This window comes from Paenibacillus thiaminolyticus (assembly GCF_003591545.1).
In the GTDB taxonomy this organism is placed as follows: domain Bacteria; phylum Bacillota; class Bacilli; order Paenibacillales; family Paenibacillaceae; genus Paenibacillus_B; species Paenibacillus_B thiaminolyticus_A.
In genome coordinates, this window is record NZ_QYZD01000005.1 from 173,015 (window position 1) to 230,685 (window position 57,671).

The 57,671-nt window shown below is 56.7% G+C and carries 55 protein-coding genes and 1 riboswitch (2 of these 56 running past the window's edge); of the genes, 5 read left to right on the plus strand and 50 right to left on the minus strand.

Going from position 1 to position 57,671, the window contains the following annotated elements:
- The 34 genes from DQX05_RS08520 to ychF form a co-directional block, all read right to left on the minus strand.
- Positions 1–195: the start of a S8 family serine peptidase gene (locus DQX05_RS08520; RefSeq protein WP_119792650.1), read on the minus strand. It extends 2,670 nt beyond the left edge of the window; the window shows 195 of its 2,865 coding nt (coding positions 1–195); it begins with the start codon at positions 193–195; its stop codon lies off the left edge, out of view.
- A gap of 488 nt (positions 196–683) precedes the next feature.
- Complete coding sequence (locus tag DQX05_RS08525; protein WP_119792652.1) at positions 684–2,228, minus strand: NADH-quinone oxidoreductase subunit N; 1,545 nt, start codon at positions 2,226–2,228, stop codon at positions 684–686.
- A gap of 4 nt (positions 2,229–2,232) precedes the next feature.
- On the minus strand, positions 2,233–3,846 hold the full coding sequence (locus DQX05_RS08530; RefSeq protein WP_119792653.1) for a complex I subunit 4 family protein: 1,614 nt from the start codon (positions 3,844–3,846) through the stop codon (positions 2,233–2,235).
- Complete coding sequence (nuoL, locus tag DQX05_RS08535) at positions 3,847–5,742, minus strand: NADH-quinone oxidoreductase subunit L (protein ID WP_119792655.1); 1,896 nt, start codon at positions 5,740–5,742, stop codon at positions 3,847–3,849.
- A gap of 19 nt (positions 5,743–5,761) precedes the next feature.
- Positions 5,762–6,073, minus strand: a complete 312-nt coding sequence (nuoK, locus tag DQX05_RS08540; protein WP_087444363.1) for an NADH-quinone oxidoreductase subunit NuoK — start codon at positions 6,071–6,073, stop codon at positions 5,762–5,764.
- Positions 6,074–6,595, minus strand: coding sequence for an NADH-quinone oxidoreductase subunit J (locus DQX05_RS08545; RefSeq protein WP_119792657.1), 522 nt, complete (start codon positions 6,593–6,595; stop codon positions 6,074–6,076).
- Positions 6,588–7,040: an NADH-quinone oxidoreductase subunit NuoI gene (nuoI, locus tag DQX05_RS08550; RefSeq protein ID WP_119792659.1), complete on the minus strand. Its 453-nt coding sequence runs from the start codon at positions 7,038–7,040 to the stop codon at positions 6,588–6,590. The genes DQX05_RS08545 and nuoI overlap by 8 nt, the downstream gene beginning before the upstream one ends.
- 16 nt (positions 7,041–7,056) lie before the next feature.
- A complete protein-coding gene (gene nuoH / locus DQX05_RS08555) occupies positions 7,057–8,067 on the minus strand; it encodes an NADH-quinone oxidoreductase subunit NuoH (RefSeq protein WP_119792661.1) in 1,011 nt (336 codons plus the stop codon).
- Positions 8,067–9,167: an NADH-quinone oxidoreductase subunit D gene (locus DQX05_RS08560; RefSeq protein WP_119792663.1), complete on the minus strand. Its 1,101-nt coding sequence runs from the start codon at positions 9,165–9,167 to the stop codon at positions 8,067–8,069. The genes nuoH and DQX05_RS08560 overlap by 1 nt, the downstream gene beginning before the upstream one ends.
- A 6-nt stretch (positions 9,168–9,173) precedes the next feature.
- Positions 9,174–10,238, minus strand: coding sequence for an NADH-quinone oxidoreductase subunit C (locus tag DQX05_RS08565; RefSeq protein ID WP_119792664.1), 1,065 nt, complete (start codon positions 10,236–10,238; stop codon positions 9,174–9,176).
- The gene (locus DQX05_RS08570) at positions 10,235–10,753 is read right to left on the minus strand and encodes a NuoB/complex I 20 kDa subunit family protein (protein ID WP_087444369.1); all 519 of its coding nucleotides are present in this window, start codon (positions 10,751–10,753) and stop codon (positions 10,235–10,237) included. Before DQX05_RS08570 ends, DQX05_RS08565 begins: the two co-directional genes overlap by 4 nt.
- Positions 10,738–11,112, minus strand: coding sequence for an NADH-quinone oxidoreductase subunit A (locus DQX05_RS08575; RefSeq protein ID WP_040734613.1), 375 nt, complete (start codon positions 11,110–11,112; stop codon positions 10,738–10,740). Before DQX05_RS08575 ends, DQX05_RS08570 begins: the two co-directional genes overlap by 16 nt.
- A gap of 472 nt (positions 11,113–11,584) precedes the next feature.
- Positions 11,585–12,007, minus strand: coding sequence for a F0F1 ATP synthase subunit epsilon (locus tag DQX05_RS08580; RefSeq protein WP_119792666.1), 423 nt, complete (start codon positions 12,005–12,007; stop codon positions 11,585–11,587).
- A gap of 67 nt (positions 12,008–12,074) precedes the next feature.
- A complete protein-coding gene (gene atpD / locus DQX05_RS08585) occupies positions 12,075–13,481 on the minus strand; it encodes a F0F1 ATP synthase subunit beta (RefSeq protein ID WP_119792668.1) in 1,407 nt (468 codons plus the stop codon).
- 42 nt (positions 13,482–13,523) lie between these two features.
- Positions 13,524–14,384: an ATP synthase F1 subunit gamma gene (atpG, locus tag DQX05_RS08590; protein ID WP_119792669.1), complete on the minus strand. Its 861-nt coding sequence runs from the start codon at positions 14,382–14,384 to the stop codon at positions 13,524–13,526.
- Positions 14,385–14,487: 103 nt separating this feature from the next.
- On the minus strand, positions 14,488–16,002 hold the full coding sequence (gene atpA / locus DQX05_RS08595) for a F0F1 ATP synthase subunit alpha (RefSeq protein WP_119792671.1): 1,515 nt from the start codon (positions 16,000–16,002) through the stop codon (positions 14,488–14,490).
- Between the two features lie 34 nt (positions 16,003–16,036).
- On the minus strand, positions 16,037–16,579 hold the full coding sequence (locus tag DQX05_RS08600) for a F0F1 ATP synthase subunit delta (protein ID WP_119792672.1): 543 nt from the start codon (positions 16,577–16,579) through the stop codon (positions 16,037–16,039).
- Positions 16,576–17,061, minus strand: coding sequence for a F0F1 ATP synthase subunit B (gene atpF, locus DQX05_RS08605; RefSeq protein WP_119792674.1), 486 nt, complete (start codon positions 17,059–17,061; stop codon positions 16,576–16,578). The genes DQX05_RS08600 and atpF overlap by 4 nt, the downstream gene beginning before the upstream one ends.
- Before the next feature lie 92 nt (positions 17,062–17,153).
- Positions 17,154–17,366, minus strand: coding sequence for a F0F1 ATP synthase subunit C (atpE, locus tag DQX05_RS08610; protein ID WP_005544835.1), 213 nt, complete (start codon positions 17,364–17,366; stop codon positions 17,154–17,156).
- 97 nt (positions 17,367–17,463) lie between these two features.
- Positions 17,464–18,249 (minus strand): F0F1 ATP synthase subunit A, encoded by a 786-nt coding sequence (gene atpB / locus DQX05_RS08615; protein ID WP_119792676.1) that lies wholly within the window; start codon positions 18,247–18,249, stop codon positions 17,464–17,466.
- A 30-nt stretch (positions 18,250–18,279) separates the two neighbouring features.
- Entirely contained in the window at positions 18,280–18,657 is a 378-nt protein-coding gene (locus DQX05_RS08620; RefSeq protein WP_119792678.1) for an ATP synthase subunit I, read from the minus strand.
- Positions 18,650–18,883: an AtpZ/AtpI family protein gene (locus tag DQX05_RS08625; RefSeq protein ID WP_119792680.1), complete on the minus strand. Its 234-nt coding sequence runs from the start codon at positions 18,881–18,883 to the stop codon at positions 18,650–18,652. The genes DQX05_RS08620 and DQX05_RS08625 overlap by 8 nt, the downstream gene beginning before the upstream one ends.
- A 176-nt stretch (positions 18,884–19,059) precedes the next feature.
- Positions 19,060–20,214: a non-hydrolyzing UDP-N-acetylglucosamine 2-epimerase gene (gene wecB, locus DQX05_RS08630; protein ID WP_119792682.1), complete on the minus strand. Its 1,155-nt coding sequence runs from the start codon at positions 20,212–20,214 to the stop codon at positions 19,060–19,062.
- 85 nt (positions 20,215–20,299) lie between these two features.
- Complete coding sequence (gene upp, locus DQX05_RS08635; protein WP_119792684.1) at positions 20,300–20,929, minus strand: uracil phosphoribosyltransferase; 630 nt, start codon at positions 20,927–20,929, stop codon at positions 20,300–20,302.
- 350 nt (positions 20,930–21,279) lie between these two features.
- Positions 21,280–22,530: a serine hydroxymethyltransferase gene (locus DQX05_RS08640; RefSeq protein WP_119792686.1), complete on the minus strand. Its 1,251-nt coding sequence runs from the start codon at positions 22,528–22,530 to the stop codon at positions 21,280–21,282.
- 73 nt (positions 22,531–22,603) lie between these two features.
- Positions 22,604–23,173 carry a TIGR01440 family protein gene (locus DQX05_RS08645; protein WP_119792688.1) on the minus strand — a complete coding sequence of 190 codons (570 nt, stop codon included), beginning with the start codon at positions 23,171–23,173 and terminating at the stop codon, positions 22,604–22,606.
- Between the two features lie 23 nt (positions 23,174–23,196).
- Positions 23,197–23,655, minus strand: coding sequence for a ribose 5-phosphate isomerase B (gene rpiB / locus DQX05_RS08650; protein WP_119792690.1), 459 nt, complete (start codon positions 23,653–23,655; stop codon positions 23,197–23,199).
- A gap of 477 nt (positions 23,656–24,132) precedes the next feature.
- Positions 24,133–24,216, minus strand: a riboswitch (ZMP/ZTP riboswitch).
- A 44-nt stretch (positions 24,217–24,260) separates the two neighbouring features.
- Positions 24,261–24,854 (minus strand): low molecular weight protein arginine phosphatase, encoded by a 594-nt coding sequence (locus DQX05_RS08655; protein WP_119792692.1) that lies wholly within the window; start codon positions 24,852–24,854, stop codon positions 24,261–24,263.
- A gap of 206 nt (positions 24,855–25,060) precedes the next feature.
- The gene (locus DQX05_RS08660) at positions 25,061–25,624 is read right to left on the minus strand and encodes a manganese efflux pump MntP (RefSeq protein WP_119792694.1); all 564 of its coding nucleotides are present in this window, start codon (positions 25,622–25,624) and stop codon (positions 25,061–25,063) included.
- Between the two features lie 110 nt (positions 25,625–25,734).
- Positions 25,735–26,913 carry an L-threonylcarbamoyladenylate synthase gene (locus DQX05_RS08665; protein WP_182914677.1) on the minus strand — a complete coding sequence of 393 codons (1,179 nt, stop codon included), beginning with the start codon at positions 26,911–26,913 and terminating at the stop codon, positions 25,735–25,737.
- 211 nt (positions 26,914–27,124) lie between these two features.
- Positions 27,125–27,916 (minus strand): stage II sporulation protein R, encoded by a 792-nt coding sequence (gene spoIIR / locus DQX05_RS08670; protein ID WP_182914678.1) that lies wholly within the window; start codon positions 27,914–27,916, stop codon positions 27,125–27,127.
- Positions 27,917–28,164: 248 nt separating this feature from the next.
- Positions 28,165–29,154, minus strand: a complete 990-nt coding sequence (prmC, locus tag DQX05_RS08675) for a peptide chain release factor N(5)-glutamine methyltransferase (protein ID WP_119792696.1) — start codon at positions 29,152–29,154, stop codon at positions 28,165–28,167.
- The gene (gene prfA, locus DQX05_RS08680) at positions 29,151–30,224 is read right to left on the minus strand and encodes a peptide chain release factor 1 (protein ID WP_119792697.1); all 1,074 of its coding nucleotides are present in this window, start codon (positions 30,222–30,224) and stop codon (positions 29,151–29,153) included. Before prfA ends, prmC begins: the two co-directional genes overlap by 4 nt.
- Positions 30,225–30,345: 121 nt before the next feature.
- On the minus strand, positions 30,346–31,446 hold the full coding sequence (ychF, locus tag DQX05_RS08685; protein ID WP_119792699.1) for a redox-regulated ATPase YchF: 1,101 nt from the start codon (positions 31,444–31,446) through the stop codon (positions 30,346–30,348).
- A 307-nt stretch (positions 31,447–31,753) separates the two neighbouring features.
- Here ychF and DQX05_RS30630 point away from each other — a divergent pair, with 307 nt between their 5' ends.
- Positions 31,754–31,897 (plus strand): hypothetical protein, encoded by a 144-nt coding sequence (locus tag DQX05_RS30630; RefSeq protein WP_182914679.1) that lies wholly within the window; start codon positions 31,754–31,756, stop codon positions 31,895–31,897.
- A gap of 115 nt (positions 31,898–32,012) precedes the next feature.
- Here DQX05_RS30630 and DQX05_RS08690 read toward each other — a convergent pair whose 3' ends face one another.
- The 12 genes from DQX05_RS08690 to DQX05_RS08750 form a co-directional block, all read right to left on the minus strand.
- The gene (locus DQX05_RS08690) at positions 32,013–33,173 is read right to left on the minus strand and encodes a hypothetical protein (RefSeq protein WP_119792701.1); all 1,161 of its coding nucleotides are present in this window, start codon (positions 33,171–33,173) and stop codon (positions 32,013–32,015) included.
- A 745-nt stretch (positions 33,174–33,918) separates the two neighbouring features.
- Positions 33,919–34,902 (minus strand): hypothetical protein, encoded by a 984-nt coding sequence (locus DQX05_RS08700; protein ID WP_119792705.1) that lies wholly within the window; start codon positions 34,900–34,902, stop codon positions 33,919–33,921.
- A 166-nt stretch (positions 34,903–35,068) separates the two neighbouring features.
- Positions 35,069–36,424 (minus strand): sodium-dependent transporter, encoded by a 1,356-nt coding sequence (locus tag DQX05_RS08705; RefSeq protein WP_119792707.1) that lies wholly within the window; start codon positions 36,422–36,424, stop codon positions 35,069–35,071.
- A 477-nt stretch (positions 36,425–36,901) separates the two neighbouring features.
- Positions 36,902–37,732, minus strand: coding sequence for an energy-coupling factor transporter transmembrane component T family protein (locus DQX05_RS08710; protein ID WP_119792709.1), 831 nt, complete (start codon positions 37,730–37,732; stop codon positions 36,902–36,904).
- Positions 37,725–39,437 carry an ABC transporter ATP-binding protein gene (locus DQX05_RS08715; protein ID WP_119792710.1) on the minus strand — a complete coding sequence of 571 codons (1,713 nt, stop codon included), beginning with the start codon at positions 39,435–39,437 and terminating at the stop codon, positions 37,725–37,727. Before DQX05_RS08715 ends, DQX05_RS08710 begins: the two co-directional genes overlap by 8 nt.
- A gap of 128 nt (positions 39,438–39,565) precedes the next feature.
- Positions 39,566–40,129: an ECF-type riboflavin transporter substrate-binding protein gene (locus DQX05_RS08720; RefSeq protein WP_119792712.1), complete on the minus strand. Its 564-nt coding sequence runs from the start codon at positions 40,127–40,129 to the stop codon at positions 39,566–39,568.
- A gap of 319 nt (positions 40,130–40,448) precedes the next feature.
- On the minus strand, positions 40,449–41,498 hold the full coding sequence (gene fni, locus DQX05_RS08725; protein WP_119792714.1) for a type 2 isopentenyl-diphosphate Delta-isomerase: 1,050 nt from the start codon (positions 41,496–41,498) through the stop codon (positions 40,449–40,451).
- A gap of 283 nt (positions 41,499–41,781) precedes the next feature.
- Positions 41,782–42,690, minus strand: coding sequence for an L-serine ammonia-lyase, iron-sulfur-dependent, subunit alpha (sdaAA, locus tag DQX05_RS08730; RefSeq protein ID WP_119792716.1), 909 nt, complete (start codon positions 42,688–42,690; stop codon positions 41,782–41,784).
- A gap of 34 nt (positions 42,691–42,724) precedes the next feature.
- Positions 42,725–43,387 carry an L-serine ammonia-lyase, iron-sulfur-dependent subunit beta gene (gene sdaAB / locus DQX05_RS08735; RefSeq protein WP_119792718.1) on the minus strand — a complete coding sequence of 221 codons (663 nt, stop codon included), beginning with the start codon at positions 43,385–43,387 and terminating at the stop codon, positions 42,725–42,727.
- A 288-nt stretch (positions 43,388–43,675) separates the two neighbouring features.
- On the minus strand, positions 43,676–44,902 hold the full coding sequence (locus DQX05_RS08740) for an MFS transporter (RefSeq protein ID WP_119792719.1): 1,227 nt from the start codon (positions 44,900–44,902) through the stop codon (positions 43,676–43,678).
- Between the two features lie 526 nt (positions 44,903–45,428).
- Positions 45,429–46,940 carry a cardiolipin synthase gene (gene cls / locus DQX05_RS08745; RefSeq protein WP_119792721.1) on the minus strand — a complete coding sequence of 504 codons (1,512 nt, stop codon included), beginning with the start codon at positions 46,938–46,940 and terminating at the stop codon, positions 45,429–45,431.
- Between the two features lie 250 nt (positions 46,941–47,190).
- Positions 47,191–47,865: a TorD/DmsD family molecular chaperone gene (locus DQX05_RS08750; protein ID WP_119792723.1), complete on the minus strand. Its 675-nt coding sequence runs from the start codon at positions 47,863–47,865 to the stop codon at positions 47,191–47,193.
- 458 nt (positions 47,866–48,323) lie between these two features.
- Here DQX05_RS08750 and DQX05_RS31870 point away from each other — a divergent pair, with 458 nt between their 5' ends.
- The 4 genes from DQX05_RS31870 to DQX05_RS08765 all read left to right on the plus strand — a co-directional run bounded on the left by DQX05_RS31870 (position 48,324) and on the right by DQX05_RS08765 (position 51,108).
- Positions 48,324–48,506: a cupin domain-containing protein gene (locus tag DQX05_RS31870; protein WP_259391868.1), complete on the plus strand. Its 183-nt coding sequence runs from the start codon at positions 48,324–48,326 to the stop codon at positions 48,504–48,506.
- A 153-nt stretch (positions 48,507–48,659) separates the two neighbouring features.
- A complete protein-coding gene (locus DQX05_RS31875) occupies positions 48,660–49,118 on the plus strand; it encodes a helix-turn-helix domain-containing protein (RefSeq protein WP_259391869.1) in 459 nt (152 codons plus the stop codon).
- Positions 49,119–49,263: 145 nt separating this feature from the next.
- A complete protein-coding gene (locus DQX05_RS08760) occupies positions 49,264–49,788 on the plus strand; it encodes a hypothetical protein (RefSeq protein WP_182914680.1) in 525 nt (174 codons plus the stop codon).
- Positions 49,789–50,016: 228 nt separating this feature from the next.
- Positions 50,017–51,108, plus strand: a complete 1,092-nt coding sequence (locus tag DQX05_RS08765) for a M24 family metallopeptidase (RefSeq protein WP_119792725.1) — start codon at positions 50,017–50,019, stop codon at positions 51,106–51,108.
- Positions 51,109–51,391: 283 nt separating this feature from the next.
- On the opposite strand, the gene DQX05_RS08770 is transcribed toward DQX05_RS08765, so the two are convergent.
- From DQX05_RS08770 to DQX05_RS08785, 4 genes are all read right to left on the minus strand, one after another.
- The gene (locus DQX05_RS08770; RefSeq protein WP_119792727.1) at positions 51,392–54,109 is read right to left on the minus strand and encodes an alpha-mannosidase; all 2,718 of its coding nucleotides are present in this window, start codon (positions 54,107–54,109) and stop codon (positions 51,392–51,394) included.
- Between the two features lie 25 nt (positions 54,110–54,134).
- Positions 54,135–55,418: a glycoside hydrolase family 125 protein gene (locus DQX05_RS08775; RefSeq protein WP_119792729.1), complete on the minus strand. Its 1,284-nt coding sequence runs from the start codon at positions 55,416–55,418 to the stop codon at positions 54,135–54,137.
- A gap of 268 nt (positions 55,419–55,686) precedes the next feature.
- On the minus strand, positions 55,687–57,168 hold the full coding sequence (locus tag DQX05_RS08780; protein ID WP_119792730.1) for an ABC transporter substrate-binding protein: 1,482 nt from the start codon (positions 57,166–57,168) through the stop codon (positions 55,687–55,689).
- Between the two features lie 102 nt (positions 57,169–57,270).
- A protein-coding gene (locus DQX05_RS08785) for a carbohydrate ABC transporter permease (RefSeq protein WP_119792732.1) crosses the window boundary here: on the minus strand, positions 57,271–57,671 show its 3' end. Its footprint extends 514 nt past the window's final position; the window shows 401 of its 915 coding nt (coding positions 515–915); its start codon lies beyond the right edge, outside the window; its stop codon occupies positions 57,271–57,273.

The following is a 57,671-nucleotide window of genomic DNA, read 5'->3' on the forward strand; positions in this document are numbered from 1 at the left end:
GGCTGCCTCTTCATTCGCGACGCTTTCCCGCCGCATCTCGCTTAAGGAGAGAAGAGTGCCGTCCTTCCCCGCCCGGTCGACCGGCCGCAGATTATGAATCTCTGCCTGCAGCGGAGTCAAGGAGTTCACCAGGACAAGCAAGGCTAGGGCTGCAACCAACATCGATCCGACGGCTGTTCGCCATCGTGTCTTCATAACTTTCATCCCATTCCAATCATTCAGGTTATGCACGGATGCCGTGCATCATTCAGAGGATGATTAAACCAGACCGTCACCCTGCTGTCAATCGGTAAACCTTGCTTGTTGACAGACCCTTCCTGTCAGTGTTGTCATTCGCCATGGAGCCCATTGCTATTGTACGGGATGCCGAATGACTGCACAAGGCGTCGTAAGATATATAAGATTCGTCGCAAGAAATGGACAATCCTTTATTTACAGGCAATATAGTTCCATGGACCTATCATCGACAAATTCTCCAATGACGGGCTGAAAAGTCTGCCCCCAGGAGATCTGCAATCAGCCGCCAGCGCCCATTTTCAAAGGATCTGGGGCATGAAATCCGATGATGCCATCATATTTATTTTATGCAAAAAAAAGGCGCCCTCTCTTCGCCGACTTCCCGATAAAAACAGAAAAGCCCCTGAACCTGGTGCCCAGGTTCAGGAGCCCAAATGACTCATTTTTTATCTCACCAGCAAATCGGCACCGATGGAGAATACCCGGCTTAGCGCATGGATGACCGGGTTCGGGAATGCCCCGAGTCCGACAATCGCGAGCACGCAGACGATGATCACGAGTCCTTGCGTCCATGGTATGCGCACCGCTTCCTCATTGCCTCCGCGCATATACATCTGGCGGATGAAGCCGAAGTAGAAATAGAAGGAGACGACGCTCGCGACCATCATGACAATGGCAATCCAGAGCGTGTGTGAGGCAATCGCTCCGAGAATAATGAACAGCTTCCCGAAGAAGCCCGCCGTAACCGGAATCCCGGCCAGCGACAAGACGATCACCGTCATCGCGACGGCCAGCCACGGCGAGCGGTAGTAGAGACCCGCATAGCCGCTTAGATGATCATGCCCGGATGACCGCTCGACAACCATATGAACGGCAAAGGCTCCGAAGGTCATCAACAAATAGGCGATAAGATAATAGATGAATTCCGCGAAGTTCGACGCGTGCAAATGCTGTCCGAACAAGTTCAAACTGACCGGAACGAGCAGATAGCCTGCGTTCGCGATTCCGGACAAGGCCAGCAGCCGCTTGACGTTGGCCTGGCGAAGCGCCATCGTCGTTCCGACGATCATGGACAAGGCTGCGATGGACAGCAATATCGTCGACAGGTCCGAATAGATGGCCATATCCTGTCCTAGACCGAGATACATGCTGTAGAACATGCGGAACACGACGGCCAGCGTCGCCGCTTTGGACACGACGCCCAGGAAGGCGGATATCGGCGTTGGCGCCCCCTGATACACATCCGGGGCCCAGGCGTGGAACGGAGCCGCCGCGATTTTGAAGCCGAAGCCGACAATCATCAGGATGAAGCTGACATAAATGAGCGGCTCGAACCCGGCGGTCCGGTCAGCCAAGGCATGGGCGATTCCATTGAATGCCATGCTTCCGCTGATTCCGTACAGGAACGACATCCCGTATAAAATAAAGGCCGAAGCGACGCTTCCGAGCACTGTATACTTGAACGCGCTCTCCGTCGATTTGCTGTCATTCTTTTTCATCGCCACTAAAATATACGACGTGATGCTGAGCAGCTCCAAGCCGACATAGAGCGTAAGCAGGTCGCCGGACGATGCCATCATCATGCCTCCGATGGCGGCCGGAAGGAGCAAATAATAATACTCTCCGCGATTCGGCAGCTCTTCCTTGCGCAGATTGCCGAAGCTCATCATAATGACGAAGCCGACGCCAATCAGGATGATGGCCTTCACGATCAGGGCGAAGCCGTCGATGCGATAGCTGTGCTCGAGCAGTTGGACTGCCTGCGCGGCTTCTGCCGTCAGCTTCGCCCGCTGATACAGCTTAAGCAGGACGAAGCCAAGCGACACGGCGATGGCGACCAGCGAGAGCACGCCCATAACGTCGCGATGGATGCGGCGGGGAAGCGCCAGGTCAATGAGCGAGATGACAATAGCCGCAATGACTAGCGTAAGCTCAGGCGCCAGCAGTGCGAGATCGGCCAAATGCAGCAGTTGAACATGTGGCGTATCCATGAGCCTACCCCCTCACCTTGAATAGTTCGATAATATGCGCAACACTGTTGTCTATCGGGGCGATCACGAAGGACGGGAACAGACCGATAAGGACAATGCAGGCGGTCAGTACCATAATCGGGATTGCCTCCGCCAGCCGCGCATCCTTTAGCCCCTCGAAGCGCGTATCCATCGGTCCGTACGAGATGGCGAGCACCCCGCGGAGCACATAGGCGGCGCTGAAGATGAGCCCGAGCGCCCCGAGTATCGCAGCCCATGAGGCAGTGCCGTACAGCCCGAGCAGCGTCAGCAGCTCGGCGACGAAGCCGGACAGCCCCGGCAGGCCAAGCGATGCCAGACCGGCCAGGAGCAGAATCCCGCATAAGAACGGCATGCTCTTCGCCAGGCCGCCCAGTTCCCCGATGCGCGTCGTGCCCGTTCGCTCGCTCAGACTGCCGAGGAGCAGGAAGAACAAGGCCGAGATGAAGCCGTGCGACACCATCTGAACGACTGCGCCCTGGATGCCGAGCTCGTTCATGGCCGCGACGCCGAGCAGCACGAAGCCCATATGACTGATGCTGGAGTAAGCCAGCAGCAGTCGCAGCTCCCGCTGCCGGAAAGCCAATATCGCGCCGTACAGCACATTGATTACCCCGAGCACGGCCAGGACGGTCGCCCAGGAAGCGGTCTCCTGCGGCAGCAGCGCCGCCCCGAATTGGACGAGCCCGTAAGCCCCCATTTTCAGCAAAATACCCGAGTGAAGCATGACGACCGGAGCCGGAGCTTCGGCATGCACCTGCAGCATCCACGTATGGAACGGGAAGAACGGCAGCTTGATGCCGAAGGCGATCAGCAGCAGCACGAACACTGTCGTCTTCATTCCCGCAGTTAGATAGAAGACGCTATAGTCCGCCTGATTGACGTAAGCCGACGCGCTTCCCAGATTGTCCATAATGACATTCAGATTGCTGCTGTAGATATAGTGACCGCCATCCGGGAAATCCGGATGGTTCGTGAAGCCCGCGGTTACCGTCAGAATGACGAAGGCCACGAGCAGCAAGGCCGATCCGAGCCCGTTATAGACAAGGAAGCGGTTCGCCGCCTTCTCCCGGTGCATCAATCCCCATATGCCGATGAGGAAGAAGGTCGGCACCAGCGTCCATTCGAAGAACATGAAGAACAGGAGCAGATCCCGCGCCAGGAAGACGCCGATCATCCCGACCTCGAGCAGGAGGAAGAGGATGTAGTACGTTTTCCATCTTTTTTTGATGCCCAATGAAGCGATGGCCGCCATCGAGGCCACAATCGTCGTCATGACGACAAGCGGCAGCGATAGGCCGTCAATCGCCAAATGATAATCGATGTTGAACGACCAGGATTGAATGCCGCTGGCGATCTCCAGATTCAGCGGAAGAGAGATCCAGGCATATTGCTCGGTTAGTGACGATCCCTTATCGACCAGATCATAGATGCCGTACACCGTAAGCGCTAGAATGAGCGGCAGGAAGGTCGCCGCGATGCCAATGATTTGAATCGCGCGCATGCGCCCCTTCGGAACGAACAGCAGAATCAGTACGCCCAATAGCGGAGAGAAGGTCAGCAGTGTCAACAAGGGCAGTGATGTAAGCCCGTTTACCATTTACCAGAACCTCCTTCCGAGCGCCAGGATGAACACGATGAGCGCAGCGAATCCGAATAGCGACATCAGCCCGTACGTCTGCAGCTGCCCGTTCTGCAGACGGGTCGACGTCTTTCCGATGCCAACCGCCGCTCCCGAGACGATCCGGACAATCCCGGCAACAATCCATTTGTCGAATGCCTGCAGTACGCGGCCGAGGCCGGCAAGCGAGCGAACGAAGATCAGTTGATATAGCTCGTCGATATAATACTTATTGGCCACAAGCCGATAGAACGGATTGGACGCTTCCCGCGAACCGCCACGGCGGCTTCCGCGCGGCCCGTACCACATATAGCCCCATCCGATGCCGAGCACGCCCGCCAGCACCGATATAATCATGGCGGCGGCATGGACGGAGGAACCCGGATCATCCCCGTTCAGCCACATGCCGAACGCGCCGCTGAATGGAGTATGAACGAAGCCGGCGACGGCAGCCAGCACGGCCAGCACGACGAGCGGGAATGTCATGGAAGCCGAAGATTCGCGGACATTCTCCGCATCCGAACCGGCGGCAGGCGAACCGGTGAAGACCAGGAAGAACAATCTCGCCATATAGAAGGCGGTAATAAATACGGTGACCGCTCCAACGATGAAGAGCAGCATATTTTGTTCCCAGGCAGCCGCCAGTATGGCGTCCTTGGACCAGAAGCCGGACAGCGGCGGAATGCCGGATAACGCCAGGGCGCCGATGGCGAAGGTCCAGGCGGTCACCTTCATCCGGTTCCCCAATCCGCCCATGCGGAATATATCCTGTGTATGTATGGCGTGAATGACACTGCCAGCCCCGAGGAACAGCAGCGCCTTGAAGAAGGCATGGGTGAACAGATGGAATATCCCGGCTGTAACCGCCCCGAGTCCGAGCGCCATCATCATATAGCCAAGCTGACTAACGGTGGAATAGGCCAAGATTCGCTTCATATCCCGCTGCGCAGCGGCAATCGATGCCGCGAAAATCGCGGTGAAGCCGCCTACGCCCGCGACGATCATCATCGCCGTCGGCGAGACCGAGAAAATATCAAAGGTCCGGGCGACCAAATATACGCCAGCCGCAACCATCGTCGCCGCGTGGATCAGGGCAGAGATGGGCGTCGGTCCCTCCATCGCATCCGGCAGCCACGTATGCAGCGGGAACTGGCCGGATTTGCCGATGGCTCCCAGGAAGATCAGTGCTGCAATCCAGGTGCCCAAGCCAGTGGAAATGCCGTTCTGCGCCATGGAATCGGCATTGGCGAATACGTTGCTAATCATCGTAAAATCAAGCACATGGTTCGGCATATGCCAGAACAGGATGAGAATCGCGACCAGCAGCCCGACATCGCCGATGCGAGTGACGATGAAGGCTTTTTTGGCGGCGGCGCGCGCCGCAGGCCGCTCATACCAGAAGCCGATCAGCAGGAAGGAGCAGACCCCGACCAGCTCCCAGAATATATAGAGCTGAATGAGATTCGGCGACAGGACAAGTCCCAGCATGGCACTCGTAAATAGAGCAATGTATGCATAGAACACCGTCTGCCGCTCGTCGCCCTCCATATAGGCTTTGGAATACACATTGACCAGCGTGCTTACCAGCGTAACAATCACGAGCATCAGCGCATTCAGGTTCGTGATGTCAAATCCGAACTCGAGACGGATGTCGCCGATGCGGAACCATTCGAAGCTGCGGGTGTAGTCGTCAGGCGCACCTGTCATCCGCTCCCACAGGATGAGGACGGAGAGTGCGCATGCGGCGAACGAGCTGAAGACGCCGAGCATGACGGCAGCACCTTTCATCTGGCGGCCGAATGCCGTCAGCACGAGGAACGCGAGCAGCGGAATGACCGGGATCATCCATGCATATTGCGACAAGACGGATTCCATTGTCGTATCCTCCTTACGGTTATCTCTTCAATTCGTTATATTCGTCCACGTTGGCCGTGCCGCGGTTCCGATACAACGCGATTAGAATGGCGACGCCGACCGCCGCTTCCGCCGCGGCGATCGCGATCGTGAAGAGCGAGAAGATCTGGCCCTTCAGATTCGGCACGACCCCGTACTTGGAAAAGGCAATCAAATTCAAATTGGCCGCATTCAGCATCAGCTCGATGGACAGCAGCACGATGACGGCATTGCGCTTCGTCAGCACCCCGTAGAGTCCGATGCAGAACAGAATGGCTGCCAGCGTAAGATATGAAGCCAGCATGCTACCCATTTAATCCGCCTCCTTCTTCGCGAGCACGATGGCCCCGATGAATGCGACGGTCAGCAGCACCGACAGCAGCTCGAACGGAATAACATGCTCCGTAAATATCTGCTTCCCGAGTTGGAGCGTATTGTCCTGGGTCAGGCCCGCCGGCTCAGGCGCGGGGAAATCGGTGCCGCGTATTGTAAAGAACAGGACCCCGAACAAGACCAGACAGCCAAGCGCGGCCAACGTCTCCCTTAACGGGCGCGACACCTCTTCATCCTGCCGATCATGACGGGTCATCATGATGCCGAAGATCATCAGAATCGAGATAGCTCCCGTGTAGACCAGCACCTGGACGAAGGCGACGAACTCGGCTTCCAGTATAACGAAGATGCCCGCCAGCCCGAGAAAGGCGAAGGCCAGCGATACGACCATATGAACGACCTTCGTAAAATTAAGCATCAATACCGATCCGGAAATGATACAAATCGCAAGTATGAAGAAGGCTACCGTTTCTCCCGTCCACTCGATGGAGAAGTTAAACATTTTTTCTGGCGCCTCCTTTTGGCATGGCTGAATTGTTTTCCTGCCGTATATTCTGGTTGTTCTCATTCAACCATTCCATGTTTTTGAACAGATCGTCGCGGCTGTACGCCGCCAGCTCGAAATTGTTCGTCATGACAATCGCTTCCGTCGGACACACCTCGGTGCACAAATCGCATAAAATGCAAATTTCAAAATTGATGTCAAACGTATCGATAACCTTGCCCTTCTTCTCCGGATCCGGATTCGGCTTCCCGGTGAGCGTGATGCAATCCGTCGGGCAGATGCGCGCGCACATGTTGCAGACGATGCACTTGTCCGGATCGAAATATTGAATGCCGCGGAACCGGTCAGGCAATTCCAGAGGCTTATCGGGATACGGATAGGTGACTTTTTTGGAAGTCAGCGCCTTCATCGTGACGCCCAGCCCTTTGAATAATCCTTTCACGCATTTCACCCCTAGCCTATTTGTTGAATAATTCGATATATAGCGCCGTCAAGAAGACATTCAGAAGCGCCAGCGGCAGCAGCACCTTCCATCCGAAGCTCATCAGCTGATCCACGCGAATGCGCGGCATCGTCGCCCGCAGCCAGAAGATGAAGAAGACGCAGAACGAAAATTTGAGCACGAACCATAAAATTCCCGGAATAAAGTCAAGGAACGGAAATGGCGGATGCCAGCCGCCGAGGAACAGCACCGTCGTCAGCGCAGAGAGCGCGAACACGTACACATATTCCGCCAGCATGAAAAAGGCAAACCGGAAGCCGCTATACTCCACATGATAGCCAGCGACCAGCTCCGACTCCGCCTCCGGCAAATCGAAGGGAGTCCGGTTCAGCTCGGATATCCCCGCAATGAGGAAGACGACGAAGCCGATAATCTGCGGGAACAGATTCCATTCCCACAAATAATTGCCCTGCCCTTCTACAATGGTACGCAAACTGAGCGATCCATTCAATAGAATAATGCCAACGACGGAAATGACAAGTGGAATCTCGTAGCTGATCATCTGCGCTGCAGAGCGCATTCCGCCCAAAAGTGAATATTTATTGTTGGAGGCCCAGCCGCCGATAATGATGCCGATAGTCGTAATGCTGGAGAGAGCGGCGTAGTAGAGCAAGCCCACATTCAAATCGGCAAAGCCGAGCCGTTCACTGTACGGGATCGTCGCCAGGACGGCGAACGCGGGCACATAGGCGATGACGGGCGCCAGAATGAACAAGGCCCGATCGGCTTTGCGCGGAATGGTATCTTCCTTAAGAAGCAGCTTGAATATATCCGCAACCGTCTGCAGCAGCCCGAATGGACCGACCCGGGACGGGCCGTGGCGGTACTGCATCCAGCCGATCACTTTCCGCTCGAAATAGATCGCATATGTGACGAAGCCCAGAACGACAAGAAGCATGACAATGGCCCAACCCAGAAAGATGAAGGCATTCGTCCAGGTGAGCGATTGTTGGATTAGTTCTTGCACTAGCAATCCACCTCCCCGACGACGATATCAACCCCGCCCAATATCGTAATAAGGTTCGTCATCGTCTCTCCGACGAGCAGCTTCGGCAGGATTTGCAGGTTGACGAAGGATGGACGCCGGAACTTCAAGCGGTAAGGCTCCTGCTTGCCCCGGGATACGATATAGCAGCCTATCTCGCCACGCGGCGATTCAATCCGCGCATAGATCTCTCCTTCCGGCGGGCGGATGACGCGCGGCACCTTGCCCATCGTCTCGCCTTCTCCCGGGAATTGTTCCACCGCCTGCTCCAGAATGCGCAGGCTCTGGCGAATCTCCTCCATCCGGAGGACGTAGCGCGTGTAGCAATCGCCGCCCGTTCCCACCGGGACATCGAACTCGAAGCGATCGTACAGGCTGTACGGCTCATCCTTCCGCAGATCCCACTTCACGCCGGTGCAGCGAAGATTCGCTCCACTCAGCCCATAGGCGATGGCGGTCTCCGCATCATAGGTTCCGATACCTTTGATCCGGGCCAAAAAGATCTCATTCCCGCTTACCAGCTTGTCGTATTCCTTCAATCGCTTGCGCATGTAAGGAATGAAATCGCGCACCTTGTCAATCCAGCCCGGCGGGGCGTCCCACTTGACGCCGCCGACCCGCATATAGTTGTAGGTCAGCCGCGCGCCGCACAGCTCGTTGAACAGATCGATGATGATTTCGCGATCGCGGAATGCGTACAGGAACGGGCTCATCGCCCCGATGTCCAGCAGGTAGGTGCCCCACCAGACGAGATGGCTGGCCACGCGCTGCAGCTCCATTACGATCAGGCGGAGAAATTCGGCGCGTTCCGGTATTTCCAGCTGCATCATTTTCTCGACGGCATGGACCAGCACATAGTTATTCGTCATCGCGGACACATAGTCCATTCTATCAGTATAAGGGATAATTTGCGTGTAGTTGAGGTTCTCGGCCAGCTTCTCCGTCCCCCGGTGCAGGTAGCCCATCACAGGGGTCGCTTCCTTGATCACTTCGCCGTCAAGCTTCACGACAATGCGAAAAACGCCATGTGTGCTCGGATGCTGAGGACCGACGTTCAAGAGCAGTTCTTCTGTGCGAATCAAGGGTGATTACACCTCCGAATCCAACGGCTCGTAGTCTTTGCGCAGCGGGTGGCCGACCCAATCATCCGGCATCATGATGCGGCGTAAATCGGGATGCCCGGGAAAATCGATGCCCAGCAGGTCATACACTTCCCGTTCACACCAATTCGCAGTAGGCCAGATCGGCGTTACCGAAGCAATGGACGGCTGCTCGCGATCGGTTTTGACATGAACGGCCGCCTCGGCCTTAGTGGATAAATTGATGAAATAGTATACAACCTCGAGATGAGCCTCATGGTCTACGCCAGCCAGATTCCGTAAGTAACTGCAGGACCACTCCGGATGATGCCGAAGCAGGCTTGCGCAAGCCAACCAATGCTCATTCTTCACGGTAATCGTCGGCAAATGCCCGTTCTCTTCATTGATGACAGCCGTCTCCACCGCATCCTCGGCCACCTCCGCCTTCAGCAGGGCGACCAGCGCATCAAGTACGGGCTGCTTCGGAGAAGGCTCCTTCGGCTTCGGCGGCTCCTCGCTCGCCTTCGCCCGTGGTGCGCGTGCCGGCCGCTCAGGCTTGTCGCCGGCTGCGGCAGCCGCTGCCCGGGCAGGCCGTTCGCCCGCAGCTCCCGCGGAGTCCGCGCCTCCTTCGGCCGTGGCCTTCGCCTTCGCGGCGCGCCGCTCCTCCGCCGCCTTCAGGCGGGCGGCCTTCTCCTCCTCGCTAAGCGGCACGCGCTTCGCCTTGTCCACCGGCGCTGGCGGTTCGGCGTCCTCCCGATTCGGCGCAACTGCTTCCGCTCGTTCCGCTTCCTTCCCTTCCTGTACGGCAGAAGGCTCCTCGACTTTCCCGCTGGCGCCGGCATTCTCATTCTCGTTGTGCCCGGCTTCTTTCACCTGTACGCCTGTCTCGGCTTGATCGGTTTCCTTCACCCGTACGTCTTTTTCAGCTTGATCGGGTTCCTCACCCTTCACAGCCTTGTCGGTCTGATCTTCTTTCATGGCCTTGCCGGGCTTGCCGGACCTTTCAGCCTTCTCTTCCTTCTCAGCTTCTAGCGGCGGCTGAACCGCCTCCTGATCCTTCTTTTCCTTGCTCACGCATCCGTCACCCGCTTTCCCGTCTTCGCTTCGTAGCGGATTTTCGCTTGCAACTTGTTAATGCCGTAAATCAATGCTGCCGGATTCGGTGGGCAGCCCGGAATGTAGATATCGACCGGAACAATCTGATCGACGCCTTTGATGACCGCATACGATTTGACATAAGGCCCGCCGGCCGTCGCGCAGGAGCCCATGGCGATGACCCATTTCGGCTCAGGCATCTGATCGTACAGCCGCTTCAACAGCGGCCCCATCTTCTTCGTTACGGTTCCGGACACGATCATGACATCCGACTGGCGGGGAGAAGTCCGGAAGATGACGCCGAAGCGGTCCAGATCATAGTGCGAAGCGCCGGTGCCCATCATCTCGATCGCGCAGCAGGCGAGACCGAACGTCAACGGCCATAGCGAGTTGCTGCGCGCCCACCCCTTCAATTGCTCCAACGTGCCGAAAAAAACGTTGCGCTCCAGCTCCTGCCGCTCTTCCAACGTGATTGATTCTAAAGAGAGTCCCATCGAAACACCTTCTTTTTCCAGGCGTAAATTAGACCAACCAACAGCAATCCGACAAAAATCAGCATCTCAACCAGCGCGAACAGACCAAGCTGCTTGTACGCAACCGCCCACGGGTACAAGAAAACGGTTTCCACATCGAAAATGACAAACATAAGCGCAAACAAATAGTACCGGATGTTAAACCGAACTTGTCCCACACCAACCGGATCGTTACCGCTTTCATACGTTGTTTGTTTCATGTCTGTCGGCTTCTTCGGCCTGAGCAGCCGGCCTGCTGTCAGAGCGGCCACCGGCAGAAAAATACCGAGTCCGATAAAAATGGCCACGATGACGTAATTGTTGATGTACTCCAAAGACATCCCCTCCGTCGCAGCTATCGTATTACAGACAACCCTATATTGAATGGTTCTAAACCCGCCACAATTATAACAAAACCTACCAATCCCGTCTATGCAAATCCTGGCATAATCTGTATTCCTTTTCGTAGAGCGGCAAATGGACATATTGCTATATTTTATTCACCGTGACGGGTCAATAGAAGCATTTCAAAGAAGCTTTTGTGATAATGCAGACATATTCGGTCGAATATAAATCCAGAGAGGTAAAGCCTATTAATACTATCGGCTTAGAAAGAATGATCTAAAAGAATGATGTAAGATTCATCGTTGAGGAAGCGTTGTTGCGGAAGGCTTGCATCGAATGTCCGCACCCAACGGAAGCCGGGGCGGCTGCGTTCCACTAACCTGGGGTCAATTCCGGCGGCAAGGCAATGCGCAAGCCCTCCGGATACAAATCAAGCCGAGACGCGAACAGCGCCTCGGCTTGAGTCTATTATCGTGACACGTTCCGTTGGGACACTTGGATCCGTGTTACGGCACGTTGGAGTGACAATTCCGCACGGCGGAAATCGACGTGATCCTGTTTGCTCCGTCGAGCCATTGCCAGGCGTTGTTCCGCACGCGCCTTTGCTGCCTTCGCGCGCTCGATGTCGATCTCTTCCGGCAGCTCCGCACTTTCCGCAAGGACAACGACCTTGTCTCTGCGTACTTCCACGAATCCGCCATGAACAGCAAGCCATAGGTCCTTGCTGCCTGTCTTAATCTTCATCGGCCCGACCTGCAGCGGCGTTACCATCGGGATATGTCCTGCCAAAATGCCGAGTTCACCTTCCACGCCCTTGACGGTAATCATGTTCACTTGATCCTCGAACACTTTATGCTCGGGTGTGACGATTTCCAATAAAAAGGTGCTCAACTGCGGTTCCTCCTTCCGTTCCATCCGGAACTATCCGTTCCGGACAGCCCGTTTGACGTCAAGCCGCTTACAGCGTCTTTGCCTTCTCCACCGCTTCTTCGATGGTGCCCACGAACAGGAATGCCGCTTCCGGAAGGTCGTCGTGCTTGCCGTCGAGAATTTCCTTGAAGCTGCGAACCGTTTCCTTGACCGGCACGTATTTCCCGGCGATGTTCGTGAACTGCTCGGCAACGTGGAACGGCTGGGACAGGAAGCGTTGAATCTTCCGCGCCCGGGCAACCGTCAGCTTGTCATCCTCCGACAGCTCATCCATACCGAGAATGGCGATAATATCTTGCAATTCTTTGTAGCGTTGAAGAAGCTTCTTCACGTCTTGCGCCACATCATAGTGCTCCTTGCCGACGATATCCGGCGACAGAGCGCGGGATGTCGAAGACAGCGGATCGACCGCCGGGAAAATACCCATTTCGGAAATTTTCCGGTCAAGGTTCGTCGTCGCGTCCAAGTGAGCGAACGTCGTCGCCGGCGCCGGGTCCGTATAGTCATCCGCAGGCACGTAAATGGCCTGAATGGATGTAACAGAACCTTTTTTGGTCGACGTGATCCGTTCCTGCAATTGTCCCATCTCGGTAGCCAGCGTCGGCTGGTAGCCTACCGCGGAAGGCATCCGGCCCAACAGGGCGGATACTTCGGAGCCCGCTTGCGTGAATCGGAAAATGTTATCGATGAAGAGCAACACGTCGCGGCCTTCTTCGTCACGGAAATATTCCGCCATCGTTAGACCGGTCAAAGCAACACGCAGACGCGCTCCAGGCGGTTCGTTCATCTGACCGAACACCATCGCCGTCTTGTTGATAACGCCGGAGTCTCTCATTTCATGATAGAGGTCGTTCCCTTCACGGGTACGCTCGCCTACGCCGGCGAAGACGGAAATCCCGCCGTGCTCCTGCGCGATGTTGTTGATAAGCTCCTGGATTGTAACGGTTTTGCCTACGCCCGCACCGCCGAAGAGGCCGATCTTACCGCCTTTGACGTACGGAGCAAGCAAGTCGATGACCTTAATCCCGGTCTCCAGAATCTCCGCTTGCGTCGTCAACTCGTCGAAGCTAGGAGCCGGCTTATGAATCGGGCTGGACAGCTCGCGGCTGACGTCCCCCGCATTGTCAATCGTATTGCCCAGTACGTTGAAGACACGGCCCAGTGTCACCGCGCCTACCGGTACTGTAATCGCATGCCCCAAATCGGTTGCTTCCATGCCGCGCACCAGACCATCTGTCGAAGACATCGCGACGCAGCGCACTACGTCATCGCCCAGATGGACGGATGCTTCCAATGTCAAGTTGATGTCAGGCGCGCCAGGAGTCGTCGATTTTCGTTCAATCTTGATCGCGTTCAAAATCTCCGGAAGTTGACCGCGTTCGAACTCAATGTCGACAACCGGACCGGTTACGCTAATCACGCGTCCTTTGTTCATCTCGTTCCCTCCTACTGAAAACTTGCGCTATCCCGTTATCCGCTAAGCTTGAGCGTTCGCTCCAGCTACGATTTCAGAAATTTCCTGCGTGATCGCCGCTTGGCGCGCACGGTTATAAGACAATGTCAGCGAGTTGATCATCTTCGTCGCATTCTTCGTCGCGCTGCCCATAGCGGTCATCTGCGCGCCGAATTCGCTTGCCTTCGCATCCAGCAGCGCGCTGTAGATGAGCGTCTCTGCATATTTCGGAAGCAGATCATGCAGCACCACCTCCGGCGAAGGTTCATACTCATAACTGGTGGTCTCTCCGCCCAATGCGTCATCATCTAATGGAAGAAGACGCTTCTCGACCGGCACCTGCGTGATCGCGTTGACGAATTCGTTGTAGAACAGGTTGAGCTCGTCGTACTGCTCTTCTTCGAAATATTTCACAGCTTTATAAGCTATTGTTTTAATATTCGCGAAGGTTGGAGAATCCGGCAGCTCCGTCACGACCTCCACCATCGGCATTTCCCGTCTGCGGAAGTAATCGCGGCCTTTGCGCCCGATGACGAACAATGCATATTCATCCACCGAACGGTGACGCTCGTTAATGACCTGCGTCACTTTGCGGAGCACGTTGGCATTATAGCCGCCCTTCAATCCGCCGTCGGAAGTAATGACGAGATATCCCGTCTTCTTCACCGGACGCTTCGCGAGCATCGGATGCTGAATGCCTTGCGTGCCTGCGGCGATGCTGGAGACGACTTCCTTGAGCTTATCCGCATAAGGACGAGCCGCTTCCGCCTTCTCCTGCGCGCGGCGAAGCTTCGCTGCCGCAACCATTTCCATTGCCTTCGTTATCTGCCGTGTACTCTGTACGCTCTTGATCTGACGTCGTATTTCGAGAATCCCTTTAGCCACTTACCTTCACCTGCCTTTCACACTTTGCGGGAGGCAAAGCGGAATTCATCCCTGTGCAGGCCGGGCCGCCATTGGCTTCCCGGCTTGCCTATTTACTTTATAATCAGCTCGACACGGCGAAGCTCTTCTTGAACTTGGCGATCGCTTGCACCAGTGCCTCTTCATTTTCTTTGGTCAAATCTTTCGTATCCCGGATCGATTGATAGATTTCATCGTTGTTCGATTGCAGGTACATATGAAGCTCCTGCTCGAAGCGAAGAACATCCTTAACCGGAATATCGTCGACATGGCCTCTCGTCGCCGTATAGATGCTGACGACCTGCTTCTCGACCGGAAGCGGCTCGTTCACACCCTGCTTCAGGATTTCCATCAGACGGGCGCCGCGCTCCAGGCGGGCGAGCGTCGATTTGTCCAGATCGGAACCGAACTGGGAGAAAGCCTGCAGCTCGCGGTATTGGGCCAGATCCAGCTTCAGTGTGCCGGCGACCTTCTTCATCGCCTTGATCTGAGCCGAGCCCCCTACGCGGGATACGGAAATACCGACGTTAACCGCCGGACGCTGGCCGGCAAAGAACAGATCGGACTCCAGGAAGATCTGCCCGTCCGTAATCGAGATGACGTTCGTCGGAATGTACGCCGATACGTCATTCGCTTGCGTCTCGATGAACGGCAATGCCGTCAAGGAGCCGCCTCCATTCTCATCGCTCAGCTTCGCTGCGCGCTCCAGCAAGCGGGAATGGAGATAGAAGACGTCGCCCGGATATGCCTCGCGGCCCGGAGGACGGCGAAGGAGCAAGGAGAGCTCGCGGTATGCCGCCGCTTGCTTGGTCAGGTCGTCGTATACGACCAGTACGTGCTCGCCTTTGTACATGAAATACTCGCCCATCGCGCAGCCTGCGTACGGTGCCAAGAAGAGAAGCGGCGCCGGTTCGGATGCCGCTGCCGTAACGACAATCGTATATTCCAATGCGCCGTGGCGGCGCAGTGTTTCTACGACTTGGGCTACGGTCGATTGCTTTTGGCCGATAGCGACGTAAATACATTTTACGCCGTTGCCTTTTTGGTTAATAATTGTATCGATAGCGATGGTCGTCTTCCCGGTCTGACGGTCGCCGATGATCAGCTCCCGCTGTCCGCGGCCGATTGGCACCATCGAGTCAATCGCTTTAATCCCGGTTTGCATTGGCTCATGAACCGATTTACGGTCAATGACGCCTGGGGCATTCGATTCCACTGGACGGAATTCCGTCGTCGCGATTTCTCCCTTGCCGTCAACCGGCTGTCCGAGCGAATTCACGACGCGCCCGAGCAGCGCTTCGCCTACTGGCACTTCCATAATGCGACCCGTACGTTTGACTTGATCCCCTTCGCGAATATCGGTGTAAGGACCAAGAATAACGATACCAACGTTGCCTGCCTCCAGGTTGAGAGCCATGCCTACGACGCCGTTGGAGAACTCCAGAAGCTCCCCGGACATGCAATTCTCCAAACCGTGAACGCGGGCGATTCCGTCACCGACATTGATAACCGTGCCGACTTCGGCCACTTCGATCTCAGCCTTGTAGTTCTCAATTTGACTTTTAATCAGTGTGCTGATTTCTTCAGGTCTGATGCTCAATTCGCTTCACCCCATTCTTCCGTGCTTATATCGTTTAACGTACTTGTGTTTTCAACGTTTTTTGAATACGTTCTAGTTGGCCGAACAAGCTTCCGTCATACAAGACGTCGCCGATGCGCACCTTCATGCCGCCGATGATCGAAGCATCGACCACATTGTGAACGCGGATCGTCTTGTTGAGGATCTGCCCGAACTGGGCGGCAACCTCTTGCTTCCCGGCCTCGTCCAGCGGAAAGGCAGTAGTCACGTAGGCATCAGTCACGCCGGTCGCTTCGCCGACGATGCGGACGAAGTGAGTCTCCAGGTCGGGAAGGATGCGGATGCGCCCCCGTTCCGTCAGGAGCAGCAGCGTATTCAGGACAATCTCGGATACTTCGCCTTCGAACGCCTGCCGAAGAATGGCCTGCTTCACGCTGACATCAATGTTCGGCGCGGAGAACAGGACGTACAGTTCCGAAGTCGAGTTCATGACTTCCACGACAGCCTTCAACTGCTGTTCGGTCTCGGCAACGGCTTTGCGCTCAGATGCCAGATCGAACAACGCTTTGGCATAACGTTTCGCTATATCTTTACTCATTGTTTGCCCCCTACCTCTTTCAGGTACTGGTCAACCAATTGATCTTGATCCTTTTCGTCCACCTGCTTCTGAAGAAGCTTCGAAGCGATGGCGACAGACATGCCGCTGACTTCATTGCGCAGGGCAGCCACAGCCTTGTTCTTCTCGCTCTCGATATCGCGGGCAGCTTCTTCCTTCAAGCGTGCTGTCTCGGCCTTCGCCTGACCGATGATATCGTCGGCCTGTCTAACGCTGGTCTGCTTCGCCTGCTCGATAATGTCATAAGCTTCTTTGCGGGCAGAATCGAGAGCCTGCTTCTGCTCTTCGATGTAAGTCTGAGCTTGCGTCCGGCTGGTGGCTGCTTCGTCGAGCTGCTGCTTGACCAGCTCGCGGCGTTTCTCCATGACGCTGAACAAAGGCCCAAATGCATACTTTTGAAGCAAAAAATATAGGATGAGGAAAGCGATAATCGCTAACACGAAATTTGACCACACGAAATCCACTACAGTCACTCCTTTCCGTTAACATGACGCGCAAGTACAAAACGAAGGCGCGGATGGCATCGGCCTTCCCCGCCAGACCGTTTGTCTATTCATTAAGAGAACATTGCTAGGAATGCGATAACTGTAGCTGCGAGCGGAATAACCTCGACGATACCGACACCGATAAACATGGTCGTTTGCAACATGTTGCGGGCTTCCGGTTGGCGGGCAATCGACTCCACCGTACGGCTTACGATCATACCGTTACCAAGACCTGCGCCCAATGCGCCCAAACCTACTGCAATTGCTGCTGCTAACATACCCATTAGAAAAGTCCTCCTCAAATTCATGTATTTGTGAATTGCTTTGTGTATATGTCTCACCCGAAGTAGCTCATCAAAATGATGGATTCGGCAGAGTTTGTTAATGCTCTTCATGCACGGACGCTTGCGCGATGTAGACCATCGTCAACATCGTGAAGATGAAAGCCTGCAATGCGCCGATAAAGATACTGAAGCCTTGCCACGCCGCGAGGAACGGAAGACCGAAGACGCCCGCTCCAATAAGCGTCGTTATCAGGACCTCCCCCGCGAAAATGTTCGCGTAAAGACGGATGCCGAGCGCGACCGGCTTCGCCAGGTTTTCCACAATGTTCAATGGAAGGAAAATCGGGAACGGCTCGAGATAATGCTTCAAGTAGTGCTTGCGGTTGTTCTTCAAGCCTAGGAAGTTCACGATGACGAAGACCATGAACGCCAGACCGAAGGTTACGGAAATGTCCGCCGTTGGCGACTTATACCATAGCAGATGGACGCTCTCCGGTTTGCCTTTGGCAGCGAGGTCATTGAAGACCTGTTGGCTCGTCGTAATGATCTCCTTGCCGAAGATCGTTACCGGATGGTGCGCCTCCGTGATGACCGCGAACGGCAACCCCAGCAGGTTGGATACAAAAATAAACAAGATAAGCGTCATCCCTAAGGAGATGTATGCCTTGCCTTTCTTGAAATCCATCGCGCTGCCGATAATCCCCTGTACGAATTCGACAACCCATTCCATGAAGTTCTGCATTTTGGAAGGGTTCTCGACCGACAGATTGCGGACGGCCAATCGTGCAATGATAAATACGATGACTACACTGATGAGCAGCGTCAGTATGATGGATAAATCCAACTGTAGCCCGCCAACCTCGATAATCGGTGCTGAGTGCATAAATGTGTTCACCCCTTTCCAATAAGCTGCTTATTCACCTTTTCTCCATTCCATAATGACGCTGACGATAATGGTCATGACTTGCATGACAATCAGTCCAACAATAGTCGACACAAGCGACACCTGTTCGAACTTCATGCCGATCATCACGGCCAGGAGAACGATACACATTCTCGTAACGAGTCCAAGACTGAATCTTTGACTTGTCTGACTGGCGGCAAGTTCGGCCAACTGTCTCACCTTCATCGACAAATAGCGCGCATTAATGAGACCGGCGACGGTTCCTAGCGTCAAGCCGGCTGCATAAGGGCGGTGCTCCGGTGAAAAAGCCCATACGAGAAGGAACATCGACATCAGGATGAATGCCACCCTGGTCACGGCATGGACAATCGAAGTCATATCATTCATCTTGTTCCCCCATGAACTTCCTTACAAAATAAATAATGTTCATGATGCCGAGACACATCCCGGCGATCATGCCGACGGCCAGCCACAGCTTGGGCCCGTCCAACGCTTGCGCCAGCCATTTCCCCGCAAAATATCCGATGACGATGTACACGGCGAGCGTGACACCGGCCCCACCGATGCTGAGAGCGATGAACCAAGCGCTGTCATTGCGTTTCGAAGTCTTCATAGGCTAATAATTCCCATTCATTTTACTGAACAATGCGAGATTTTGTCAATTCGTTAAAACCTTGTATTTATAAGGATGAAAACGTTGTATTTTGTCTCTCGATGTCGTAAAAATCCGCGTAAACCGTACAGTATCACTGTATGCTGGTACGTTAGGGTATAGAAGATGCTCCGAATTCAAATTGTGAACTTTGTGTGAAAATACTCCGGACGCTCCGTTTGTCGCCCGAAACTGTGAAGAATCGCACTGACAATACGCCGGGATGCCTTCCCGTCCCCGTATGGATTCGCCGCTTGGCTCATCCGGGAATATAGCTCCTGATCGGTCAACAATTGTTTGGTTCGGCTATACACCTTCTCTTCGTCCGTGCCGACAAGCTCCAGCGTGCCCGCTTCAATGCCTTCCGGACGCTCGGTTGTGTCCCTAAGCACAAGTACGGGTACGCCAAAAGACGGCGCCTCTTCTTGCATGCCGCCGGAATCCGTAAGGATAAGATGCGTGTGCGGATAGATGTTGTGAAAATCAGCGACATCGAGCGGCTCGATAAGCTTGATCCGCGGGTGATCGCCCAGCATCTCATGTGCCGGAACACGAACAGCCGGGCTTGGATGCACCGGATAGACGATTGCGATATCCTCGAATTCATCGGCGATGCGCCGCACGGCACGGAAAATATTGCGATGCGGCTCCCCTTGCGATTCCCGGCGGTGAGCCGTCATCAGCACGAGGCGCTTGCCCTGTGCCCATTCCAGCACCTCATGGGTGTAATCGGAACGTACTGTATATTGAAACACATCTGTTATTGTGTTGCCTGTGACATATATCGATGATTCTTTCTTGTTCTCCTGCTTCAGGTTGTTCGCAGACCATTCTGTCGGAGCAAAATGCAAGTCCGCCAACACCCCGGTCAGCTGCCGGTTCATCTCTTCCGGATAAGGCGACAGCTTGTTCCACGTGCGCAATCCCGCCTCGACGTGACCGACCGGAATCTGCTGCATGAATGCGGCATAGCTGGCCAGGAATGTCGTCAGCGTATCGCCGTGCACAAGCACGATGTCCGGCTTCGCCTCCTTCAGCACCGGCTCCAGCCCTTGCAGCACCCTGATCGTAATATCGTTCAGCGACTGCTGGGCCTGCATAATGTCCAGATCGTAGTCCGGCCGAATGTTGAACACGTCCAGCACTTGATCGAGCATTTGACGGTGCTGGGCCGTCACGCAGACGATCGATTCGATCTGGTCCGGATGCTTGTGCAATTCCAGAATAAGAGGCGCCATCTTGATCGCCTCCGGGCGGACACCGAACACCGTCATCACTTTCAGTTTCGACATCTCGTTCTCCTCCGCTATTTCCATATTATCGGCATGCTATACCATATTATCGGCACTTTATGCCACATTCATTAAGCGATATGCCTTATTTCGTACCGAAAAGCCGGTCGCCCGCATCGCCCAATCCCGGCACAATGTAGCCGTGGTCGTCCAGACGCTCGTCCAGCGCGGCCAAATAAATATCGACGTCAGGATGCGCATCCTGAACCGCCTTGACCCCTTCCGGCGCCGCAATGAGGGACATCAGCTTAATCTGTGTGCATTCGCGCTTCTTCAGCACATCAATGGCAGCAATCGCCGAGCCGCCGGTCGCCAACATCGGATCGATGACGATAAGCGCCCGCTCATGCACATCGGTCGGCAGCTTCGTGTAGTATTCAACAGGCTTCAACGTCTCTGGATCGCGGAATAGACCGACATGTCCGATCTTGGCCCCCGGAATCAGCTTCACTACCCCTTCCACCATGCCCAGGCCGGCCCGCAGAATCGGAATCAAGCCAAGCATGCGGCCGGAAATGACCTTGCATTCCGTCTCCGCCACCGGCGTCTCCACAGTGGATGTCTGCAGTGGAAGCTCGCGCGTAATCTCATACGCCATTAGTGTCGCGACCTCGTCGACCAACTCGCGGAAATCTTTCGTGTTCGTGCGCTTGTCACGAATCAGTGTCAATTTGTGTTGAATCAAAGGATGATCGCAAATGATCAATTTGCTCATATAACATGTCCCTCCGCTTTTTACTCATGTTGCTTTCTAGATAATGTCCAGCAATTCATATTCATCGTCAAACAGGCCTATTATAACACTCCCGCCTTGTATCTGCACGTTTTCAAGATCACTTTATGGCTCCCATTTCTCGCCTGGCCGATCGTATCACATCGGCTTTATCCCTATTAGTGACATCCCGACCTCTGGTTATACCTGGATTAAAAATAAAGTTTGTGTTCTTTTTTACATTTCCTCCGTCTATGGGACTATATATAAGCGGCTGGCAGCATCTCCTTACATAAAAAATCCAGCCCTCCCCTGAGCTGCCGCCCCGGGGAAAAGCCGGACTATATGTCGGATTAATATTTTAACGTCTGATACAGCGGGTATTGCGCCGTCAGCTCCTGCACCATCCGGCGCGCGGTCGCCATCGTCGCTTCGTCGGCCGGGTTTTTCAGCGTCATGGCAATCACCTTGCCGATCGTGCGCATCGCCTCGACATCCATGCCGCGTGAAGTCGCAGCCGGCGTGCCGATGCGGATGCCGCTTGTAATGAACGGACTCGTCGGATCGAACGGAATCGCGTTTTTATTCACGGTAATGCCGACCGAATCCAGCACCTTCTCCGCATCCTTGCCGGTAATGTTAACGTTGCGCGTGTCAATCAGCATCAGATGATTGTCGGTGCCGCCGGATACGATGTTCAGCCCTTCTTCGACCAGAGTCGCTGCCAGCACTTTCGCATTCTCGATGACCTCTGCCGCATACTGCTTGAAGGAAGGCTGCAGCGCTTCGCCCAGCGCGACTGCCTTGGAAGCAATCACATGCATGAGCGGACCGCCCTGCGTGCCCGGGAAGACGGCTTTGTCGATCGCCTGCGCCCAGGCCGAACGGCACAGAATCATTCCGCCGCGCGGACCGCGAAGCGTCTTGTGCGTCGTCGTCGTCACGAAGTGCGCATGCGGAACCGGGCTTGGATGCAGACCCGCGGCCACCAGTCCGGCGATATGCGCCATATCGACCATGAACAGCGCGCCTACGTCATTGGCGATGGAGCCGAGCGCTTCGAAGTCGATGATGCGAGGGTAGGCGCTGGCGCCGGCAACGATCATTTTCGGACGATGCTTGAACGCGGCTTTGCGTACCTTGTCATAATCGATGAGGAACGTGTCCTCCTCGACTCCATAGGCCACGAAGTTATACAATAAGCCCGAAGCATTGACCGGGCTGCCATGGGTCAAGTGGCCGCCATGCGCCAGATTCATGCCAAGGACCGTGTCTCCCGGCTTCAGGGCTGCCAGATAGACTGCCATGTTCGCTTGCGCGCCGGAATGCGGCTGCACATTCGCGTGCTCGGCCCCGAACAGCTCCTTCGCGCGGTTGCGCGCAATGTCCTCGACGATGTCGACATGCTCGCAGCCGCCATAGTAGCGCTTGCCTGGATAGCCTTCCGCATATTTATTCGTCAGGACGGTCCCCATCGCTTCCATGACCGCTTCGCTTACGATATTTTCCGAAGCGATAAGCTCGATGTTGTTCCGCTGACGCTGCAGCTCCAAATCCATCGCTTTCAGCACTTCCGGATCCGATTGTCGTAAATGTTCTACCATTGGCCAAGCCCTCCCATTTCATCGTTAATCATAATTAAAAATCAACTTTGCGAAAACAGGCCGCTGAACCGCGTCAGTCGCATGAAGTTCCGCTATCGTCCGGCAATCGGTAAACCGCCCGCTCGCCGCCAATCAGCTTCGGCCGCGTCGACGCCATCGTCACCCTGGCGCTGCCGATGGTGCGGAGCTCCGTTCGCAGCGGAACGGCCACGCGGCGCAAATGCATGCCGATCAGCGTCTCGCCGATGTCGATGCCGGCATGCGCCTCGATGGATTCGGCCAGGCATGCGTCCGGCAGCATGCGGTACGCCTGTGCCGCCATTGAACCGCCCGCATGCGGGACAGGCACCGCGGCGACCTCCTCCAGCCGGAATTGCTCCAGCGTGCGGCGCTCCACGACCAGCGCGCGGTTCAGGTGCTCGCAGCATTGAAAAGCGAGCTGCAGGCCAAACTCGGTCCGCAGCACATTCAGCCCGTTGAACAGCATCCGGGCAACGTCAAGCGTGCCGGCCGTGCCGATACGCTCGCCGGCCACCTCGCTTGTGCTGCAGCCGATGACGACCAGTTGGCCCGGAGCAAGCTTCGCTGCAGCCGCCAGTTCCCGTGCGGCCTGCTCGGCCTGCCGCTCATAAGAAGAATTCATGTCGCTTCCTCCTCGCTGATGCGCTACGGCGCCGGGTTGTACTTGCGCTCGGCTTCCCCCACCTTGCGGATGCGGCCTGCATGGCGCTCCCCTTGACTGAATTCCGTGCCGAGCCAGACGCGAACGATCTCTTCCGCCAGACCCGGGCCGATGACCCGTTCCCCCATGGCGAGCACGTTCGAATCATTATGCTCCCGCGTCGCCTTCGCGGAGAAAAGATCATGTACAAGCGCGCAGCGCACACCAGGCACCTTGTTCGCGGCGATGGACATGCCAATCCCGGTTCCGCAGATGAGAATTCCCCGATCGGCTTCGCCCGCAGCCACCTTCTCGGCGACAGGCACGGCATAATCCGGATAATCGACTGAATCGGTGCAATGGCAGCCGAGATCCTCCACTTCATGCCCCAGTTCCCGAATAACCGCGATAATACCGTCCTTCAGCTTCACACCTGCGTGATCCGCTCCAATTGCAATTTTCATATACGTCCCCTCCATCCCATCATTCCCTCGGCGAGGCCACAGGCCCCTCCAGGAAACAATATGCTGTCTGTCCATTATAACCAATTTTCGAACGGTTGGCCCGCATCTTCGGCATCATTTTGCCGAGAGCCTGATTCTCTTGCGCTGGCATCGGAACAAGGGGGTGCATCCCTTCCTTATTTGCTTTGAAGCGCGTGTTCAAAAAGGCCGGTTTTCAGCACCGAGAAGGTTGCAAGAACTTGAAGCGGATGCTTTCGAAGCGAGTTTTGCTCCGCAAAACTTGTAAGGAGCAGCGCAGTGTAGGCAAGACTACATGAGCAGCTACAATGTTTCCGCAGGAAACATACTTCGGAAGCATACGCTTTTCGAGAGTGAATGCAAGATTCGATGCCGAGTTACTTCCTGCTTCACTTCGTGATCAAAAGCGGACTCTCAAAAAAAGAAAAAAGAGCATAGCATGGCCGTAACCATACATTGCTCTTTCGCCCAGGCGACCGGCCGTATATCACTCGATGCTCCACCGTGGTTCTCCCACTTCCGTCGCCAGTTACACCGAGTGCCATTCATCTATTTTCGATAATAAGGGATGCGCCACGGAAATGCAATCACTTTGTGTCAGGCGGGGCCAACTTGTCCACCACGACGAGCAGCGCCTCCCGGATCTGCAGCGCGGTCATCCGATATTCCTCCAGCGAACCGCCGAACGGGTCCGCGACATCCGGATTCGGGCAGAGGCGCTCCAGTTCGGCCAGCTTCGTCCGCTCCTCCGGCGTCGGTTCCTGTCCCAGCGCCTGCTTCAGCTGCAGCTCGGCGGCCAGTTCCTGCAGCCGATCGCGTTCCCCGGAACCGCCTTCTTGCGGCTCCGCGTATTCCCTCAGTGTATATGTCTTGTCGGCCGCAGCGGGGAACCGCTGCAGCACATGGCTCTTATGGCCGACGGTCAGCGTCAAGATAAGATCAGCCCAAGCCACCTCGGCTTCCTTCAGCGCCGTCGAAGCGAACGTCTCGTACCCCTCAACATGATGCTCCTTCAGCACGGCAGCGGCATGATTCGACATCGGCGTCCCATCCCATGCCGATACGCCCGCCGACTTGACCTCCAGCTCTAGCCCCCGTTCGGCGGCTAACTGGCGGAGCATCGCTTCCGCCATCGGGCTGCGGCAGGTGTTGCCTGTACATACGAATAATATCCGGTTCATAGGCCGTCACTCCTTTGGATGGTATGTGATTCTATTTTCGGTAAGGCGGCACGGCTGCGAGCGTCCCGGCTACCTGCTTATCGATAACTCCGTCCGCTGCATCAACGGCGGATGTTGTCACGTTCGTCATCATGACCACTCCCCCAAGGAGAGGGTCCCGTCATCCATATCGTACCCGAATGTCTCTTCGAATCACAATTCAACCGTTACGGCAGCAAAAAGAGAATGCCGAAGGTGAGCAAAATCGCTCCTCCGACCGCTTCCCCGTACTCTCCGATAGTGGCTCCGACCCGCTGGCCGAGCACCAATCCAATCACAGACATCGCTCCCCCGGCCAGACCGAAGGCAACGATGGTCACCATGAGGTTCGTATGGAACATGCCAAGCGACACGCCGACGGAGAACGAATCGACGCTTACGCTCAAAGCGAACAGCAGCGTTCCCCAGATTGACATCTCATAGAGAGTGCCTGGGGAGCCGCTCTGGAAAGAGCTTAAGATCATATGTCCGCCCAGCATAATGAGCAGCCCGCCGGCGGCCATCACCGCCACATGTCCAAGAATGGAGCTGACATAATGGCCCGTCAAGACGCCAAGCAGCGGCATCGCGACATGGAACAGCGCGATAATTCCGCTGATGCGGAGCATCTCCATCGAGCGCACTCCTCTCATGCCGAGGCCTAGACAAAGCGAAAAGGCGTCGAAACCGAGTGCCACGGCCATGACGATTATTGTGATCCACTGACCTGCCGGTACTGCCGTCTCCCACATCGCGTTCTCCCCTTGTCCCATCGTCTGAGATCAGCGTATGCGGACAAGGAGGCAATGATGACAAGTCCTTCAAGGCGGGAAACGGGGAAGCCAGCGGGTATCCCGCTCGTTCAGCAGCGGATAACGCGGTGGCCGGCGGCCTTCAGCAGCCGGTTCATGACCGCCAATCCGATCCCTTCGGTGGAACAGGCTTCCGCCATAATGAAGCCAACCCCCTCCTCGTCGAAGCGGCGCAGCCCTTCATACAGCCGGTGCGCAGCCTCCTCCGGCGCGGACACGCTGCCCAGCGGGACGACGACATCTGCGCGGTAGGCCGCGGCATGCTCGGTGAAGGCGAGCACGCCGGTGCGCTCCCCGCGCTCGCGTGCGGCGTCGAGCTCCGCCTGGATGCGGCGGGCCGCGGCTTCCGGCGAGGCGCTCTGCACGATCGTGAGCGTGCCTTGCGGCGCATAGTGGGCATATTTCATGCCCGGGGAGCGCGGCGCCGCGGACGTCTCGCCGGCTTCCTGCGCCGCGGGCGCCGCCAATGCGCCGTCCGGATCGACAGCTGGGTCGATCGTGACATCGGCGGCAATCTCGCGCAGCATGGCGATCGTCACGCCGCCGGGGCGCAGCACATGAATGCGTTCGCCGTGCAGCTCCACGACGGTCGATTCGACGCCGACGCCGGTCGGTCCGCCGTCGACGATGCCCCCGATGCGGCCGTCCAGATCTTCGGCGACATGCTCGGCCCGCGTCGGGCTCGGGCGTCCGGAACGGTTGGCGCTTGGCGCAGCGACTGGGCAAGCGGCGGCGCGGATCAAGGCCAGCGCGGTACTATGCGCCGGCATGCGGACGCCGACCGTAGCGAGGCCGGCCGTCACCCGCGGCGAGACGGCCCCGGGGCGCGCCGGCAGCACGATCGTAAGCGGGCCGGGCCAGAAGCGGTCCATCAGGCGCCGCGCCGTAGCGCCGAACGGCTCGACCAGCTCATCCAGCATCGCCCTATCGGCGATATGCACGATGAGCGGATTGTCGGACGGGCGCCCCTTGGCCGCGAAGATGCGTTCGACGGCCTGCGTATCGCGTGCGTCGGCGCCGAGGCCGTAGACCGTCTCGGTCGGAAAGGCGACTGTACCGCCCGCAGCTAGCAGGGCCGCCGCCTCCATAATAGCCGGCTGTCCCTCCAGCGGCCGCTCCGCGTCGACCGTCCACCGCTTCGTCGCTTCTTCCCCAAGGCCGGCAGCACCCTCCGCCGCCTGGTCCTGGTCGACAAGCTTCGGTTCATTGAATCGATTCATGACGTTCATTCCTTATTGTCTCAGATGGGGATCAACGCAAGAAAGATGCCAAAAGAGCTTCGGCATCTCCCAGTCCATCCCGTCGAATTGATGTCTTCTTCTAGTTGTACCATAATTGCCGAGAGCTCGTCCAGCATGCGGACCCGCCCAGCCCGCCCGCGACGGTCGGCAACCTTATCAAACCGATATCGAATCAACAGCATACAGAGGAACCTATAATTTAACCGATAAGAGCATTCCACACCTCTGCCAGCCATTGTAGCAAGCTTACCAGCATATCCCACAAAAAGAAGCGCACTTCCGTTCCGCCATCCGTACTTGGCTCCGCTCCCGAAGCGGCGGAGCCGCCGTCCATTCCGGCTGTCCCGCTTGCCTCGCCCGCTGTAGCTCCATCCTGCCCAGTTGCTGCTGATGAGACGTTCTCACTTCCGGCACCGGAGTCCTCCGCCTTCGCCTGGCCCGTATCGCCATCAATGAAGCAGAGCGGCGGGAACAGTACGCACCACCAGTTCTGGCCTTCCCCCGCGCCCAGCGTAACGAGCAGCGCTTCGTACATGCCCGCCGGATAAACCTGGCCGCCGTACAGCTTCGCCGGGAACGGCACCTCGCCCAGCGTCAGCCTCGCCGAATACGGCATGCCTTCATCCGCCAGCGTTCGGGCGACCGTGTTCTCCAGCTCCTCGAGATGGGCGGCGATGAATTCCCGGGCCTCCTCCCGCGTCTGCGGAGCGGTGTGCTGCCCCAGCCAGCCGTTCAATTGCTCGACGATGCGATCCCGCACCAGCCGCTTCACCCGCTGATCGTCGTCCGTGTCCGAATTCGCCAGCACGCGCAGCCGAATCGCATCCTCGGGTATCGCCGCTGCCGTCGTCTGTCCGGCTTCCGCCGTTGTTATCCTTGCCAAGCCTGCTTCTTCCACAGCCGCTGCCGCGCGGCCTTGATCCCAACGCATCCATGTCCCTGCGGCGACGATGGCCAGCAGGAGACCGAGTACGAACATCCGTGATTTCATGTTCTTCTACTCCTTGTGAGGTTGGGCGCGCCTCTTGTCTATCAGTATGTCCGGCAGCGGCTGGATTAAACGTCCGCGGTTCACAATTCATAGAATAAAAAATAGAGTCCCACGCCCCGGCCCGCCTGGGAGACAGGCTGCGAAGGAGAGGAACTCTATCAAAAATGAACATAATATTATCTAGCGATTTACATGCTTATAGGCACTCGTTGAAAGATTCGATCGATAGTTGCTCTGGACCCCTGTGCTCAGCGACCTGATTCTGCCGTGCCTTCTTCCGCTCCACGGCGGCCAGCCGCCTCCCCATCATCCGGGCGCGAAGGGCGCACGCCGATGACATGGCGCTCGATGCCGGCCAGATCCGGCACGATGACGAGACGCTCCCCGTATCCTGCCGCCTCCAGCAGCGCAGCGACGTCGCGGGCTTGGCCCTGGCCGACCTCGAAGCCGATGAGGCGCGGCGGGCAGGCGAGCAGCGGCAGCATGGCGGCGATGCGGCGGTACGGGTCGAGCCCGTCCGCTCCGCCGTCCAGCGCCGTGCGCGGCTCATAATCGCGCACCTCGCGCATGAGTCCGCAGATCTCGGCGGCCGGGATATACGGCGGGTTGGACACGAGCACGTCCAAGCCGCTGCCGGCGAGCGGCGCCAGCAGGTCGCCCTCGCGCCAGCTCAGGCGCGCCGCTAAGCCGAGCTGCTCGGCGTTGGATTGCGCCATGCGGAGCGCCGCGGGCGATATATCGGTCGCCGTCACCCGCCAGGACGGCCGTAGATGCGCCAGCGTGCAGGCGATGGCGCCGCTGCCGGTGCCGATATCGGCCGCCCGCAGCGCGGTCCCGGCCGGCCAGAGGCGATCCGCTTCGGCCACGATCGCCTCGACCAGCAGCTCCGTCTCCGGGCGCGGAATCAGCACATCCGGAGACACCGCGAACGGCAGGCCGTAGAAATGCTGCTCCCCAATAATATATTGGGTCGGTTCGCCCCCGGCCCGCCGTTCAATCGCGGCCTCGTACGGACGGCAGGCCGCTTCGGTCATCGGATCGGGCAGCCGCACGAGATAGGCCGCCCGCTCCCAGCCGAGCACATTGCGCAGCAGCAGCTCCGCATGATGCGGCGCATCCTCCACCCCGCCAGCCGCCAAAAAAGAAGAAGCCTGCACCCAGGCTTCTCTTATCGTTAACGGCCAGGCTAGGCGGAAGGAGCCTTGCGCTCCCTGCGCCGATCCGCCGGGCCGGCTCATGCGTGATTCTCCCGCTCCATCAGCTCGGCCTGTTCGGTCAGCGTCAGCGCCTGAATAATCTCTTCCATATCCCCGTTCATCACCTGATCCAGCTTGTGCATCGTCAGGCCGATGCGGTGATCCGTCACGCGGCTCTGCGGGAAGTTGTACGTGCGAATGCGCTCGCTGCGATCGCCGGTACCAACCTTGCTTTTCCGTTCGCCCGCGTATTTGGCTTCCTCTTCCTGCCGCTTGATATCAAAGATCCGGGCCCGCAGTACTTGAAGGGCCTTCCCTTTGTTGTCGTTCTGCGACTTGCCGTCCTGACAGGTCGCCACGATGCCTGTCGGAATGTGGGTTACCCGCACGGCCGACTTCGTCGTGTTGACGGATTGCCCGCCGGCGCCGGACGAACAGAACGTATCGACGCGGATGTCCTTGTCGAGAATCTCCACTTCGACTTCATCGATCTCCGGCATGACAGCGACGGTCGAGGTCGAAGTGTGAATGCGGCCGCCTGATTCCGTCGCCGGAATGCGCTGCACGCGATGCGCGCCGCTCTCGTATTTCAGCTTGCTGTATGCGCCCTTGCCGGAGACGAGGAAGATAACTTCCTTGAATCCGCCCAGATCGCTGATATTCGCTTCCATTAGCTCCGTACGCCAGCCCTGGGCATCGGCGTAGCGCGTATACATGCGGTAAAGATCGGCCGCGAACAGCGCCGCTTCGTCGCCGCCGGCCGCGCCGCGAATCTCGACGATGACGTTCTTGTCATCGTTCGGGTCCTTCGGGAGCAGCAGCACGCGGATGCGCTCCTCCAGCATGACCTTGCGCTCCTCCAGCTCCTCGATTTCCATCTTCACCATTTCGCGCATGTCATCGTCCAGCTTTTCCTGCAGCATGGCTTTCGCCGCATCCAGCTCGCTTATCACGTTTTTGTACTCCATATAGGCTTCGTACGCAGGCTGCAAATCGGACTGTTCCTTCGAATAGTCGCGCAGCTTCTTCGGATCGTTCGCCACATCCGGATCGCACAGCAGCTCGCTCAATTTGTCATAGCGATCCGCCAAAGATTGCAGACGGTCCAACATATCACGTTCACCTCTTTCTGATATGCAACTTGCTTTTTATTTTCAAATATCCGATTCCCCGAATGACCCGAGGCTATCAACAGCAATATGCCGCCGCCAGGCAATCGGCGCATGCTCTTATCTATACATTGAACCGGAAGTGCATGACGTCTCCGTCCTGCACGACGTATTCCTTGCCTTCCAGCCGCAGCTTGCCTTGCTCCTTCACGACGTTCATCGATCCGGCCGCGACCAGATCGTCATAAGACACCACTTCCGCCCGGATGAAGCCACGCTCGAAGTCGGTATGGATGACGCCCGCCGCCTGCGGCGCCTTCATGCCCTTGCGGATCGTCCACGCGCGCACTTCCTGTACGCCCGCCGTGAAGTACGTATACAGCCCAAGCAGACGGTATGCCGCCTTGATGAGCCGGTTCAGACCGGACTCTTCCAGCCCGAGCTCCTGCAGGAACATCTCCTTGTCCTCGCCGTCCAGCTCCGCGATCTCCGCCTCGACCTTGGCGCTGATCGGAACGACCTCCGCATTCTCCTGCGCCGCGAAGTCGCGCACTTGCTGCACATACGGATTAGCGTCCGCTTCCGCTACGCCGTCCTCGCTTACGTTCGCCGCATAGAGCACCGGCTTCATCGTCAGCAGATGCAGATCGCGCACGAGCAGCTTCTCGTCATCGGTTAGTTCCAGGCTCCGTGCCGGCTGATCATTGTACAGCACTTCCTTGAGGCGCTCCAGCACTTCGGCCTCCTGGGCGAATTTCTTGTCGCCGCTTTTCATGTTTTTCTTCGTCCGATCGAGACGCTTCTCGACCGACTCAAGATCCGCTAGAATCAATTCCAGATTGATGGTCTGGATATCGCTAACTGGATTCACTTTGCCGTTCACGTGCGTAATATTTTCATCCTCGAAGCAGCGGACGACGTGAACGATCGCATCCACCTCGCGGATATGAGCCAGGAACTTGTTCCCGAGCCCTTCGCCCTTGCTCGCGCCGCGAACAAGGCCGGCAATATCGACGAACTCGAATGCCGTCGGCACCGTCTTGTTCGGCACGACGAGCTCAGTCAATTTGTCCAGACGCTCATCGGGGACCTCAACCACGCCGACATTCGGATCGATCGTACAGAACGGGTAGTTGGCGGATTCCGCCCCCGCTTGCGTAATCGCATTGAACAACGTCGATTTGCCGACATTCGGCAGTCCGACGATACCAGCTTTCAAAGCCATTTATAATGACAACTCCTTCATTCGATGTGCTCTATCCATAAGTCCATTGTGCCGGCAGGATTCAAGGCCTGCCCTATCATCGACCATTACTGTATAAAAGACGCAAAAATTCCTTAACCATTATAACCAACAACACAAAAAAAACCTAGTCATCGACTGGATTTTTTCCGAATTGTCTACATATTCCGGGTTCGGCTCCCTGTGCACGGCGAGTGGATAAGTCATCCGCCATCGGCAAAAAGTAAGAATCGGGCCTTGATAACCGCCCGCATCAATTAGCTCAGGAAGAAAAGAGGTGCAAGAAACGATGGAAAATAAAACGCATCGCGGCAACTACAAAGGCACGACGAAAATGAAAGCCCAAAACCAGGACATGGCCTTCGTGAACGATAACGTCGAAGATGCCAAGTCGGTCAATCCGCTTCCAGATAGGCGGGCAAGGGACAAATAAGAGGGTTCTCCGGTTGCGGCCAACCGGCCACTGACCAATCGAGCCGAGGGAAGGCGGGCCGCCTCAGGCGGCCTTCCTGCAGCCGCAGCCGAAGAGGTCTAAGTCAGATAGAGGTCTAGGCCAGATAACGGTACAGACTTCGTATAAGACCGCTTGCTCCATAGCGCCCGGCATTCGGCATCTCCACCTGGTACTGCAGGCATAGCTTGAGCACTTTCGCGACGACGGGCGGCTCATTTTCCGGTTCGATCTCGGCCTCCGCGCCTCGCCCTCCCGCGAACAAGGAGGACAGCATCCCCTCCGCGACCAGCATCGGCCCGTTCCAATTCCACTGCAGCCACTCTTCATCCCATTGCACTGTCGAGGCCCCGATTTCCCAGACGACTTGTCGGGAGCGCTGGCGGTGCGCCTGAATGGTCCGTTCCAATGCCTTCATCCAAAATTCGGCCCGCTCCTCGCGCGATGCGGCTCGGGCAAGAGCCAGGCATGCAGCCTGGGCGCATACGGAAGAGATGGCGCCGTCTGCCCACGGGAATTGAATCCGGTCGAGCCGCGGCAAGGCGCAGCCTTGAATCAGCTGCTCCCACTCGTTCCGTCCCAGTCCCCCCTGCCCGGTCAACGCCATGCAGATGGAACGGACAGCTTCCTCGCTCACATCGTCGCGGTGTTGACCGAACGCAAGCGAAGGATTGAACGGCTTATGAAGCCGGCGGCGGCAATCGGCAAGGGCTATGAGGCCGTTCAGCCTAACGCGATGCGATTCCCCATGCAGAGAAGCGTCAAGCAGCAGATCCTCCGCTTCCGGCGCTGCGTCCTGCATCAAGTGAATGACATAGATGGCCTGAATCGCCGTCTGCTCGTCTTCATGCAGGAGGGTGGTCCACTCTGTGAACCGATCCCGCAGGGCAGCCAGCCACCGTCCGGCCAACTGTTCCGCTTCATCCTCCCCTGCCGCGTCCTGGATCCGGGCGTTCGGCGTGACGCCGAACGGAAGCCGGCAGGTCGCCGTCACACGCAGCACCTGGGCGATGCCGTTCAAAATCGTCGCCTTGGCCACTGATTTGTTCTGCACGGTCAAAATATCGATCAGCGAATGGATCAACCCACAGACGGCGATATCCATCTCATTGCCGTCACTGCATAATTGTTCGAATAGCGAATGGGCCGCATCTGCCGATTGCTCCCGCGAACCGTTCTCCATCACGTTGAGCAACTCGGGCAAATAATCTCCAGAGCCGAACGCATGCAGCCATCCCGCATCATAAGCCGTCCCCATTACTCTCTCCTCCGTATGCCGCCCTTTCCATCGGGGCCGTGGTTTTAATTGCCATTATATCACTTCAGGCCCGGGAAGTTACTGAAAAATATCGGAAAATGTCGAAAAGAAAATGCCCGTCGGCCATAGCCCCCCTATTGCCCCCATCAAAAATGGATAGAATTGCTGTTTCAATCGCCTGGGAAGCGGTGAAATCTATACTAGCATGACATTCTCCCCCTTTTCGAATAGACGGCACGGGAACGCCCCCTGCAGCCTTGCGCCGCAGGGGGCGTATCCATTGCGGGACGCATTCGGCATGTCCGGCATCCGAAGCAGGAGCTCGCTTTTCCGTCGCAGGCAAGACCGGATTATCCCCCACGCTTACATGAAAGACTCGCTTATCGTTCCGGAGCATATTGGAAGATGCAAATATGCAGGATTTTCGCCGAAGCCGCCTAACGTGGCAGGGAAGCCTGCAAAACTACATCAATTTAATGCAATTGTGGCTCTAAACCCGCCGTTACAGGCGAAAGGCTGCGCTTTTGCAGGAATTGTTCAGAAGTCACCCTCCCACGCCATAAAAAACTGTAAAATTGCAGCTTTGCCCCCATGAATATGTTATCCAGAAAGCAGGAACCCAGGAATAAGCCTAAAATAGGGCTAGAATCTGATATGAACATAGAACAGAACAGTCCGGCCAGAATCACTCCGGCCGGACTGTCTTCATCCGCCTGCTGACTGGCGGCGGATGCTCAATACGATTTTACTCCGTTACGACAATTTGATAGGCATAGCTCATCGGCGGCAAAGACAAGGTCATAAATTGCGCATGGAAGCCGATAACTTTTTGGCCGGCCTTCAGCTCGCTCACCTTCAGCTCCTGGCCGTCCTTGGTCACGATCGTCGTATCCTTATTGATGGACAGCACCATATCGGTATTCCCGTCGGAATCCACATCCAGCCGAATGGACGCTTGATCGTCCTTGCCATTCACATCCAGAATCGTGCCTGTCTGGCGAACCGTCTCTTCCTTGACCACGATGCTGGTTGCATTGCTGATCGGAGGCAGGCTCCTCGTCATGACCGCACTGTAGTGGGCTTCCACGCGGACATTGTTCTTGAGCGCATCAGCTGTCAGCTTGTTGCCCTTTTCATCCTTGATGACCGTCTTGTCGGTAATGTTCAGAATAACCGGGTTCTCGCCCAGCAGCTCGATGCGATCCTTGCTTGCGTTCACGATGATGCCATCCGTCTTCAGTTCGTTCTTTTGCTCGTCATTGTCATTGCTTGGGCGCTCCACGACGATTTTTTCCGCCGTGCCTTGCGCCGGAATGCTGCGAGTCAGCTTCGGACCGTACCAAGCGGTTACCGTCCAGCCTTGTTGCACAGCTTGGTGCAAATGCGCCTTGTTGCCGTTCTGATCCACAATCGCCGTATCCTCCGTCAAGGCCAGCACCACCGTGTCTTGCGCGTTGGCCTGCACGCCCTCGCCGGTCACCGTGACGTAAGCACCGTTCTTGTTGATGCGAATTTCCTCCATTGTGCCTTTCGTGGCGAGCCAGTCCTGTTGGATTGGCCGATCAAGATCCTGATGCTTGTTGTCTTGTTCAGAACGGTCTGCCTGTTGGCTGACGACCTGACCACTCACTTTGTTGGTATTCTCTTGGGCCGCCGCAGTCAACGGCATTGCCGCCATCGCAAGCATGCTTACCGTCAATATCATTTTTGTCCATGTACGCTTTTTCATCTGAATTCCTCCCTGTCGCGTCCTGTTACTGCAATTTCCGCGCTTCACCCGCTGCATATCATGCGGGAGAATTACCGCGTTCATTGTTACAGACGGGCCCAGGTTGGCAGATGTTGCACTTTGCCGTCATTTTTTTTCGGATTAAAGGACAAGGAGCCACAAGCTGTCACAATATGCCGATGGAGGAGAGGAAAATGAGAATAATCAAGATTGGCGCGACATAGCGCATCATAGCTCCCCACACCCGTCCCATCAACGGACGGAGTCCGGCTTCCTCCTTGGCGCCGGTCCAGACGAAGCCGATCAGCAGCGTCACGAACAAGCCGCTTAATGGCAGCATAATATTGGAGGTGACGAAGTCGAGCCAATCGAACAGATTGCGTCCGCCCGGCTTCCAATCCGTCAATACACCGCCGGCCGCCAGCGTCGCCGGGAGGGCAAATATGTACACCGCGCCCATGACAAGCATCGTTGCCCAGCCGCGCTTCATCTGGAAGCGCCGGATAAGGAAGGCCACCGGAACTTCGAGCAGCGACAGACAAGAGGTAAGAGCCGCGATGGCAAGCAGAATGAAGAATAACCCCCCGAACCACTCACCATACGGCATCGAGGCGAAAGCGGCGGGCAGCGCCGCGAAAACAAGGCCTGGCCCCGAATTCGGCTCGATTCCGAACGTGAAGATCGTCGGGAAAATAATGAGTCCGGCAATCAGCGCATACACCAGATCCCCGGCCCCCACCGCCAGCGTCGCTGCGGGCAGCGACTGACGCGAATTCACGTATCCGCCATACGTAACCATCGCCCCTATCCCGAGAGAGAGGGAGAAGAAAGCAAGCCCCAGCGCCATCAGCGCGGATTGGAAAGTCAATTTTGAAAAATCGGGATACAAAAAGTACGATATGCCTTCAGCGGCACCCTCCAGCGTTAATGTCCACACCAGCATGACCAGCAAAATGATCAGCAGTCCGGGAATGACGATTTTATTGAATTTCTCAAGCCCTCCCGTAATGCCGCGGGCAATGATGTAGCCGGTCAGCAGAAGCACGGCCAACTGCCACAGAACCGGCCCCCAGCCGCCAGTGAAAGCTGTGAAATGACCTGCATAATCCGAATCGGCATACAGGACGCCCGTCAACGATTCAAAGGCATAATGAAGCGTCCACCCCGCAATGGTGCTGTAATACGTTAAAATGAGAAAGGGAGCAAGCACCGCAATAAATCCAATCGCGCCCCAGCCTCTCTTTCCGGACAGCTTGCGGAAGGCCGTGACCGGGTCCCCTCTGCCCGCCCGGCCCACTGTCAGCTCGCCCAGCAGCACCGGAAGCCCTACCAGCACAAGGCAGAGAATGAACAGGAGGAAAAAGGCGCCTCCCCCATTTTGACCGGTGACATACGGGAACTTCCACATATTGCCCAGCCCTACCGAGCTCCCGATGGCCGCCAGAATAAACCCGGAAGAGCTGCTGAATTGATCTTTGTTCTTGTCGATTCGACGATGAGTTGATTTTTGTTGTCTTGACATGCGTACCGATTGCACTCCTTGCTCTGCTCTATTTTTTCTAGGTTACCTGCAAACACCGGTTCACTGCAATAGTTATGCCAAAAAAAAACAAAAGGAATGTCCTATCGGACACTTATAAATGACAAAGATACAGGACGGGATTGCGGCAAATGTGGAGGCAAAGAAGGCGGCGGGGCCATGCGGCAGACAAGAGATGAGACCGTGAAATCTGGATAAACGCAGGAATTTCCCCTATTTGAGCCGTTATTTGATGAAATTCCTGAAAGAAAGCATCAATTTCTCCGATTATTGCTTTCTATCCATTGATATGGCTTAGATTCCAGGGTTATGTAGGAAATGGATATCACATCCGGGGATGATTGAAACATCGGGCTTGTCCGGGAAAACGCAGTATTCTTCATTCAACAGGCCGGGGCTGTCTCACGGCAGTCTATACTGCTTATGAGACAGCCCCGTTCGGTCCCGGCGCCGATCGCCTCAGGCGAAGGGATACCAGAATGTCCCGAATCCCTGAACGCGCGCTATAATCGCTACGATCAGCGCGAAGGCGCTAATCGTTATCATAGCGTAATCCTCCCGCTGCCACACCGTGGCCGAATACCAGGTGCGGCGCGCATGCTTGCCGAAGCCCCTCAGATCCATCGCATTCGAGATCGTCTCGATCCGATGGAGCGAAGACTGGACGAGCGGAATCGCGATCGAGATAAAGTGCTTCAGCCGCTGCGAGAATGAGCCTTCTCCCTTGCCAAAGCCGATGCCGCGCGCCTGCATCGCATTCGAGATGTTGCGGAATTCCGCCTGCATGTCCGGAATGTAGCGGAAAGCGATGCTGAACGCATAGGCGACCTTGTACGGTACGCCAACCCGGTTCAGACTGCTGGCCAGCCGGGTCGGATGCGTCGTATAGATGAAGAGCACCGTAATCGGCATAAGGGACATATATTTCATCGACAGTGTCAATACGTAGATGACCGTCTCCAACGTCAGCACGTTGTAGCCCAGATTGGCGATGACCGTCGTCGAACCGGTCACCACGCTCCCGTAAGCCGGTGTCACGGCGAGGGTGAACAGCGAGTTGAACACATTGAAGACGATCATGAGCCAGACGAGCAGGCGAATGCGCCGCCACGGCAGCTTCGCGCTGACGAGCATAATGATGCCCAGCAGGAAGAGCGGCACGAAGACGCGCAGATCCTGGAACAAAAAGACGGCGACCGTCCACACGGCCAGCAGGAGCAGCTTGGCCGCCCCGTCCATCCGGTGGAACAGGGTGTTGCGGTCGATGTAGAGCATCCCCGCCTTACTCATGATGATTCACCTTCTTCTCATGTGCAATGAAATCGCGTACAAGCATCTCCGGGACAGCGGCGCCCGTCAGCCGCGCCAGTACGCCCAGCGACGTCTCCTTCAGATTCGCACGCGCGATAGCGGATACATCCGTGAGCACCGATGCCGTCTCGCCGCAAGCGATGATGGCGCCGTCGCAGAGCACGGCGGCCCGCTCGGTATACTCCAGAGCGAGATGCATGTCATGGGTAATGAACAGGAACGACAACCCGCTGTCCGCCAGCCGCGAGATGAAGCTCATAAATTCCGTATAGTGCTTATAATCCTGTCCGGCCGTCGGCTCGTCCAGAATCATCAGCCGCGGCTCCAGCGCCAGAATCGAAGCGATCGTAACGCGCTTCTTCTGACCGTAGCTCAGAGCGGAAATCGGCCATTCCCGGTAGCCGTACAGACCGCAGATGCGGAGCGTCTCCTCGACCCGGGCAGAGACCTCCTCCTCGCCAAGCCCGCGCACGCGCAGGCCCAGCGCGACTTCATCCCAGATCATCGCCTGGGTAATCATATGATTCGGGTTCTGCATGACGTAGCCGATCTGCTGGCCGAGCCGGCGAATCGACCAGCTGCGGGTGTCTTCCCCCAACAATCGGATCGAGCCGGACGAAGGCTTCGCAATCCCGGTCAGCAGATGGGATAAGGTGGACTTGCCCGCGCCGTTATTGCCCAGCAGGGCCAGCCGCTCCCCTTGCCCAATCGTCAGACTGACTCCGCGAATGACCTCGCGCTCGCCATCGTAGGAAAAGCGGACATCATCCATCTCGACCAGCGGTTCGCGGGCAGGCAGCGGCTTCACCGCATCAGCCGCAGCGGCGAAGGCGGCCAGGCGGGAGCGGTTGTCCAGATCCGCACTGACCCGCTCAAGCGAGGATGGATGATCTTCCGGCGTCAGCTCGCAGCCGGCGTATTTGAGGGCGGTCACGTAGAGCGGTTCGCGCAGGCCATGCGTGCTCATGACGGAAGAAGCCAGAATCTCGTCAGGGGTTCCCGTCCGGACAATCCGTCCCTCTGCCATAATAACGATGCGATCGACGGGCTGCTCCAGCACGTCCTCGACGCGGTGCTCGATAATGAGAATCGTCTTGCCGGTCTGCTGGTGAATGTCCTCGATCAAAGCCATCGCATGCTTGCCGCTGGCCGGATCCAGATTCGCGAGCGGTTCGTCGAAGAGCAATACGTCGGCCTCCATCGACAGCACGCCCGCCAGCGACACGCGCTGCTTCTGTCCCCCGGACAGCTCATGCGGGCTATGTCCGATATGAGGCAGCATGTCGACGATCTCCAGGGCGCGGGCGACCTTCGGCTTCATCTCCGCCACCGGCATGCAATCATTCTCGAACGCGAAGGCGACATCCTCGCCGACCGACAGTCCGATGAACTGGCCGTCCTGATCCTGCAGAATCGTGCCGACGCTGCGGCTGATCTCGAAGATGCTCAGATCGGCCGGACGGCTTCCTTGCAGGCTGTATTCACCGCTGATCGTCCCGCCGTACGTAAATGGAATCAGCCCATTGATGCAATGGGCCAATGTGGACTTGCCGGAACCGCTCGGTCCGGCAATCAATATTTTCTCCCCCGGATAGATGTTCAGGGTGATATTTTTCAAGGTCGGTTCGGACAAGCTGCGATATTGAAAGCTGAAATCCCGAAACGAGATAAGCGGTTCCCTCATTATTTCGATAACTCCTGTCAGATGCTGCATGCCAATCCATGTTCCACCAGGATAAGGCCCCGTGGAGGACTTCCGATCCCGCCATGCGCGCCCTCCTATGCTGTGGAACTCCATTCATTTCTAGCAGCTTATTTAAGTACCCGCAAATTCGAATTGCGGCGGTTCAAACGGATAAGACCAAGCACGGCCGAGAGGCCCAGCACCAAGTGAACAGCAATGTTAGCCAAGGTCGAAGCAACGAACTGGAGCCACATTTTGTCCGGCGCCTCTCCCAGCAAATACACATCCAGGATACTGGACAGTCCGAAGCCGACAACCAGCGCCAGCGAACCGGTGATCGCGAGCGTCCAAATGGCGCCCTTCGTCGAACGGCCTTCGTTGACATCGAAAGATTTGTTTATGTAGACGAGCCCCATTCCGAATCCGGACACCGCCGATCCAAGCACCCATGTCCACCAGATCGTGCCGCCGCCCCAGGTCAAATCGGTAATGATATGACCGATGGCCCCGCTCAACAGACCGACGATCGGACCGAACATCGCCCCGAAAATGGTCAGAATCGCAATGGCCGGGCGCAGACCGGTCTGCGGTACCAGCGGAATCGTAATCGTGCTTAGCAGACCGTATAAAGCCGCTCCGATCCCGATGGCAACAACCGTCTTGGTGCTAAAGTTGAACATCGATTGCTTCATGCTTCAACCCTTCTTTCCTGGTTTAATATGTATCGACATTCGCCCGTTCGGCAGACTTAGGAGAGCGATATGCGTAAAATCCGAACGTTTGATTGTGATTCCGATAATAATATAAAGGATATTCCAAGGTAAGGGTACAGTTTTTATTTCCCATAAATAAATGTGACTCACAGTTCTGGCAAGGCGAGCGGACAAGCTGAGAGAGGTGCTTCATAGGCGCAGGTTGGACACCGCCCCGAGCCCGTGAGCCGGGAGCATAAAGGAAGCCACAGGCTCGGGGTCTGTGGCCGCTGAATGTGTCCATTATAGCAGAGCTTGTCTAATTTGGCATCAGCCGATTCGTGGCGCGCAGCGCCCGAATGCTGCCCGCTCCGATGCCGAACATCGCGATGCGGAGCTCCAGCTCCACCTGTGCCAGAACCTCGTCTACCGCCTCCTCCGAATCGGCGGCGGCGGCCAGCAGGGAGCGTCCGAATCCGGCCAGATCCGCGCCGAGCGCTAGTGCCTTCGCCGCATCGACGCCGGTTCGCAGTCCGCCGCTGGCGATCAGCGGCTGATCCGGCAGTGCCGCCCGAATAAGCCGGACGCTCTCCGCCGTCGGAATGCCCCAGCCGGCGAAGGCTTCGGCCGCGCGGCAGCGAATCGGGTCGACTGAGCGCAGCTTCTCGACCTGGCTCCACGACGTGCCGCCCGCACCGGCCGCGTCGATGAAGGACGCGCCGGCCTCGGCGAGCTGCCGCGCGGTATCGCCGGCGATTCCCCAGCCGACCTCCTTGATGCCGACAGGTACGTCCAACTGGGTGCATAATTCTTCAATACGACGCAGCAATCCTGCGAAGTTGACGTCTCCTTCAGGCTGGAACACTTCCTGCAGCGCGTTCAGGTGGAGAATTAAGCCATCCGCTTCTACCAGATCCACGGCGCGGCGGCATTCCTCGATTCCCATCCCCATGTTCAGTTGCACGGCCCCGATATTCGAATAGATCGGCACCGTCGGCGCGATATCCCGAATCCGGAAGGTGCCCGACAATCCCGGATTCTCCACCGCCGCCCGTACCGAGCCTACGCCCATCGCCCAGCCCCGAACCTCCGCCACCGCGGCCAGCCGGCGGTTGATCGGAGCAGCTATGCTGCTGCCCCCGGTCATCGAGCTGATAAGGAAAGGCGTGCGAATCCGCTTGCCCAGCCATTCCGTCGCCAGATCGATCTCCCGGAAATCCAGCTCGGGCAGCGCCTGGTGAAGAAAGCGGTAACGTTCGAGCCCTGTCGTGACCCCGACGCCATTCACCGCTTCCTCCAAACAAATGCGAATATGCTCCGTCTTGCGCTGCTCGGTTGCTCCTCCAGGAGCCCGCTGCCGTTCCTCCATTGTGAACCTCCTTCATCTTCTTCCTGTATCATGAATGCAACGAATGCAGCGGACAGGAACCCGTCCGCTGCTGTGTCTGTCGCCCGCAAATAGCCATCTCCGGCGATTTTTCAGCATCATTAGCATAGCAAATATGGACGCTATCGTATACGTTCATATATTTTTAAAAAGGCCTCCGAACCAGGAAGGCGTTCCTTCCGGTTCGAAGACCTCGCAGGCTGTGATCACGATGCGGCCAAGTCCTGTACGCGGAGCCGGCCAACCCCCGCTGCGGCATCGGGCATCACTCCGTCTGATCGGAATTCGCCGCGCCGGATCCCGAGTTTTCGCCGAAAATCTCCTTTTTCAGCCGAATCCCCGTCGGCGTCGCTGCCAGACCGCCAAGCGCCGTCTCCTTCATCGCCATCGGCATGCTCTGCCCGATGCGGAACATCGCTTCAATAACTTCGTCGCACGGAATGACGCTCTCCACTCCGGCCAGGGCCAGATCGGCCGCCACCATCGCATTGGACGCCCCCAAGGCGTTGCGCTTCACGCACGGCACCTCCACCAACCCGGCGACCGGGTCGCAGACCAAGCCAAGCATATTTTTCAGCGCGATCGCCATCGCGTTCGCCGCCTGCTGCGGCGTGCCCCCGGCCAGCTCGGCAATGGCCGCCGCCCCCATGCCCGCCGCCGATCCGACCTCGGCCTGGCAGCCGCCCGCCGCTCCGCTGATGGATGCATTGTTCGCCACCACAAGGCCGAATGCGCCAGCCGTGAATAGAAACTCCACCATCTGCTCCCGAGTCGGGTTCAGCTTCTCCTTGAGCGCGAACAGCGTCCCCGGCACCACCCCCGCGGCGCCGGCCGTCGGCGTCGCACAGATCAGCCCCATGGCCGCGTTCACTTCATTCGTGGCCATCGCCTTGCTGACCGCATCGAGCAGCGTGCCGCCGCTTAATGCTTTGCCGGAGGCGATATATTGCTGGACCTTCACGGCGTCTCCGCCAGTCAGGCCCGAATGGGACTTCACGCCTGACAACCCCCGGGCGACTGCTTGCTCCATCACATCGAGGTTGCGCTCCATCTGGGCGATGACCGCCTCGCGCGTCATTCGCTTCACTTCCATCTCTTGCTCTATCATCACGTGCGCCAATTTGCACGATCGTTCCTCTGCCAGCGCGACCAGCTCAGCCACATTGCGGAACATGCTTCATCACCTCTCCCTTAGATTGGACAGCGCATCAATCTTCCATGCGGAGCACTCGGTTCACGCCGGGAAGTCCGCGAATCTGCTCGAACATCGCTTCATCGATCATTTCGTCGGTCTCAATCACCATCAGCGCCATTTTGCCCTTCTCCTTGCGGCTGACCTCCATATGGCCGATATTGACCCGGGCCTCGCTCAAAATTCGCGTCACCCCCGCAATGACACCATAGCGGTCATGGTTCAATATAAGGATAGCCGGACACTGGCCGGACAGCTTCAGCTTGAAGCCGTTCAGCTCGACAATCTCAACCTTCCCGCCGCCGATGGAGATGCCGCTCACTTCCATATCCTCCTGGTCATCCGACAGGCGGATACGGGCCGTGTTCGGATGCTCCGGCACCGCATCTTCGGCCGTTATCTCAACCTTCATCCCGGCTTCCTCCGCCAATTGGAGCGACTGTGGAAGCCGGGCGTCATTCGTATCAAAATCGAGCAGACCGGCCACGAGTGCCACATCTGTCGCATGGCCTTTGTAAGTCTCCGCGAAGGAGCCGTACAGGAAAATATGAACCTTCTTCGGCTGTCTCCCGAATATGCTTCGGGCCAAGCGGCCAATCTTGGCAGCGCCCGCCGTATGTGAACTGGACGGTCCGACCATAATCGGACCAATAATGTCAAACACGCTGCGATATTTCATCGCGATTCCTCCTTCTACGCGTATCCATGATCGAATCCGGCTCCGCACGTCATACGATAGGATACGCAGCAGGGAGCGCATCCTGTACGGCGAATGATCAATGAAAGCACTTTCAGCATCATCCTACCAATCCGGCGGCCGGAAGGCAAGCCCTCTGGACGGCTAGATGTCCATCTAGAGGGGATTTTTGCACAAAAAAGACCGCTTTGCACGAACAAAAGCAGTCCGAATCCTCTTTCCTGCCCGGTTACGGGCGGCTTTGGCGTGCCGCCCGCACGCAGCCCGCGATCACATCGAAGGACTTCCCGGATCCGGCACCGCCTTCAGCGGACGTTCCGGCATGCGGGAAGAGCGGACATAAGCGTAGATGATAAATAATGCCGACAGTCCGCCGAATACGAGGACCATATAAGAAAGCCCGATCGTATCGAGCATAAAGCCCGTCGCGAGCAGCACGACCTGGAACATGACCCGGTCCAGCATCGTGCGGAAGGAGAAGAAGCGGCCGTGATATTCCTTCGGGATCGTCTTCTGAAAATACGTCGACAACAGCGGGAAGAAGAAGCCCGCCGCGAGACCGAACAAGCCGAAGGCGAACAGCGCCATCCCGCGAATATCGGCAAAGAACAAGAGCGAATGTCCCAGCGCGCTCAGGAGAGCGAACAGGCACAGCAGCTTGAGCAGTCCGCCCTTGCCCGAGATGCGCTTGACGAAGAAGGCGGCAGCGATGAAGCTAATCCCTTCGACCGCATACAGCCACCCTTTGATCTGGGTGTCATTATGGATCTCGCTGATGTTGATAACCATCAGATTGAAGCCGCCGATGAACAAGCCCGGTATGAATGACAGCCCAAGCGCCATGACCGCGACCGGCATCCGCTTGAGCATCGGCACGATCTCCTTGAAGCCTCCGCCCTTCTTCTTCCCTGCGTAGGGCGCCTTGCCAGACGGCAGATCCTCTTTGACGTCCAGGAAGAACGTCGATACGAGCAGCAGCGCATAGCCGACCAGGGAAGCCACATAGAGCGACGCCAGGCTCATGACTGTCAGCATCATGCCGGCCAGCACGGTGCCGATAATCCGGGCGATGGTGGAGGCGTTCATATGGACGCCGTTCAAGGTCAACAGATCTTTGTCGGCGACGATGCGCGGAATAACGGATTGAAGCGCAGGGAAATAGAATGCCGCCGAGATCTGCAGCGTAATGTTGAACAGCACCATCCACAGCACGGAGTCGGTCGCTAGCGCAATGAACATGAAGCAGACGCCGGCCATCCTCCCCAGACCGGCATAGATCAGCACCAGCTTCTTGCGCGACGAATCGATCACTTTTCCCGCATAGGGGCCGATCAGAACGCCTGCCAGCAAGCCGATGAACAGAATGATCGACTTCATGAAATCTGAAGGCACCCGATGCTGCATAAATTCAAGATTGGCGATAATGGAAGTCCATAGACCGAGGCCGGCTACGAACTCGCCACAGAGCACAATCCATACATTCCGATTCGTCCACATCCGAATCCTCTCCAATTCTATGTACAGATGGACTTATCATACCATGTTCCCGCCCATGACAGGTAATGGTTCCATGCCGCTCAGCGCCGCCTCCCTGCCACGCCGGGAGGGCGCCGATTCCGATCCTCCAAGCAAGGCCAAAAAGGCCAGCGGCATTCCTTGCCGATGACCTGTATCGCGTCTATCCTGGCATTCATCATCATGCCCACCCCGTCGAGAGCGCGGCTCGCCCCGTTATCCCGGATGGGTATGCTCTTCCCCTCCCCGTTCTCGTTCCGGTTGCGTCTGGGTATGATCCTGAATAATGAAAATCGTTCTCAAAAATAACTAGATACATCATGCCATATTCATCACTGCTAGTCAATCGCCGAACGGCCTGCCGCAGCAGCCGTCATCGGCCGGAGAGCCGGTCGCATCACCCCGCCCGCACCCTCGATCCGGGCCTGCCCCGCTCGCCTCGGACCGGACGGCAGAGACCGCGGGCGGCGCCCCGCCAATCACAGCCCCGCCAGGCTCCCGTCTCCGCCTACAGCAGCGGCGAGAACAAGCGGGCCGCTGACTCAAGGAAGCGGGTAATGACTTTTTTATTGGCAAATTGTTCATCCGAGATCTGCACGGCCGATTCCAAATCCTGCTGAAACTCCCGGGCCAGCTGTTCGACGCTCTCCGTCCGGATCAGCAGCGCATTCACCTCGAAGTTAAGGTGGAAGCTGCGCATATCCATATTCGCGGTGCCGATCGTCGCCACTTCGCCGTCCACGATGATAAGCTTCGAATGAAGAAAGCCTTTTTCATATTCGTAGATTTGCACGCCTGCCTCCAGCAGACCAAGGAAATAGGAATGGGAGGCCAGAAACGGCAGCCATTTATCAGGCTTGCCCGGGAACAGCAGCTTCACCTCGATGCCGCTCAAGGCCGCTACCCGCAGCGCGGTAAAAATGTCCTCATCCGGAATGAAATATGGCGTCGCTATCCAGATCGAGCGCCGGGCCGAGGTCAGCATGGAGAAGAAGAGATTCTTCATCGTCTTGAATTCCTGATGCGGCCCGCTCGCAATCATCTGCACCGCGCCCGCCGTCGCCTCCACCGGTTCCGGCTGGAGGTATTCCGCACCGTAGAGCATGTCTCCGCTCGTATGGGCCCAGTCTTGCAGGAAAATGATCTGCAGTGTCTGCACCGCGTCGCCGCGCACGATCATGTGCGTATCCCGCCAGAAGCCGTATGTCTTATTGAGGCTCAAATATTCATCCCCGACATTGAGGCCGCCGATGAACGCAACATTGCCGTCAATGACAACAATCTTGCGGTGGTTCCGGTAATTGACCCGATTGGAGAAGATCGGGAACTTCACATTGCCGAAGACAGCCACCTGCACGCCGGCATTCCGAAGCTCCTGCAGGAAGGGCTTGCGCAGCTGCATGCTCCCGACCGCATCGATCATGAACCGGACCTCGACGCCGGCCCGGGCCTTGTCCATCAAAATCTGGGCAATGCGGCTTCCGATGTCGTCATCGCGGTAAATATAATATTCCATATGAATATGATGCTGGGCCTGATTCAGCTCCGCAAGCAACGCCCCGAACGTCTCTTCGCCGTTGTTCAGAATGCGCGTGTCCGACGCAAACGTAATCGGGCTCTTGCTGATGCGGCTGGTCAAGCGGAGCAGATGGCGCTGATCCGGTGTCATGGAAGCCAGCGTCTCCTCCCGCAGCTGCTTCGCTTCGTTCTCTGCGAAGGTATAGGTATGCTTGTCCTGCTGCGCCTTCCGGGTATACCGGCGGCGCTTGCGGTAATTTTGGCCGAACACGAGATAAAAGATAAAGCCGACGACAGGCACCACCGCCAGCACCAATAGCCAGGCAACCGTGCTGGAGGGATTCCGGTTCTCCATAAAAATGATGATAGCCAGCGTAACCACCGCGAGCGTCGTCATAATGCTCAGCGCCGTCGTGATATTTTGGCCAATCGTGCCATTCGTATAATAACCGAAAGCGAGTAACAAGATAAGAAATAGTCCAACTTGCAGCACTCTTCTCATGACGAGGCCCCCATTCACGCCCTAGCGGCGCTTCTCTCTCAGGTATTTGTGAAGCATATTGCGCGGCATAGCCGCGATTTCTTCAATTTCTTCTTTTTCCTATTATATTCGACAAGCGCTCCCTTGAATATGGGAATGAAATCCCTGAAAAAATATAAAAAAGACCTTTCCGCAGAAAGGTCCTGTGTATCTGAATCGATTCCTTGACCGGTATTCTGTATCTATGGTGGTACTTCCTGCGCGCCGCCGCTTACGCCGCCTGCCCGGCCCGCTCAGCCTCGCTGGCTATGAACTCCACCAGCAAACGCCCGATCGCGCGGTAGAGCGGATGATCCGCATGCCTCGCCAAGTCTTCGCCGAAGCACGGAGCCCAGCGCGTCAGATGGTCCAGCACGAAGCGCCGCTGTCCATCCATGTAACGGTGGTAACGCTCCTCGGTCATGACATTGCCGAGCATTTTGCCAATCAGGACCGCCATGAACTCCAGCTCGATGGCGATATGATCATCCGGCTCGCCGTTCATCTTCTTGAAGTAGAGGCTGAATTCGGCGTAATGCTGCCGCACAATCTGAGCATAGCTCTTCGGCAGCTTCTGTTCGTTGGCCCGGTACATCGTCTCGCAAGGCGTGACAGGCAGCTGTCCCGAGCTTCCGAATAAGCGGTAATAGTCATCGCGCAAGGAAGAGAATACGGCGTACAATTCGCTTACCGACAAAGTATCCAACAACGAGCACAGGTCGCGGGCAGCCTCGGAATGGCGGGATAACCGCTTCATCCCTTCATGATTCCGCCAAGACATCAAGACATCGAGCGTTGGCATGTGACCCAGGAAGTCAGCCAGCAATTGATATGCCGCCATCCGCGTCTCCAGCCGTTCAACAGTCTCTTCATTCCACTGTGCCGGTCGATCTGCCGCTAACAACATTGTCCGTCCCCTCCATATGATGATGAATTCCCTTGCTTACCCATATTGTCCCATACCCGGATGTGGAAAGCTGTGACGAAACACAAACATTCCCGCGCTTGAAAGCGCTGCATGTGAATCTTGTGTGAACAGCAGGGAATTCCAAGATTTTGCGTCACCGATTGGACAAACTTCCGTTCGATCACACGGCTACCCATTCTACCAGATTCAGGACATTGCGCCTACATGTAAAAACTGGAACGCGGCCTTTCGGATGAAGGGCGGCCTCGTGCAGTGTACAATAGGACACAGCAAGCCATGAACGAAAATTCGAGGAGTGTCGATGATGCCTTTGCTATTATCCGCCTTCAAAAAAGGCGAACGCGCTGCTGAACGTCCACGCGACTTCTCTGCATGCCGGATCGGCCGGGTTCCGCGTGCATTACTGGGGCTTCATGCCGAAGCATATTAACAACTGAGTGCACCGCCATTCCTTTTTTGAGATGTGCTATGTGCTGGAGGGGGAAGGGGAATATACCGATGACGGGCAGCATTACATTCTGCGCGCCGGCAGTGCCATCTGCTCGCGGCCGGGCGTCTGGCACCAGATCCGCAGCACGGCGGGCATGGCGCTGCTGTTCGTCGACTTCGACATCGAGTAGAGCGCGACGCAGGACGACTATATCCAGGCCTTCCGGCGCCTGGCCGAGGATGCCGTCCCCTGCCTCGCCGATGCGTCCTCCGCCCCCGCGGCCAAGCTGTGGGAGGCGCTCCTCGCGCTGTCTGAGGGCGGGCAGCTTCTATATCCGCCGGATATGCTGCGGGCAACCGGTCATGCTCTCCTGTCCTCGATGCTGCCGCTGTTCATGCCGGATGCCTCCGGCCTGCCGGCCGCCCCGGCGCTGGAGGGAGAAGCTCCGCGGCCGGGCAACGAGCTATTCCGGTGCGCCCGGCTCTATCTCGAAGATAATCTGAATGCTCCGCTGACCTTGGATATCGTCGCTCAGCATCTGCATATTTCCCCGCGCCATCTGTCGCGGCTGTTCATGCAGGAGAGCGGGCAGACCTTCGTCCACTATATGCAGGAGCGCCGCATTTGGCTGGCCAAGGACCTGCTCCTCTCCTCCGATGCCGCGATCAAGGATATCGCCGAACGGTGCGGCTTCGAGTCCGTCCATTACTTCACACGCGTCTTTACCCGCAAGCTGGGAGTCTCCCCGGCGCGCTTCCGCCGTTCCGGCTTCGCCGAAGGGCGTTCCGGGCCGGTGCGTTGAAGCCATGTCCGTTCTGTACAAAAACAAAGCTGCATTGTCCAAATACAGCCCCCCTGACTTTTTCTACAATGAGCTTGAGCCGGGCAGACCTGTTCGGTCCGAGAGTTCACGGCTCAAATGTGTAGAGGGAACGGAGGGCTTTTTAATGTTCGACAAGCTTCCACGCAACCGGATTCATGCGGATGTTCCCGGCGAGGGGCACCGCCCCCTGGACTGGGTGCCATCCGGATTGGAGACGGGAATGGACCGGATCGCGGACGCGGTTCTGGCCGCATGCCATGCGGGAAGGGAGGATGTTCTGTACGTGGCGCTTGATGCGACGCATGGCGCGAATGTGCAAGCCGTCGCCTCCCGGCTGGCGGACCGGCTGGAACAGGAGCAGATTCGGGCTCACGTCTATTCCACGGAAGATTATTTGTACGGCGGCAGCGAGCTGCGCCGCCGCTTCGACCGCTATATTACCGGCAATCGCGCCTTCGGCTATATGGCAAGCGATGTGTCGTTCATGGACTATTTCCGCCCGGAGGCGGCCGCATGCTGGGCAGCCGAGGCGAAGCAGGATACCGCTGCGCACCCGGGGGCCAAGCAGGTGATGCTGTTATGCGGCCCTGGCGCGCTGTGGCTCGGCGGAGAGCGGATCGGACTGTCGTTCTATTGCGACGTGTCCTAGCCGATATAGCAATCCTCCATATGAACGTTCAGCAAGGGCAGTCCGGGATGTACTCGGGCTGTCCTCTTCGTTGCGGCCCTTTTTCCCGTCATGTCTGTTAGCCAAGACCCTAATAAAGCTGCAAACTTCGGACGCGGATGGTGCAAATGTACTCGCACGGGAAGCCATACTTATGATATGGTCAATGAAGAATAATGATTCGCCGCACTATGGAAAGGATGAAAAGCTATGAACGAGTCCTGGAACAGATTACGCACGGCAATGGAGCAGGAGGGCCATGACGCCCTGCTCATTACCGATCCGAAGCATGTCTACTACTTGACCGGTTTCGCCTGCGATCCGCATGAGCGCTTCCTCGGTCTCGTCATCCAGAGGGATGCCGAGCCGACGCTGATCGTGCCGGCCCTGGATGCGGACAAGGCTGCATCCGCCTCCTCCGTCAAGAACATCGTTACCCATACGGATACGGACAATCCTTACGATGTGTTGAAGCCCTGCCTGCCCGCCGGGCTGAAGCAGCTGGCCTTCGAGAAGAATCATATCTCCGTCGCCCGGTTCGAGGCACTGTCCGCAGCGCTGGGCGCCAAGCGATATGCCGATGCGGGGCCGATTCTGCAGGAGCTGCGCGTCATCAAGTCTCCGGAGGAAGTGGAGCGGCTGATGGAGGCGATCCGGGTGATTGAAGCGGTGCTGCTGGAAGGCGTAAGCCGCGTGCGTCCCGGCATCACCGAGCTGGATGTCGTCGCGGAGCTGGAATATTTGATGAAGAAAAAGGGCGCGGAACGCCCGTCATTCGACACGATGGTGCTGGCCGGCGAGAGGGCCGCGCTGCCGCATGGCGTTCCGGGCAATCGCGTCATCCGCGAGGGAGAGCTGCTCCTGTTCGATCTGGGCGTATACGTGAACGGATACGCCTCCGACATTACCCGCACCTTCGCCGTCGGTGAAGTGAACGAAGAGAGCCGCCGCATCTATGACACGGTGCTGGCGGCGAATGAAGCGGCCATTGCCGCCGTCAAGCCCGGCGTCACCTTCGGCTCGCTCGATCGCACGGCACGGCAGACGATCGAAGATCGGGGCTATGGACCTTACTTCACCCATCGGCTCGGACACGGGCTCGGCCTGGATGTGCACGAGTATCCATCCGTGCATGGCCGGAACGAGGATGTGCTGAAGCCGGGCATGGTCTTCACGATCGAGCCGGGCGTCTATGTGCCGAACGTGGCGGGTGTGCGCATCGAGGATGACGTCATCGTCACGGAGGATGGCGTGCGCGTGCTCACGTCCTATCCGAAGGAACTGACAGTCATCGGGGGATAGCGGCTTCTCTGGTCAAAGCTGTAAAAATACAGTTTTTTCAAAGGTGCCGGATGAAGAAAAAGGATTTCCTGCAAAAGTGCAGCAATTTGCGGCCGTTATCGCTTCGATAAGAGAGAATATGAGCAAAAAGATGTAAAATTGCAGGATTTTAACAGAATTCCGCTTCGTTAGGAGTAAAAAGCTGCAACTATGCAGGATTCAGCAGTTCGGCCTCCATCCTTTACCGCGCTATATGGCGCAAACAAGCCCTCCCAAAGCCAATGCTTCGGGAGGGCTTGTTCATTTAGTTCTTCATGCCGAGCGTGAAGATTTCCGCTGCGCCGAGCTCAACGCTGACGCTGCGCTTGTCGCCGGAAGCAAGGTCTTCGCCCTTCACTTCCATGATGCTGCTGCGGTAGAAGCCGCTGCCTGTCTCCGGAAGAGAGACGTTCAACGTGTTCGCCTCATGCGCAAAGTTGACCCAGCGGCCAACCATGTCGCCGGTCTGCTCCGCCATCTTGATCGAGGAGAACGCGATGCCTTCGCCGTCCCATGCCAGGAACGCATGGTTCGCTGGCAGCTTGCCGGCATGCACCTCAGCCTGGCGGACAATCCACGGCACCTGGAACGTGTGCGCTTCCTTGTATGCGCCGGAGGCCACGACATCTCCCGCATGCGGAATAATCGCATATTCTGCGGTGTACGTGCCCAAGCATTGCGCTTCCGGCGTCGGGAAGACGCCCCAGTCGCCGAGCTCGCCGGAGGAGCGGAGCAAGGTAACCGCCATCGTGTTGCGGCCGTCGCGCAGCACTTCATATTCGTACAGCCCTCGGTTGGCGATGGTCAAGCCGAGTTGGCCGTCGCTTACGCTGGCGAACGTATGCTGATGCTGATCGTTGCTCGGATTCTCCCATTCCGGAGCCGGCTGTGTATTGCGGCGGGCCACCTCGAAGATGGATTCCGCCTGGTGCGTCTCCGCCTGCAAGGCCGTCGGGAACAGGGCGCGCAACCGGTGATCCTTGGCTTCGTTATGAATGGTCACCTGCACTTCGACGCGCTTCGCGCCGCTCTCGAGCGTGTAGCGGGTCACAAGCCGGAACGGCACCATTGCCGTGGAGCGCTGTGCCGTACGTCTTGGGAAGTCTACCAGCTCATTCATCTCTTCCTGCAGCTTCTCGTCGGCGGAAGCTGGAATCTCCCAATGGTGAACCGCTTCGATGACGGCGCGGTACGGCGCGTCTTCGACGACGCGAATATCGGCCGCCAGACCTGCCGTCGTGAGCGGCACCTCGCCGTTCGGCTTGCGGAACATGTACTCGTTGCCGATGTCTCCGCTGTCTTCGTACACATTCAGCCCGCTGAACGTATGTCCCGTCGCTTTGTCAGTCAGCGTCAAGGATCCGTCCGCCTCGACGACTGCCTTCAGATGTTCGTTCTCGAGCGTATTCTGCCCGTTCAACAAGCTGGCCACTTGCGGCGCTTCTCCGCCTGCCACCCAGGCGAAGGTCTGATACGCGAAGGCCGGCATGCCACTTGCCTGCAGGCGAACCTTCACGCAGCGCGCCACATAAGGCTGGCGGAACTTGTCCTTCGGCAGGTCGTAGCCGAACTGGACGCCCGCGTCTTCCCATTCGCAGACGACCGCATTGCCGTTCGCATCGATAACCGTGCCCGGCACGATCGGCTCCTGCTTCAGCTCACGGGCCAGCTTCGTTGGATGCCCTTCGCGGAAGTAGCGGCGCTTCAGCTCCAGCGTCACTTCGACGATGCCGCTGCGCTCATAGCCCGCCGTGTTGAATACGACGAACGGCACGCCTTCCTTGGCCCCATAGGCCGAGGTATCGATCTGCTTCACGAGGCTGTCTACTGTCTCGTTAATAATCATCTCGGTCATATGCTTCGACTTCTCGAAGCGCGTCACCATCTCGCGATGGACTTCATCGACGCTGCACCCGCAGATGCTGTCATGCGGATGGTTCTGCATCAATGTCTTCCACGCATAGACGAACAGGTGATGCGGATAAGGCTTGCCCGCCTGGTCAGCGAATGCCGCCAGCGGCTCCGCCACCTTCTCCAGGAGCGTCTGGTTCTCCGCGTTCATCTGCTTGAGGTAGACGCGGGAAGACGCGGTATTGACCAGCGTATACCAGCCGTCGGTGCGTTGGCTGCGCAGCTCGCCCTTGACCGTCTGCAGATTCTCAGGCAATTCCTGTCTCAGCACATCCACATAGTAATTGAAATTGGAGTGTACGAAGTCCACATCCGGGAACAGCTTCTTCGCTACTTCGATCGCTTTGGACAGATCCGTCTGAATCGGCTGATGGTCGCAGCCGTTCATGAACAACAGATGCGGCGTGGAAGCAAATTTCTCCGCATTGTCGATATTCTTCTCCCAATAGGCAATCGCTTGCTGCTCGTCGACCGGCACTTCCATACCGTTGCAGTACCAGTTCGCGAACAGAATGCCGATGACGCGCGAGCCGTCCGGCGATTCCCAGATCATTTCCGAGAACGGGGACTCGTATGCGGCATCTTCGGATACCTGGTTGTTGAAGCCGGTCGGCTTCACGCCGCGTCCGAACACGGCTACATCGATATTGGCCTGCTTGAGCATCTGCGGCGCCTGGCCCATATTGCCGAACGAATCGGGGAAATACCCGATCTTCGAGATCGTGCCGCCGTAATGGTTGGCATCGCGATGTCCGATCTGCAGGTTGCGCACATTCGCCTCGCTGCTCGTCAGGAACTCATCCTGCAGAATGTACCATGGACCGATATGAATGCGGCCTTCGCGAATATATTTCTCCAGCTTATCCTTCATTTCCGGACGGACCTGGAGGTAATCTTCCAGCATAATCGTCTGGCCGTCGAGATGGAAGCTCTTGAAGCCCGGATCGTTATCGAGCGTATCCAGCAGCGTGTCCATCAATTCGATCAGCAGCGCATGGTGATACTCGTAAGGCATATACCACTCGCGATCCCAGTGCGTATGAGAGATGATGTGAGCCGTTTTTTTTGTCATGTTCTGTCCCTCTCTTCTTGTCGGATTAGGCTTTCAACCAATATTCACGGTAGATTAGCTCAGAGAACAAGCTGTTCGACCAGGCGAACCATTCACGAGTGAATTGGGCCGGATCGTCCACATGGAATCCTTCATGCATATAACCGGTGTCGGCATCCGTCGCCGTCAGCAGTTGAATCAAGCTGTCGATCTCTTGCGGCGATCCGGCGGTCAATCCCTGCATCGACAAGGCGATATGCCAGATGTATTGGTCAGGGGTATGTGGGCTGCCGATGCCCTGAGCGGCCTTGCCGGAATAATAGTAAGGATTGTCCTCGCTCAGAATGAAGCGGCGCGTATTCTGATAGATCGGATCGTCCTCCGTCGTATAACCGAGATAAGGAATGGCCAGCAAGCTAGGCACATTCGCATCATCCATCAGATTATAGTTGCCGAAGCCGTCGGTCTCATAGGCATAGATTTCTCCGTATTTCGGGTGATGAAAGATGCCGTAATTGCGAATGCCGTCTTCGATCTCTTCACACAGCGCGCGGGCCTTGGCCGCGAATGGCGCATCCTCGTAGACAACCGTCGCGATCTCCTCCAAATAACGAAGCACGACAACGGCGAACATGTTCGAAGGAATCAGGTAACCGAAGGTGCACGCATCGTCGCTTGGCCGGAAGCCGGACCACGTCATGCCCGTGTAGTTGACCGGCATGCCTTGACCGTTGTTCTTGAGCGTGTCCGTCTTGCGGCAGTCCATGCGCGAGAAGCGGTAAGGCGATTGCTCGAAATGGCGCTGCTCTGTCGTCCACAGGTTCATGATGATATGCGCTACCGTCTTGTACTCGCCATCGAAGAGCGACGTATCGCCCGTCTCCTTCCAGTACAAATAACTCAATTGGATGGGGTAGCACAGTGAATCGATCTCATATTTCCGTTCCCAGACCCAGCCGTTCAATTCCGTCTGATCCCGGTGATGAATCTGATCGAGCGGAATTTCTTCTTCATTGAATGCATTGGCATACGGGTCGATTTGAATATATTTCATCTGCTTGCGCACCAGCCCGGCAATGATGCGGCGAATATCCGCATCCTCCTTGGCAAGCGGCATATACTGGCGCACTTGGGCGCTGGAGTCGCGCAACCACATGGCGGGAATATCTCCGGTGAAGACATAAGACGTGCCGTCTTCATGCAATTTGGTTGTCGTCTGCAGCGTATTCGGGAAACAGTTCAAGAACAGCTGCTGCAATTTCGGGTTGTCCGCTAATCGGGTCTTGGCTTCTTCCATCACGCGAAGCACGGCTTGCGGTAGGCGTTCCATGTCAGCTCTCTCCTTCTCCATCCATCAATCAAAGTAGTCGTGCCGTGTGTTCCGGCTATTGCATTATTTATTACATTAGATATGTCCATCATATTGTATATAAGGCTTGTGCAAAATTCAACCAACAATCGTACCTATTCCGCAGTCTTGAGCGCGAATAGCAGACAGTCAGGTGAAGCCTACGCTCCACCTGACTGCACAGTTGCGGCGATTCATTGCTGGCCGGCAGCAGGCTGCCTTTATCCAGCGAATGGAACGATGCCGTTATTTATTTTCTGGATGCTTTCCACTCTTCCAGTTGTTTTTCCATTTCGGCTTGAACTTTGTCCAACCCAGCCGCTTTGAATTTCTCGACTGCCTTCGGCACGTATACTTTCGGATCTACCGAGCCAGTGAACAGGGACGCATAGAACTCGTCTTTTACGTTCGTCAACGCAGTCATTTCCGTTTTTACGCTGTCTGCATTGAAGTGGAAGCCAAGCAGCGGCGCATTTTTCGCGCTGTCGTTGAACTCCGCGAACTGCTCCCATTTATCTTTCGGGTCGGCAGGAAGCTTATCCAAGATGAAGAAGTTACCCAGCGTAAAGGTTGGCATATCATACGATTCGGTTTTTGCTGGCAAGTACTCAACCGTTTCCTCATCAATGCGTTTGTAATGAACGTCTTCGATACCGTTGTTCACCAGGTTGCGCAAGTAATGATCCGAGTTCAACAGGTTTAGGAATTGCATTGCTTTTTCAGGGTACTTGGAGTTCGCTGAAATTGCGTGCATGGAACCCATTACGGACCAGTTATAAACATATGGCTCGGTGTAAGGAACCGATACGACCGGGTAACCCAAAGATTGAGACCACAGGTTATCGGCAAACGGCTGCGTATCCGGCATATCTACCAGCCATTTTCCGGTTTTCATTTCATCCCCGCCGGAAGCGGTTGCAGCATCCTTCTTCAGGTAACCTTTTTTGTAATACTCATGCATCGTCTCGAAGCCTTTCATCATGTCTGGCTGTTCGAGAATGTTGACGATTTTGAGATCGTTCGTGTCTGTCAGCGCGACGCCCAATGGCAGGTTCTCGTTCACCAGGTCGTAAGGAACGGCAAACTTGAATTGCTTATCCGCAGACAGTGGGTACAATCCTGGCTCGCCATCTCTGACCTTCGCAAGCAGCGGCTCCAGATCTTCCAGTGTCTTCACGCTGTTGATGTCCAGATTGTACTTGTCAACCAGCTCTTTGTTGAAGCGGAATACTTTTTGCGCAGGCAATTCTTTGTTTACCGGAATTGCATACGTTTTTCCATCGATTTTAGCGCCTTCGAGGAACGAAGGGTGAACCAGCTTTTTAATGTCTTGACCATACTGATCCATCAACTCATCAAGCTCGTAGAATGCACCTTTCTTCGAATTGGCAACGTATTCAAAAGCCCACGAAGAAGTAAATGCGATATCAAACGGTTCACCAGAAGCGGCAATAACACCCATTTTTTGGTTGTAATCACCGAAGTCGAACATTTTCATTTTGACGGTAACACCGATTTTTTCCTTGGTGTACTCGCTAACCTTTTCCATGACCTTGTCCAAATCTTTTTGCGGCGCTCCGATGGAATACCAGATCAGCTCAACCGGCTTCTCGCTCGTGCCCGCTTCTGCTCCACCCGCTTCTTCCTTCTTGCTGCCGCAGCCAGCCAGTGCCAGCGAAGCAACCAGGACAAGACAGAAAGTCATGAGCAACATTTTTTTTGCCTTAGCCATGTTTTTCCTCCCCTTTTTGTGACCAAGTTTTTGTGTATATTATTTCCGGAGCGGCAGATAACTTATGTACCGCCGCCCGGGAATAATCGAAGGTTGTCTTGCTTATTCTTTGACAGCTCCAATGGTCAAGCCTTGAACGAAGTAGCGCTGGAAGAACGGATATGCACAGGCGATTGGCAGCGTGGCCAGGACGACGAGCGCCATCCGTGTCGATTCCTGCGGCAGCGTCCGCATCAATTCAAGCGTCTGACCCGATGCATTGAGCTGCGCATTGTTGAGCAAGAATTGCATACTGTTCTCGATCCGCATCAGCATCGATTGCAGTGGAACGAGCGCAGGATTGTCGATGTACAACAGCGCGTTGAACCAGTCGTTCCAGAAACCAAGCGTGGCGAACAATCCAATCGTGGCAATCCCTGGCAAGGAGATTGGCAGCACAATTGTAATGAATGCCCGCAGCTCCCCGGCTCCGTCGATCTTGGCGGATTCAATAATTGCGTCAG

What these genes read in the sequence shown, in the direction of transcription:
- DQX05_RS08525 (WP_119792652.1), bottom strand. Translation starts at nt 2,228, where the DNA reads ATGGATACGCCACATGTTCAACTGCTGCATTTGGCCGATCTCGCACTG.
- DQX05_RS08530 (WP_119792653.1), bottom strand. Translation starts at nt 3,846, where the DNA reads ATGGTAAACGGGCTTACATCACTGCCCTTGTTGACACTGCTGACCTTC.
- nuoL (WP_119792655.1), bottom strand. Translation starts at nt 5,742, where the DNA reads ATGGAATCCGTCTTGTCGCAATATGCATGGATGATCCCGGTCATTCCG.
- nuoK (WP_087444363.1), bottom strand. Translation starts at nt 6,073, where the DNA reads ATGGGTAGCATGCTGGCTTCATATCTTACGCTGGCAGCCATTCTGTTC.
- DQX05_RS08545 (WP_119792657.1), bottom strand. Translation starts at nt 6,595, where the DNA reads ATGTTTAACTTCTCCATCGAGTGGACGGGAGAAACGGTAGCCTTCTTC.
- DQX05_RS08570 (WP_087444369.1), bottom strand. Translation starts at nt 10,753, where the DNA reads ATGGGACTCTCTTTAGAATCAATCACGTTGGAAGAGCGGCAGGAGCTG.
- DQX05_RS08575 (WP_040734613.1), bottom strand. Translation starts at nt 11,112, where the DNA reads ATGTCTTTGGAGTACATCAACAATTACGTCATCGTGGCCATTTTTATC.
- atpD (WP_119792668.1), bottom strand. Translation starts at nt 13,481, where the DNA reads ATGAACAAAGGACGCGTGATTAGCGTAACCGGTCCGGTTGTCGACATT.
- DQX05_RS08600 (WP_119792672.1), bottom strand. Translation starts at nt 16,579, where the DNA reads ATGAGTAAAGATATAGCGAAACGTTATGCCAAAGCGTTGTTCGATCTG.
- atpE (WP_005544835.1), bottom strand. Translation starts at nt 17,366, where the DNA reads ATGGGTATGTTAGCAGCAGCAATTGCAGTAGGTTTGGGCGCATTGGGC.
- atpB (WP_119792676.1), bottom strand. Translation starts at nt 18,249, where the DNA reads ATGCACTCAGCACCGATTATCGAGGTTGGCGGGCTACAGTTGGATTTA.
- DQX05_RS08620 (WP_119792678.1), bottom strand. Translation starts at nt 18,657, where the DNA reads ATGAATGATATGACTTCGATTGTCCATGCCGTGACCAGGGTGGCATTC.
- DQX05_RS08625 (WP_119792680.1), bottom strand. Translation starts at nt 18,883, where the DNA reads ATGAAGACTTCGAAACGCAATGACAGCGCTTGGTTCATCGCTCTCAGC.
- wecB (WP_119792682.1), bottom strand. Translation starts at nt 20,214, where the DNA reads ATGTCGAAACTGAAAGTGATGACGGTGTTCGGTGTCCGCCCGGAGGCG.
- upp (WP_119792684.1), bottom strand. Translation starts at nt 20,929, where the DNA reads ATGAGCAAATTGATCATTTGCGATCATCCTTTGATTCAACACAAATTG.
- DQX05_RS08640 (WP_119792686.1), bottom strand. Translation starts at nt 22,530, where the DNA reads ATGGTAGAACATTTACGACAATCGGATCCGGAAGTGCTGAAAGCGATG.
- DQX05_RS08645 (WP_119792688.1), bottom strand. Translation starts at nt 23,173, where the DNA reads ATGAATTCTTCTTATGAGCGGCAGGCCGAGCAGGCCGCACGGGAACTG.
- rpiB (WP_119792690.1), bottom strand. Translation starts at nt 23,655, where the DNA reads ATGAAAATTGCAATTGGAGCGGATCACGCAGGTGTGAAGCTGAAGGAC.
- DQX05_RS08655 (WP_119792692.1), bottom strand. Translation starts at nt 24,854, where the DNA reads ATGAACCGGATATTATTCGTATGTACAGGCAACACCTGCCGCAGCCCG.
- DQX05_RS08660 (WP_119792694.1), bottom strand. Translation starts at nt 25,624, where the DNA reads ATGTGGGAGACGGCAGTACCGGCAGGTCAGTGGATCACAATAATCGTC.
- DQX05_RS08665 (WP_182914677.1), bottom strand. Translation starts at nt 26,913, where the DNA reads ATGAACGTCATGAATCGATTCAATGAACCGAAGCTTGTCGACCAGGAC.
- spoIIR (WP_182914678.1), bottom strand. Translation starts at nt 27,916, where the DNA reads ATGAAATCACGGATGTTCGTACTCGGTCTCCTGCTGGCCATCGTCGCC.
- prmC (WP_119792696.1), bottom strand. Translation starts at nt 29,154, where the DNA reads ATGAGCCGGCCCGGCGGATCGGCGCAGGGAGCGCAAGGCTCCTTCCGC.
- prfA (WP_119792697.1), bottom strand. Translation starts at nt 30,224, where the DNA reads ATGTTGGACCGTCTGCAATCTTTGGCGGATCGCTATGACAAATTGAGC.
- ychF (WP_119792699.1), bottom strand. Translation starts at nt 31,446, where the DNA reads ATGGCTTTGAAAGCTGGTATCGTCGGACTGCCGAATGTCGGCAAATCG.
- DQX05_RS30630 (WP_182914679.1), top strand. Translation starts at nt 31,754, where the DNA reads ATGGAAAATAAAACGCATCGCGGCAACTACAAAGGCACGACGAAAATG.
- DQX05_RS08690 (WP_119792701.1), bottom strand. Translation starts at nt 33,173, where the DNA reads ATGGGGACGGCTTATGATGCGGGATGGCTGCATGCGTTCGGCTCTGGA.
- DQX05_RS08700 (WP_119792705.1), bottom strand. Translation starts at nt 34,902, where the DNA reads ATGAAAAAGCGTACATGGACAAAAATGATATTGACGGTAAGCATGCTT.
- DQX05_RS08705 (WP_119792707.1), bottom strand. Translation starts at nt 36,424, where the DNA reads ATGTCAAGACAACAAAAATCAACTCATCGTCGAATCGACAAGAACAAA.
- DQX05_RS08710 (WP_119792709.1), bottom strand. Translation starts at nt 37,732, where the DNA reads ATGAGTAAGGCGGGGATGCTCTACATCGACCGCAACACCCTGTTCCAC.
- DQX05_RS08715 (WP_119792710.1), bottom strand. Translation starts at nt 39,437, where the DNA reads ATGAGGGAACCGCTTATCTCGTTTCGGGATTTCAGCTTTCAATATCGC.
- DQX05_RS08720 (WP_119792712.1), bottom strand. Translation starts at nt 40,129, where the DNA reads ATGAAGCAATCGATGTTCAACTTTAGCACCAAGACGGTTGTTGCCATC.
- fni (WP_119792714.1), bottom strand. Translation starts at nt 41,498, where the DNA reads ATGGAGGAACGGCAGCGGGCTCCTGGAGGAGCAACCGAGCAGCGCAAG.
- sdaAA (WP_119792716.1), bottom strand. Translation starts at nt 42,690, where the DNA reads ATGTTCCGCAATGTGGCTGAGCTGGTCGCGCTGGCAGAGGAACGATCG.
- sdaAB (WP_119792718.1), bottom strand. Translation starts at nt 43,387, where the DNA reads ATGAAATATCGCAGCGTGTTTGACATTATTGGTCCGATTATGGTCGGA.
- DQX05_RS08740 (WP_119792719.1), bottom strand. Translation starts at nt 44,902, where the DNA reads ATGTGGACGAATCGGAATGTATGGATTGTGCTCTGTGGCGAGTTCGTA.
- cls (WP_119792721.1), bottom strand. Translation starts at nt 46,940, where the DNA reads ATGAGAAGAGTGCTGCAAGTTGGACTATTTCTTATCTTGTTACTCGCT.
- DQX05_RS08750 (WP_119792723.1), bottom strand. Translation starts at nt 47,865, where the DNA reads ATGTTGTTAGCGGCAGATCGACCGGCACAGTGGAATGAAGAGACTGTT.
- DQX05_RS31875 (WP_259391869.1), top strand. Translation starts at nt 48,660, where the DNA reads ATGCTGCGGGCAACCGGTCATGCTCTCCTGTCCTCGATGCTGCCGCTG.
- DQX05_RS08760 (WP_182914680.1), top strand. Translation starts at nt 49,264, where the DNA reads ATGTTCGACAAGCTTCCACGCAACCGGATTCATGCGGATGTTCCCGGC.
- DQX05_RS08765 (WP_119792725.1), top strand. Translation starts at nt 50,017, where the DNA reads ATGAACGAGTCCTGGAACAGATTACGCACGGCAATGGAGCAGGAGGGC.
- DQX05_RS08770 (WP_119792727.1), bottom strand. Translation starts at nt 54,109, where the DNA reads ATGACAAAAAAAACGGCTCACATCATCTCTCATACGCACTGGGATCGC.
- DQX05_RS08775 (WP_119792729.1), bottom strand. Translation starts at nt 55,418, where the DNA reads ATGGAACGCCTACCGCAAGCCGTGCTTCGCGTGATGGAAGAAGCCAAG.
- DQX05_RS08780 (WP_119792730.1), bottom strand. Translation starts at nt 57,168, where the DNA reads ATGGCTAAGGCAAAAAAAATGTTGCTCATGACTTTCTGTCTTGTCCTG.